The following is a 43,518-nucleotide window of genomic DNA, read 5'->3' on the forward strand; positions in this document are numbered from 1 at the left end:
CGATCGTTTCCTGGATCGAAACGAAGTACAACCGAAGACGCCGGCAACGCGGCCTCGGCAAACTCACTCCCGTAGAGTTTGAGACGATCTACACGGACGCGAAAGCGGCCTGATCACCCCAAACCCCAACTGTCAACCAAACCCGGGGCAGACCCGATCAGTTGCATCAGAGGGTCAAAGGTTTTTTTGAGTCTCAAGGGTTTCGTGTGGAGCAATCCACTGATCCTGGTCCTGAAAATAGGCGGCGGACTGTTGGATTTGGCCCCGACAATTTAACCGTGGGCATTACTACAAGTACTCTTGCGGCGACTCTCGGCGGGACGAGTCGTTGTTCTGTGGACCCGGAGGGGAAGTACCGGTAACCGGGATGATGAGTGGCAGGGGTTTCTTGGCTGGGTCAGCTATGCCTGTGGCTCGGTAGTTCACGGCGAAGTGCTCACCAGGGCAGATTCGCTTATGAGAGTACCGGGCTGGGTGTCGATTGCTGGGCTGTCTGCGGCAGCCGGTGCAGACGCCAGGACAGCACGGCGAAGATCGCCGAAGCGCCGACTTGGATCAGCAAGCACACTGCGAAAGCGGTGAAGAGGCCGAACTCCTGCAAGCGGCTCAAAGTGCCGTACAGACCGCCCAGGACGGCGATACCCAGCGAGAAGCTCAGCTGCTGGACCGTGCCGAAAAGCCCGCCGCTGAGCCCTGCCGCCCAGGTCGGGATCTGGGCCATCACCGCATTGATGAGCGGGCCGAACATCATGGCCTGAGCGGCGCCGCACATCATCATCACCGGTTGGATATGCCAGGCCTGCAGCTGGCCGCCTTCGGTGAATGCCTCTAGTGCTAAGAGACTGAGCGATACCAGCTGCGCGCTCGCACCGACCAGCATGGTGTGCTGGCCCAGATAGCGCCGGATATGGTTCAGATAGGCCGAGGTGATGACGAAGGAGAGGGCGAAGAGCATAATGGCCAGGCCTGAACCGGGCCCGCCGTAGTGCAGTCCGTTCTGGGTGAGTGCGGAGAACTCGTACATGAAAGCGCCGTACCCGCTGAAGAACAGCAGGTTCATGATCAGTCCCATGCGCAGCGCCGGCACCCGGAAAAGCGACGGCGGGGTGAGCGGGATCCGGCCCTTCTGTTCCTGATGCCGTTCCCAGCGGTAGAAGAGATATGCGGCTGTGGCTGTGATGAGCAGTAAAGCGGCAGCCGGCCACGGTGCGACACCGGTGGAGAAGAGAGTCGTCGACACGACGAAACCGGCGAGTGCGATGCTGAGCAGAACCGCCCCGCCCAGGTCCAGGGACAGCGGTACCTCGGATCGGGTGGCTGGGATGAGCCGGCTCAGGCCGAGTAGCACCAGTGCTAGCAAAGCGCTGAGGAACATCACCGGACGCCAGCTCAGGCCGAAGAGGTCAGCGCTGAGCAGCACGCCGCTGGAGATTTGCCCGGCGACGGTGCTGACGCCGGACACCGCGGCGAAGCGTGCCAGTGAGCGGGCCCGGTGCTCTCCGGTGGAGGTGGACTGGATCGTGGCCAGGATCTGCGGGAGCACCAACCCCATGCCGAGTCCCTGGAAAGCTCGGCCGATGATGAGTGCGGGAACGTCGGTGACCAACCCGGTGCCCCAAGAGGCCAGGCCGAAGATGATGAGACCCCAGCTGAGCACCCGTCGTCGGCCCAGACGATCGCCCAATCTGCCGGTGAGGATCAGCGCCGCTGCGAGCACCGTGGTGTAACAACTGCTCAGGATGAAGGTCTGCGCCGCCCCTTCAGCGTGCAGCTCAGCGCCGAATGCGGGTATGAGCAGGGTCGCTGAGCCGAAGACGAACGTTGCCAGGAACGCCGCGGCAAGAGCACTGGGTAACCGCTTCTGCGGCCGAGGTCAGAATGAGCCATAACATCAGCATCATCCAGACCTTATTCTGGTACCAGATTCTGTTTATCCTAGTATTGATACTACTTAGCTGATGCTTTCCGCATCGGTCACCCGAAGCCGCTGGAGCACACAATGTCCCATCAGCCTCACCAGTCCCATGATGACCGCCAGGAACTCGGCAGATTCCTCCGGGACCGCCGTGGTCGCATAGACCCCTTGGAAGCTGGTCTGCCCGCTTCCGGACGGCGCCGTACTCCGGGCCTGCGCCGCGAAGAAGTGGCGCAGCTCGCCGGGGTCGGCGTCACCTGGTACACCTGGCTGGAGCAGGGCCGGAAGATCAACGCCTCGGAGCAGGTGCTCAACGCCATCTCCGTGGCGCTGCGCCTGGACCCGGATGAGCACCGGCATGTCTTGACCCTCGCGGGCATGCACCGTGACGTGACGCCCGCGGGGTGCCAGAAGATCACCGTCCCGCACGAGGACATCCTGGCGAAACTGCTGCCCTACCCCTGCGTGATCCAGAACAGCAAATATGATCTGCTGGCCTGGAACCGCACGTACCGCTTCCTCATCGCCGATGTCGAGCAGTTCCCCGAGGTGCGCAGCAACTGCTTATTGGCCGCTTTCACTGAGCCGGAATGGCAGCGGGCCTACGGGCCGGCTTTCGGGGAAGTCGCACAGAGCATGGTCGCCCGGTTCCGGGCGCACGCCGCAGGCAGGCTGTCCGAGCCGAGCTGGGCGGAGCTGCTCAGCCGGCTGACCTCGAGATCGCCCCTGTTCGAGAGCCTCTGGGAGGACCAGCAGGTGCGTCGTACGGATACCGGGGTGAAGGTCTTCGAAAATCCGCTGGTCGGGGTTCTACGCCTGCACTTCACCACGGCCTGGATCGATCAACAGAGTCACATCCGGATGGTGATAACTACACCGGACGACGACTTGACCGCGGAACGCCTCACCCTGCTCGACATGCAGCTCCGTGCTGAACCCGAGGTTTCCCGACGAGAGCTGAGCCAGGCGGCCTGATTCGCTCCGCTGGCTTTCCGTAGACTGGAGGGCATGACGGGAAGAACGGGGCCGGAGCCTGACGCCGTGGATCCGGAAGTGACGGCTGAATTGCTGGCCATGCGGGACAGTATCGATAACTTCGACGCGGCTTTGGTGCATTTGCTGGCTGAGCGCTTCAAAGCTACTCAGCGGGTAGGGGAGCTCAAAGCCCTGCACCGGCTGCCACCCGCGGACCCGGAGCGGGAGGTCGCGCAGATCGAACGGCTCCGGCAGCTCGCTGCCCAAGCGCAGCTGGACCCCGTTTTTGCGGAGAAATTCCTCAACTTCATCATTTCCGAGGTCATCCAGAACCATCATGCAATTTCGCAGAGCCATCACGGCGCTGCCGATCTCACCGATACCTCCGAGCTCGGCGATGACTGATCCGGCTCACGCCCCTGCGGTCACCGCGACCTCGGCTGGTGATTGGCCCGGAGCCGATGCCATTGAAGCCGCCCGAATCTCCCTCGGCGAGCTCGGCGACCCGCATCTGCCCTGCTTGCCAACGCTACCGGACCGCGGCCCGGGAACTGAGCCGCTGGGCCGCACCGCCGCGCTACTGACGGAGATGCCAGTAGAACAGCAGTCCTACGGTTGGCGGCTCACCTCCAGGCCCGGGGCGGATCTGCGGCGCACCCGCGCCGCGCTCACCTCAGATATCAATGCGTTCGCCGATGCGGTGGGCGAGTTGAGTACGCCCCCGCCTCAGATCAAAATCCGGTTCACCGGCCCGCTCTCGCTCTCCGCGGGTCTTTATCTTCCCGCCGGGGAAAGAGTGCTGGCGGACCCCGGTGCCCGTAAAGAGCTAGCGGAGTCGCTAGCCGATGGCGTCAGCGGATACCTGAGTTCGGTGCAGGCCGCCGCTCCGAAGAGCCGGCTGATCGTCCAGGTCGATGAACCGGAGGCGATGCGGGTACTGCACGGTGAGCTTCCCACGGTCAGCGGATACCAGCGGCTCAGAAGAGTCCCGGTTGCACAGGCCAGGCAGCTCTGGTCCGAGCTGCTCGGCTCGTTGCGGAATTCCGGAGCGGAAGAAGTCATTCTGCAAGGAACGCCAGACCTGCTTCAGCTGGCGGGGGAGTCCGGTTTCGAAACCATGATGTTCCCGGAGGCATTGGCTGACCAGCAGGAATGGGAGAACCTCGCGGCCTGGATCGAAGCCGGTCATGGTCTGGTGCTCGGCCTCCGCCAGCCGCCGGAGCAGGCCGGCCCAGAAGATCTGCAAGGGGTTGCGGCGCAAGCCCGTGATATTTGGCGCTCCTGGCGGAGCGCAGGGCTCGGCGCCGAGCAGCTCAACCTCCGCTTAGCCGATATGCAGATCTCGGCGCAGTCCTCTACAGCCCAAGCTAGGGCGTCCTTGCGGCGGGTCACCAGCACGGCTGAAGCCGTGACCGAGCTCGCACTGAGCTGATTCCTTAGGTGAGTCAGATTGACCCCTCAGATATAGAGCTGAGTTCGACTACGCTGATACTGGCTCTGCCGCATCGCTCACCGGCTCTTTCCAGTAACTGAAAGAGCCGGCGTAAAGGAACAGCACTCCGAACCAGGGGTGCAGAACTTTCACCTGGATTCGGTGCTCGGCCGCTTCTGAATCCCACCACTGCAAGGCATAGGCTTTGCCCTGCCCGGGGAGGGGAAGAAACGCCCTGCGATGATTCGGGAGTCTGAGCGGAAGCGCCAGCCGGAGGCGATCCGAGACTGCTCGCAATCGCCCTTCAGCGTCCACCCAGGGAACCAGTCGGGTCTGCAGCAGCGCCCCGCGGCCCAGGAAGTCGGCCAGGGCGCCATCGGACCATACGGTCGTATCCAGGAACCTCCGGGTGACGGCGCCGTCCTCGCTGTTCTGGCTCGAACCGCCGAAGCGGAGCTTGCGCAGCTGAGTCAGGGCCGAGTGGCCCTCGGCATCGAGATGCGCCCGGTTCTCGACCACGAAGGGGACATCCTGTGCGTATTCGGGAAAGAAGAGATCAGCCTGGAACACATCGGCTAGGCAGCGGAAAACAGGCCGCAGCAAAGGCCTCGGGCAGCCGGCGAGCCGGAAGGTCCCCGTGCCGATCCCCCGGAGCCCGGCATCCGGACTGAGCGAGAAATACTCCTGGAGCTCCGGTTGCAGCCGTGCGAAATCGGCCCCCAGAGCCAGGGCGTATACCGCCCCGGGCGCTTCCGCTATACCCGATTCGGATTGTGCCATGTTCCGAGCTTAGGCCCTGCCCGGCGCATCGGCTCAAGAGCGGGCTCAGGCGATTCAGAGACGGCCGGCCGCCTTGAGCCGGATATAGGCATCGGCGAGCAGAGGCGGCAGCTCCTCCGGGGCCGCATCGACTACTTCCGCACCGAGACGATTCAACTGCGTCAGCACGGCTTCGCGTTCCAGGAGCGCCCGCTCGGCCGCAGCGGCCTGATACACCTGAGTGCGGTCTGCACGGCTGCCGGCCATCGCCAGCAACGCCGGATCTCGGACGGAAGCCACGACTACGGTGTGGTCCCGGGCCAGTCGGGACACCACCGGGATCAGCGTTTCAGCGGCGGCACCAGTATCCAGCGAAGTCAGCAGCACCACCAAAGCCCGGTGCGCGGTGGCGGAGCGGATCTGCGCGGGAATCCGCTCCCAGTCCAATTCGATCAGCTCGGGTTGGATCGAAGCGAGCGCGGTGGCGAGGGAACCCAGGAGATTCCCCTGCTGCGATGAACCGACATGCGCCCGCACCCGCCGGTCGAAGGCGATTACACTGACCCGGTCTCCGCCGCGCTCTGCCAGTACGGAGAGCAGTAAGCTCGCCTCGATCGAGGTGTCGAAGCGCGGCTCGTCTTCGACTCGGGCAGCTGCTGTTCGTGAGCTGTCCAGCAGGATCACCACCCTGCGGTCCCGCTCTGGTCGCCAGGTGCGTACGACGACAGATTGCCGCCAAGCCGTGGCCCGCCAGTCGATCGAGCGCACATCATCGCCGCGTACGTAGTCGCGCAAGGAATCGAATTCAGTGCCGGCACCTCGGATCTGCACCGCGGCCCGGCCATCCAGCTCCCTGAGCTTGCGCAGCGCCGATGGCAGGTGCCGTCTGGCCCGGAAGGCCGGGAGCACCATGACTCGTCCCGGCACGGGGAGCGTGACTTGCCGTCCGGCGAGTCCGAGCGGACCGTAGGAGCGGATGGTGACGACATCGCTGCGCAGCTCGCCCCGCCTGCGCGGCTGCATCGTGAAATTCAGCAGTCGGCGCTCGCCGCCTGGAAGCCGGAGCCGCTGCACTTGTTCAGCGATCCCGGCCGAGGGCTGCCAGCCTTCCTCGAGCTGGCCGCGGAAGGTTCGCTTGCCGGTGTTCCGGAGCAGCAGATCCGCGCTGGTCTGCTCGCCGAGACGCGCACCGCGGGGAAGGCGGCGCGTGATGCTCAGCGTGCACGGGGAGACCGCGAAGACGATATCAGCGAGCAGGGCCAAGGCCAGTACCCCGCACCAGATCAGGGCCGTACTGAGCTGAGGGAACCAGAAAAGCGGAATAACGCCGGCCAAGGCCAGCAGGACGAACCGACCGGTGATCATCACGATGCAGGCCGTAGTCAGCGCGGCACGGGCACGGTACTGAGAATGCTCTGCAGCACATCGTCCACCCGCACGCCGTCCATCTGAGCCTCCGGGCGCAATGCCACCCGGTGCCGGAGGGCCGGGAGCGTGAGTGTCTTGACGTCGGCAGGGGTGACAAAGTCGCGCCCCGAAAGCCAGGCCCAGGCCCGGGAAGAGTTCAGCAGTGCGGTGGCTCCGCGGGGCGATACCCCCAGTTGGAAGGAAGGCGCCGTGCGGGTGGCCCGAACCATATCGACGATGTAACCGAGGACTTCAGCGGAGACCGTCACCCGAGCAACCTCTTCCCGGGCCTGGGCCAGCTCAGCGGGCCCGGCTACGGGGCGCACACCAGTGGCCTGGAGATCCCGGGGGTCGAAGCCGAGGCTGTGCCGTCGGATTACGTCGATCTCCTCGTCCCGCTGCGGCAGCTCCAGGGTCATCTTCAGCAGGAAACGATCCAGCTGGGCCTCCGGCAGAGGGTAGGTGCCTTCGTATTCGACCGGGTTCTGCGTTGCGGCGACCATGAATGGATCGGGCAGGGGCCGGCTGGTGCCATCGACCGTGACCTGCTGCTCCTCCATTGCTTCGAGCAGCGCGGCCTGGGTCTTCGGCGGGGTCCGATTGATCTCATCGGCGAGCAGCAGATTCGTGAAGACCGGGCCTTCCCGGAAGCGGAACGCAGAGCTGCCCGTGTCGTAGATGAGCGATCCGGTGACGTCACCCGGCATGAGATCCGGGGTGAATTGGATGCGTTTGTTCTCGAGGGACAGCGCAGCGGCAAGCGCACGGACGACAAGCGTCTTGGCCACGCCGGGTACTCCTTCGAGGAGCACATGGCCGCGGGCCAGCAGGCCGATCAGCAGGCCGGTGACGGTGGCATCCTGGCCGACAACTGCCTTGGCCACCTCCTGGCGCACCGCGTGGAAGGCCGGCAGCACTGGTTCGGTTCCGGGGAGCCCGGGGATGTGGTCATTCTGGATTTCAGTCATCGTGCTGCTGCTTCTCCTCGGCTGGCGCATGGTCTGCGGTCTGGTCGTTGGGGTTCGTCGCGTCGTAGCTCAGGTTGCTGATGACCTCGTCCTCGGCTCTTTGCAAGCGCTTGGCCCAGGCTGCCAAGTGCCGATCATCCGGTGTCTCCTCGAGCAGGAGACCACGGAACTCGGCTTCGCTCAGCTCGGACTGCTTCTTCTGCGCCGCGATCAGGACGTCTTCTCGGGTGCTGCCCCGGCCGAGCCGCAGCCTGCGGGCCAGGCGCTGCAAAGTCGCGGCGCGCAGATTGGCGGCTGCACTGCTCGCCGCCCGGGCATCCTGGTACAACCGGGCCCGGCCCAGCGCGGTCTCCGAAGCCTTGACCACCACCGGCAACGGCTCTTCCACGAGTGGACCGTCCCTCCGCCCGCGCCAGAGCATGGCCAGTAAGGCCACACCCGCTAACCACAGGCTTACCGGAGTGACCCAGCCCGGCAAGAAGTCGGCCAGCTGCTGAGGTCTCTGTGCTTCGGGCAGATCGTTGATTCCTGGCAAGTACCAGATCAGCTGCTGATCCTTGCCGAGCAGCCGCAGGGCCAGGGCTGCGTTACCGCTCCGGGCCAATTGGTCATTGCTGAACAGTGCTGCCGACCCGAGAACCGTCAGCTGCCCGTCAGCAGTCTGAGCCAGGATCCCGGCGTCGGAGCGCCCTGATTCCGCTGAACTGAAGCATGTCGTAGCGCCGGTATACAGCTGGCTTTCCCCGGTATTGATGCTCTGCGCGGCTTGCGCTTCGGGGAGGCTGCAATCCGCACTCAGAGTCGTGCTGGCCGGTTTTCCGGTGCTCTGGGATACCCCGGCTGATTGGATCCCGTCGCCCGGTGGGTTGCTGGAGACTGCGGAACTGTTGAGCGCTGAAAGGGTGAGCGGGCCGGGTGAGACCCAGATGATGGGCATGCCGCTGGCCCGCAGCTGCGCGATCTTGTCCTGGTCCAGAGCCTGGCGCTGGTCGTAGACCATAACCGATGCGGTATCACCAGCATCACTGGCACGGTCTTGGGCAGCCAGCGCACTGTCTAGGGTATCTGCGGAGGTCACCGTCACTCCCTGCCTGCCTAGGATCTCAGCAAGCGCCATCCCGCCTTCCGGGGCCGGATTATCCGCTGCGAGGGGAGTCCGGGACGCCCCCATGGAGGTTGCCGTCAGGATCAGGGTCAGCCCGCTCAGTACGAAGAAGACGACGATGATGCCGATTCGACCCCGTCTGCTCAGCCACCAGAGAGCTGTTTTGTGCCGTGCAGAAAGCTGAGTACTGTTTCCGCTAGGTGCGTGCTGCGAGTTCGCAGTCGTATCGGAAACCATCACCGCGCCGGCACCCAGTCCGTCCCGGCAGTCTCGGCAGTATCCGTGGGTCTGCTCTGCAGTAGAGCGGAATCGAGCTCCGCCAGGGCAGCATAAGCCTGTTCTTCCGAGAGCCTGAGCGATTCTGCTGCCTCGGCCGACTCCGGGCGGGTCGAAGGCGATGCCGAGCCCGAATAACGCGATCTGTTGAACAGATCCCCGGCCTGGCGAAGTCGATCAGACTCGGCGGGGAAGAAACTGCTGAGCTGAGCTGCCAGCTCGTCCGCGGTGCGGCCGGGCTGCGGGCTCAGCAGGACGCGTTCTTCGGCGCTCCTGGCGATAGCCCTGAAGCGTTCGATGATGGCGGCCCGGTATCTCTGCTCCAGGGCTGCTGCTTCTGCGGCCCGGCGGTGCTCCTGAGCGCTCCAGAGCGGGGCGGCGGCGAAGATCTGCTCGGTATGGCCCCGCTTCTGCGCGGCCAGTCGAGGCCTGGCCACGATAACGATCAGGGCGATCACTCCTAAGAGCAGAAGCAGTCCGCCGATCAGGACCACGGCCGGATCCAGGTTGAGCGCTCCGCTGACCGAGGTCAGCAGATCGTCCAGAAAACGCATCAGCTGTTCAAGAAGCTGTGCCAGCAGTCCCGGCCGGGCATCCTGATAGCTCTGCTTGCTGAGCTCCTCGACCGCCCAGCGGCGGGCTTCATCCGCATCCGGGGTGACCGGCGCGTCCTGCCCGGCCAGGGCCGCGGGCAGCGGCGGGGGAGAGAGCGTGGGAGAGAAGCTGAGCACCGCCGGATCAGCCCTGAGGCTCGCCGTTCCAACCGGCTGCGGCTTGGCCGTTCCCACCCCGCGCCGCAACGGCCTCCGGACTGCCGGGAATCCGATCCGGGTCGGCAGAGGGCTGCTCGGCCTCGCGCAGGAGCTCGAGGTCGAAGCCTTCTTTGCGCATTCGCACATCGAGGTAGAGCAGGCTGGTCACCGCGGTCTGGAAGGCCAGGGCGATCGCGGAGATCAGCGTGGTCAGGATGAAGGTCACGATGTAGACGATCACGACGAGAGCCGAGGCGCTCGCGGTGCCCTCCTGCAAGCCGAAGAGCACTGTCAGCATCATCAGCAGGAAGCTCAACGGCGCGGTGACCAGCTGGGTGACCAGCCCTGCCAGGAATGCGGTGAGCAGGGTGATGCCCAGAATCCGCCAGAAGTGCTTGCTGCTCAACTGCCACGAGCGTCGGATCGCGCTCACGGCGCTCAGGCGCTCAACCGCGACCGCCGCGGCCGAGAACAGTACTTTGATCGAGAGCCAGAGCATCAGCACCGCGCCGCCGACGAAGCCGAGAACTACTGTGCTGATCAGCCAGCCGATATTCTGCCCCGGTGCATTGCTGAGTGCGAAAATCGTGCCGAACATGGCCAGCCCCACCAGGCCGAAGATCACTGTCGCGCCGATGATGTAGATGACGCCGAGCAGGATGAGCTGCCAGAAGACGGCTTTGATGAGCCGCCAGGCCTGCCGGAAACCGGTGAGCAGGTTCAAGGCCGAGCGCACCGTGGTCACGGAGAGCACGCCCTGCAGCAGAACCGAGGTCAGGATCAGGATGACAGTGACCACGGGGATCGAAATCAGCACGGGTGCCATCGCCTGGCTGAAGTTCTGCATGTCACCAGCCGGGGCGCCGAAGGGCGTCATGCCCGGATTCTCCAGAGTCTGGAACGGCAGGATCAGGCTGGTGCCGGTCAGCAGCAGCATGATGATCAGATTGAGCAGCGCTCCGGTTCCCTGGACGAGCAGGGTCGAGCCGAACATAGCACCCGCGTTGCGGCGTATGGTCTGAAAAGCGCCGTCGAAGAGTTCGCCGAGGCGCAGCGGCCGCAGCGGTACAACCCCCGGCTTCGGAGGTGGGGTATAGCTCTGCGCAGTGGCGTAGCCGAAACCGCCGGGGGTTCCCGGATTCACCGGGTAAGCCGGATTCGCTGGATCGGCGGGGGCCTGACCCCAGCCGAAGGAAGGCGCCTGACCCCACGCGTTTCCTGGGGGCTCTGCAGGGCCGGGGAAGCCCGGGCCCGGCGGAGCAGGAGGCGTCGGCGGTGCAGTTTGGCTTGAGGGGCCGGAGGGGAGTGACTGATCGGAGAAGGGCGAGGGAGCGCCGGCTGCATCGCTTCCTGATTGCGCATCGGGTTCTGAGCCGGATGAGTCAGAGGGGCCCGATGAACCAGGGGGCACGTGGGAGTCGGTCACAGTTCTTCTCTTCCCTTTCCTCTTCTTCGCCTCCGGCCCGTTCTAGCGGCAGGCTTGCTGTTTTGCTCTAGATTTTCTGCTCGGTAATCAGGCTGAGCCCTGGTGAAGATCATGGCGAGCAGTATTTCGCTGTTCACTTTATCCAAAAAACGGTCTGGTTATCGACACATTCGCCATGATTTACCCTCGAATGGCCGCTCATTTGGCCCGAGTCCCGGGGATATCGGTGACTTTGGCGATGTGCGGCACGAAAAGCTCAGAAAAATAAGGGAAGATAGAGGGTATGAAGGCTCGTATTCTGGTGATCGATGACGATGAAGCGTTAGCAGAGATGATCGGCATCGTCCTGGGCAACGATGGTTTCGACCCCTTCTTCTGCGCGGATGGCGCAGCAGCGCTGGAGGCTTTCCGTGCGGGAAAACCGGATCTCGTTCTGCTCGATCTGATGCTGCCGGGCATCGACGGCATCGAAGTGTGCCGTCAGATCCGCGAAGAATCGGATGTACCGATCGTCATGTTGACCGCTAAATCCGATACCGCCGATGTGGTCCGCGGCCTGGAATCCGGTGCTGATGACTACGTTCCCAAACCTTTCAAACCCGCGGAGTTAGTAGCTCGTGTTCGGGCTCGGTTGCGGCCGGGTGACCAGAAAGCGCCGGAGACGGAAACTCTGCACATCGGGGAGGTCACCATCAATGTGGCCGGGCATACCGTAACCCGGGCCGGCGAGCTGATACCGCTGACGCCGCTGGAGTTCGATCTGCTCGTGGCCCTGGCCCGCAGGCCCTGGCAGGTCTTCAATCGGGAGCAGCTCCTGGAGCAGGTCTGGGGCTACCGGCATGCCGCGGATACCAGGCTGGTCAATGTCCATGTCCAGCGGCTGCGGTCCAAGATCGAACGTGATCCGGAAGCCCCCGAAGTCGTGCTGACGGTCCGCGGTGTTGGATACAAAGCAGGAACAAAGTAGAAGCAGAAGTAGAAGCAGCTGTCGTGATTGATGAGATAACCGCCCAGCAGGCAGGTCGGGTATGAACCGGGTCAGGGACTTCCTGACCAGAACCGGAGAGAGGTTCTCCGGTTGGGGGCGCTCGGCCGTCACGGTTGCTCAGCGGGAAGCCGAGTGGCTGTGGAGTCGCTGGCGGCGCTCTCTGCAGTTCCGCACCACGACCGTGACCATCCTGGTGACCTTCATCGCGGTCTGGGGCGTGGGCATATTCCTCTCCAACCAGATCGCTAACGGCATGTTCCAGGAACGCCTACAGCAGGCCCAGTCCAATACCTCCCGGGCGGTTAACCAGGTCCAGCGGAATTTCGACGCCGCGCAGGTCACGGATAAATCCTCGCTCCTGGTCATCGCCAATTCGACGCTCAGCGCCCTGACCGATGGCGAGAAAGACAACGCGCTGCCGTATCTGATGGCACCCATCGAAGGGCAGGGCAATCCGCTTTCGGTCAGCTCTCTCGCCTCGCCCGGAATCACACTTTCCACCATTCCGGAGCAGCTGCGCGCCTCGGTGCGCGCAGATGATTCGGGTGCGCAGTTCTGGCAATCGATTTCTCTGCCAGTGGGCAGCCAGCAGAACCATCCGGCGATCGTGATGGGGTCGAAGGCCCGACTATCGAACACAAGCTACGAGCTCTATCTCATCTACGATCTCAACCGTACCCAGGACACCCTCAACGTCATCCAGTCGATTCTGTGGATCTCCGGCGCGGTGCTTCTTCTGCTCATCGGTGGCATCATCTGGTACGTGACCAGACAAGTGGTGCGCCCGGTCTCCCAGGCCTCGCGAGTCGCGCAGTATCTTGCGGCCGGCCAGCTGCAAGAACGCATGAGCGTCAAAGGAGAGGATGAAGTGGCCCGGCTGGGCGAGTCATTCAATAAGATGGCCACCACACTTCAGGAGCAGATCACCCAGCTGGCGGATCTCTCCCAGATGCAGCAGAACTTCGTCTCGGACGTCTCGCACGAGCTCCGGACTCCGTTGACCACCGTTCGGATGGCTGCGCAGGTGCTGCACGAATCCCGTGACGATTTCGATCCCGTGAACCGCCGTTCCGCGGAGCTGCTCTACAACCAGGTCGAGCGCTTCCAGCAGCTTCTCGATGATCTTCTAGAGATCTCGCGCTTCGACGCTGGAGCCGCTGTGCTCGATGTGGAGCCGGCAGACCTGCTCACAGTCGTAGAGAACGTCATCACCGCGACCCGTCCGCTGACCGAGCGGATCGGCTCCCAGATCCAGGTGATTTCCGCCCTGCCGGGGAACAGCTGCGTAGTGGAGATGGATTCCCGGCGCATCGAGCGCATTGTCCGCAACCTCCTGGTCAACGCCCTGGAACACGGTGAAGGCGAGCCGGTGGAGATTTCTCTGGCCGCCGATGATGACGTCGCAGCGCTCGCGGTGCGGGACTACGGAGTCGGCATGGACGAAGCCGCCCTCGCCAGGGTTTTCGATCGCTTCTGGCGGGCTGATCCGGCCAGGGCGCGGACCACCGGCGGTAGCGGCCTGGGCCTGGCGATCGCGATGGAGGACGCCCGCCTGCACCTCGGCAGGCTGGAGGTCTGGAGCCAGCCGGGCGAAGGCGCCTGCTTCCGGCTGACCTTGCCTCGCAGCAGGCAGAGCATTGTGGACCATTCCCCGCTGAGCCTGCCCTCGAAAACGGCGGCGGCCCCTGCGCATTCGTCGGAACAGGTGAGTCTATGAGCAGATGGGGCCGTCTTGCTGCTCTGCTGCTGGCAGCAATCCTGGGTCTGACCGCCTGCGCGGCCATCCCCACCGGGGGCTCGGTGGGGACCAGTCAGGCGACTGGCGGCCCTAATGTGAGCGTTCCCAATGCCAATTTCAACCCGCAAGGTCCCTCCCAGAATGACAGCCCTCAGGCCATCATCCACGGGTTCATCAGCGCTGCGGTCGGGGTGGCGGACAGTTTTCAGACCGCACGAAAATTCCTGACCCCGGATGTTTCGAACACCTGGAAAGGCAGTGATCAAACGGTGGTCTTCCGCGGGGAGCCGAGGCTCTCTCCGCCTGATTCCGACGGTACTTACCGGGTTGAAGTCGACGTCAAAGCTACTGTCGATGCCGATGGGGTTATGACCCGTGCGCCTGCGGGCACTCAAGAGATCTGGCAATACAGCATGAACCAGATCAACGGGCAATGGCGGATCAGCGAGCTGCCGCAGGGGATTCTCCTGGAAGAAGGGTTCTTCCAGTCGCTCTTCCAATCGAGGAACCTGTACTTCTACGACCCTGCTTTCACCGTGCTGGTCCCGGATACCCGATGGTTCCCCAGCCAGAGGAGTCCGACGCAGGGCAACGCCATCGCTACACTGATCGTCAAAGCATTGCTCAATGGCGCTGCGCCCTATCTCAGAGGAGCGGTGACGAGCGCCTTCCCGGAGAGCGTCAAGCTGCTCAAGGACTCTGTTCCGGTCTCCGATGGTCAGGCCGTCGTCGATTTGACCTCTCAGCCTCTTCTAGAAGCTGGGCCCGATGTTCAGCGGAAAATGCAGCAGCAATTGTTCACTTCTTTGCAACTGGCTGTAGGAGTGAACAGCGTTCAGATGCGTGCCGATCAGACTCCGGTAACTTTTCCTTCTGAACCGGAGGCTCCGATGAATCCGCCCACGGCTCATGCGCCGATAGTGGATAACCGCCAGATCGGTGTGTCCAATGATCGCCTGGTCTGGGTGGAGAACGATTCGGTCTCACCGGTCGAGGGGACGCCGCAGTTCAGTGCGCCGCCCCGGTACCCGGCCCAGTCCTATGCCCGGGGCAGCGCGGTAGCTTTCCTGAGTGCCGACCTGAGAACTCTCTACACGGTCTCTGCTGGCGAGAGCGTGTTGGAGCAGCTTTCCGGGGTTCCTTTGTCTCCTCCTTCATTCGGCCCTGACGGCTGGGTGTGGAGCGCGGCCACAGACGGTTCGGGGAGGGTTTTCGCGCTCAAGCCCGGAGTGATCCAGAAGCCTCTCTCTTTCGTCGTGGATTGGCTCAAGGACCGCAAGGTGACCTCTTTGAAGATCGCCCGGGACGGTGCTCGCGCCCTGATCGTTTCCTCGGCTAACGGCAACGGCATGGTGACTGTGAGCGGGATCCTGAAACAGGATGATGCCGTGGGGAGTGCCCCCCAGGGGTTCACGGATCCGCAGCGCTTCTACCCGCCCGAGCCCGTTGAACGTGCTCTCTGGACTGGGGAGAGCCAGATGATCGTCTACCAGGCCGGGGATGGCCCAATACGGCCCATCGAATTATCGCTGGATGCAGACCCGAAACAGCCGACGGCGATCAATGATCTGAGATGGCTCAGCGTCGGTAATACTGTGACTTCGGCTTATGCGCAGACTGCTTCCGGCATGATCTATGCCCGTTTCGGTAACAGCTGGAATGCCGCGGCTTTCACCGGAGTCGCCGATCTAGCGTTTCCCGGGTAGGGCTGTTCAACGCCCACCGAGAGTCTCAGCCAGGCACATACCTGCCCTGCTCACATACTTGCCCTGCTCACATACTCGTTCAACGGCTGGTATTCATGGCAGGTATTCGGTCACCATGCTGGGGTGGACCTCCGGATATCAGCACCAACAGTGAAGCCAGCCCAGTCAATCGATTCTGAGCAGCCAGTCGCGTGCGCTGTGCCGAAGCACCGTGCCGGGCTACATCGTTCTGGTCGGTACCGGCGGCTGCAGCAGGCCGTGAAGATCTTGGTGAGTGGGTTGGTCTCGCTGGCATTCCCCGCTGACTGTGTGGGCTGCGGACAGTTCGATCAGGTGCTCTGCCCGGGTTGTGGAAAGAAACTGAGAGCGCTCACCGGGCAGCCGTTCCGGGCCGATGTTCAGGCCCCTGCTCTGGTTGATTCTCAGCTGGCGGTATACGCTGCGGGCCCTTATCGGGATGAGCTGGCCCGGGTGATCCTGGCGTATAAGGATTGCCCCGCTACGATATTACGCCGGCCATTGGCCTCCGCTCTGGCTCGGGCCATTGCGTTGACCCGGGTGTCCGGTGCGCAGTTGTTCCTGGTTCCGGTTCCCGGCTCCGCTGCCGGATTCCGCCGGCGTGGTTTCGAGCCAGTGCGCATGTTATTAGCCGACGTGCCTGGACTGCACCGGGGCGCAGGGGAGTTCGCCGGCGCAGCGGTACGGGTGCTGCCATTGCTCTGCCGCAGCCGGCGGGGGGCTGGGAACGAGCAGAAAAAAGCCTCGGCACGGCGTGCCCGGCTGAACCGGAAGCCGGGTTCTTTCCGGCTCGTGTGGCGATGGCGGCGGTTGGCCGGGGCCCGATGCCTGCTCGTCGACGATGTGCTAACTACAGGGGCTACCTTGCGCGAAGCCGTCGAGGTGCTGCGCGCCGGAGGCTTCCGTGTCGATGCTGCTGCGGTACTGGCCGCGGTCCGCTCAGCAGGTCCAGTGCCAGCGGCCCGACTGGAGCAGAATCTAGATAAACCTCGATCAGTGTCGGTAAGCCTCAATCAGCAAAGATAATTCTCAGCAAAATCTTCAGGGTTTGCAGGTGAATAAACCGGAGCAATGTACTAACGTAAATTAACGGGTAAGCCTCTAGGCGATATCAGCCCGTCGGCGGTCGGATCGGATGCATCCGGCACACTGTGAGCAGCTGAGCCGGCCGTCGTGTCAACGACGTCATGTGGAGGGCATCATGGAGTTCATGGTCAATGGCCGTAATCTCACTGTTTCGGACCGTTTCCGCGAATATGCTGCGGAGAAGATCTCTAAACTGGAACCTCTGACCGACCGTGCGCAGCGAGTAGATGCGAAGGTCTCCCAGCAGCCCAATGCCAGGGTGGCGGACACCCAGCTCAAGGTGGAGATCACAGTGATCGGACGCGGGCCGGTGATCCGGGCAGAGGCACAGGCAGCGGATAAATTCGCAGCCTTCGACGCTGCTTACAGCAAGCTTCTGGAGCGCTTGCGCAGAGCCAAGGACAAGCGAAAGAGCCACCACGGCAGGCACACTCCCAAAGCGGTGAGCGAGGCCACCGCGGGGCTGGATGCGCCCTTGGCCGGGTCCGCTGCAGGGCCATTGCTAGGTAGTAGTGACGATCCGCAGGAGCTGATCGCAGCCGATGCCCAGAGGCCTTACGACCTCGATCAAGACCTGCCGGCCGGAGATTCTCCCGTGCTCATCCGCCGCAAAGTCTTTCCCGCAGCGGTGATGAACGTAGACGATGCGGTGGATAATATGGAGCTCGTCGGCCATGACTTCTATCTTTTCATCGATACCGAGACCAAGGCACCATCAGTGGTGTACCGTCGCCGGGGCTGGAGCTACGGGGTGATCAGCCTCGATGAAGAATGCCCCGATTCGGATTCCGCACCCGCCGATCAGATCAGGGCTTACCGCTCGGACGACCGCGCTGCGATCGTCTGAGCACCAGCTGCAGGCCGCCGGAACACCAGGCGGTCTCAGACTCTTATCTAGTGAGAGCTAGCTGAGAGAACTAGAGGCACCCCGGCCGCAGAGTGTCGGGAATGCCCTCTAGGCTGTTTCCATGACTGTTGAAGTCCTGAAGAAAAGCCCGAGCAAAAGTACCGGCCCCGAACTGAACATCGCACAGGCTCGACGGGTTGCTCTGGCTGCGCAAGGCTTGCACCGCGGGAAACCCGAACAGCCAGCCAGTGCCAGGGCTCTTGCTAAGACGTTCCGGGCTCTGCAGCTCGTCCAGATCGACTCGGTGAATGTGCTCACGCGCAGCCACTACCTGCCGTTCTTCGCCCGTTTAGGCGCTTACGATCAAGCCACCCTCGATCGACTCAGTCAGAATTCGCCGCGGAAAATGGTGGAGTACTGGGCTCACGAAGCGAGCTTCATCCGGCCCGAGCATTTCGCGGACCTCCGTTTATGGCAGCGGCGCAACTGGTTCGGCGGTGCACTGGAAGAAGAGCTGGAACGGCCGCTGACGGGCCGGATCCTCGATGCGCTCGCCGCGGGGCGCCCCATGACCGCTCGACAGCTGCGTCAGCGGCTCGGCGAGGACGATCCCGTGACCAAAGCGCACTGGGGCTGGAACTGGCATCCGGTGAAACAAATACTGGAGAAGCTCTTCATCGCCGGGGTAGTGGGTATAGCGGGGCGCAATGAGCAATTCGAACGCCGCTATACCCTCAGCGAACGTGTGCTCCCGGGGCTGTCTTCGTCCTCCACTGCGGACCCGGATGGCGCAAGCCGACAGGAGGCGCTCTGCCGGCTGATCGATGCGGCAGCGAGTGCGCATGGTATCGGCACCGTGCGTTGTTTCGCCGACTACTTCCGCCTGCCGCTCAAGGCCAGCGCCGAGGCGGTCCGGAGACTTCAGGCCGAAGGCCGTCTCTTGCCTATAAGCGTTCCGGACTGGCCCAGCGGGGCCCCGGTATACCTGCACGAATCGGCGAGTGTGCCCAGGAAAAGCAAGGCCCGGGCGCTGCTGAGCCCTTTTGACTCCTTGATCTTCGAGCGGCGCAGACTGCAGAGCCTGTTCGGGATGCATTACCGCATCGGCATCTACACCCCGGCGGCGCAGCGCACTCATGGATATTATGTGTTGCCGTTCCTCCTGGGCGATCAGTTGGCGGCCCGAGTGGATCTCAAAGCGGATAGGCAAGCCGGTGTGCTGCGGGTTCAGGCGGCTTTCGCGGAGCCAGGGGCCGCCACTGACACGGCAGCCGAACTGGCCGAAGAGCTGCGGGGGATGGCCCGGTGGCTCAGTCTGGATACTGTCGTAGTAGAACAGAAAGGCGACCTCAGCGCTGCTCTAGGCCGACAGCTGGCAGCTCAGCGGGGCTGAGTACAGACTGTCCGGCGATGATCTGCAGCCTGTGCGGTTTCGCCGAGGGGGAACTGGAAACAGGGCTAGACGCTATCTCACGTAGACTGATCTCACAGCAGCCTGGGAGCTTTGCGGAATGCTGGAATTTTCCTAGGCTGAGAACTGATGTGTTCGATTTGGAACTAACGAGCGCCCGTGAGTGGGCTGATGCCAACAGGAGCATGAACCGTGCCATCAATGCTTGAAAAGATCCTCCGTACAGGCGATCGCAAGACGCTCAAGCGCCTGCATGTCTATGCGGATGCGATCAACGCGCTCGAAGATACTTTTCAGACCTTCACGGACGCTGAGCTCCGCGAGGAGACTGAGAAGCTCAAAGAACGCCATGCCGACGGGGAGCACCTGGACGATCTGCTCCCGGAAGCTTTCGCGGTCGTCCGGGAAGGCGCCTCCAGGACACTGGGTCTGCGGCACTTCGACGTCCAGCTCATGGGCGGCGCGGCTTTGCATCTCGGCAATATCGCCGAGATGAAGACCGGTGAGGGGAAAACCCTGGTGGCCACTTCCCCGGCATACCTCAACGCCTTGACCGGCAAAGGTGTGCACGTCATCACGGTCAATGACTACTTGGCCAGCTACCAGTCGGAGCTGATGGGGCGCGTCTACCGGTTCCTGGGACTGACCAGCGGCTGCATCCTGTCGCAGCAGGATCCGGCCGAACGCAGGCTCCAGTACGCTGCGGATATCACGTACGGCACTAATAACGAATTCGGTTTCGATTACCTGCGCGACAATATGGCTTGGAGCTCTGAGGAACTTGTCCAGCGAGGCCATAACTTCGCCATTGTGGATGAGGTCGACTCGATTCTCATCGATGAGGCGCGTACTCCGCTCATCATCTCCGGGCCGGCCAGCGGCGATGCCAACCGCTGGTACGGCGAATTTGCCAAGGTCGTTCTGCGGCTGGATCCGGAGACCGACTACGAGATCGATGAGAAGAAACGCACCGTGGGCGTTCTGGAGCCGGGTATCGGGAAGGTCGAGGACTACCTCGGCATCAGCAACCTCTACGAATCCGCGAATACTCCGCTCATCGGCTTTCTGAACAACGCGATCAAAGCCAAGGAGCTGTTCAAGCGAGACAAGGATTATGTGATCCTCGATGGCGAAATCCTGATCGTCGACGAGCACACCGGCCGTATCCTTGCGGGGCGACGCTACAACGAGGGCATGCACCAGGCGATCGAAGCTAAAGAAGGCGTCGAGATCAAGGCCGAGAACCAGACTCTCGCGACCGTCACGCTGCAGAATTACTTCCGACTGTATGACAAGCTCGCGGGCATGACCGGTACTGCGGAGACCGAAGCCGCAGAGTTCATGAGCACTTACAAGCTTGGCGTGGTCCCCATTCCCACCAACCGGACGATGGCCAGAATCGATCAGCCGGACAAGGTGTACAAGAACGAGATCATCAAATTTGATGCTGTTGTCGAAGATATCGCAGCGCGCCACGAGAAGGGCCAGCCCGTTCTGGTCGGCACTGTCAGCGTCGAGAAGAGCGAGTACCTCTCCAAGCAACTCGCCAAGCGCGGGATCAAGCACGATGTGCTCAACGCCAAGAATCACGCACGGGAGGCCGCGATCATCGCCCAGGCTGGGCGGAAGGGCGCGGTCACCGTGGCGACCAATATGGCCGGTCGTGGAACCGATATCATGCTGGGCGGCAACGCCGAGTTCAATGCGGTGGCAGAGCTGGCCCGCCAGGGACTCAGCCCCGAGGAAACCCCCGAAGAATACGAGGCGGCCTGGACTGCGGCGTTCGACAAAGCCAAAGAGGACACCCAGAAAGAGCGTGACGATGTGCTCGAAGCCGGTGGCCTCTACGTGCTGGGCACCGAACGCCATGAGTCGCGACGGATCGATAACCAGCTGCGCGGTCGTTCCGGGCGTCAAGGCGACCCTGGTGAGTCGCGGTTCTATCTCTCCCTGGCCGATGACCTCATGCGCTTGTTCAACTCTGCTGCCGCAGAGCGGCTCATGGGCAGCAATGCGATGGACGATGCGCCGCTGGAGTCCAAGCTAGTCAGCCGTGCTATCGCTTCCGCCCAAGGCCAGGTTGAAGGACGCAATGCTGAGCAGCGCAAGAACGTGCTCAAATACGATGACGTGCTCAACCGGCAGCGAGAGGCTATCTACGGAGACCGGCGCCGGATCCTCGAAGGTGACGATATGCAGGAGAAGGTGCAGTACTTCGTCGAAGACACCCTGAGCGAGGTGCTGGATGCCGCCACGAGCGAAGGTCACAGCGAATCCTGGGACTACCCCGCGCTCTGGAGCACGCTGAAAACGCTGTATCCGGTGAGTATCAGCGTCGAGGACATCGCCGAAGAAGTGGGCGGCCTTTCCCAGATCACTCCGGAAATCCTCAAGCAAGAGGTGCTTTCCGATGCCAGGGTCGCTTATGCGGCTCGGGAGGAGAGCCTCGGCAGCGAGGCGATGCGAGAGCTGGAGCGCCGTGTCGTGCTCTCGGTTCTCGGCCGCAAATGGCAGGAACACCTTTACGAGATGGACTACCTCAAAGAAGGCATCGGCCTGCGTGCGATGGCCCAGAGGGATCCGCTGGTGGAGTACCAGCGTGAAGGCTACGCCCTGTTCCAGAGCATGATGGGCGGCATCCGCGAGGAAAGCGTCAGATTCCTATACAACTTGGAAGTCCAGGTCGAGCAGCCTCCGGCGGCAAAGGTCGGTGCCCAGGCTGAGCAGCCAGGGGCTTTGATGAACAGAGTTGGTGGTGGTGCTGGTGGCACTGTGCCGGCTGACACCGCGACGAAACTCAGCGCTCCAGGTCTGGAGAGCCCGGAGCGGCCGGCTCAGCTTCAGTTCACCGCTCCTGATTCTTCAGGGGAAGCGCAGACCCGGGTGGAGCGTCAGTCGAAACCTGGTAACTCAGCGGGTCAGCAGGCTCGGCGCCAGGGAAGTTCGAAGCAGGGCAAAGGCTCGTCGAAACGCAAGAAGCGCCGCTGAGGCGCATCGGGGCGAGCCCAGTCAACCGGGAGAGCCGGTTGTCAGCCGATCAGCAGGGCGGTCACCTTCCAGGTGCCGCCCTGCTCTTCTAGGCGCAGAGCAAGAGCCCGGCAGCGGTTCGCCTCCCGGATCACGACGCTGACCTCATAGACTCCAGGGCAGACGCAGCACGGATGCGCTGAGCCGACCCGGGCGCTGCGATAGCTGGTGTGCAGGAGATCCCCACCTCCTGCGAGCCGGGCCCGTCGGATGAGTTCCGCACGAGCGCTCAGGGCGTCCAGGGGCTGTGCTGCGAGCAGACCGCGGAGTCCTTCAGCGGCTCGGCTTCCGGCCAGAACCTCCATGGCGGCTCGTCCGATAGCCGCTGAGATGCGGCTGACCATGGCGCGTTCTGCTTTCAGCTTTTCCAGGGATTCGGGGAAGGTTATCGGTGTGGGACAGCTGCCAGGGAGCGGAGCGGTCTGGCTGTCCTGGGGTCGATCAATGCTTCGAACACTCATAAGAATTATTTTGATGAAGTAAAAATATATTGTCTAGATTTTTTCTGAGATGTGGATAGCGAACCAAAGAATCTAGGGCGAATAAACAAAGAATTCACCATACGCTGTCGAGTTGAACAGAGTGTTGCCGGTGTGCGCGGGGTAGTGTCGTTTCGTAAGCTGCGAAGAAGCGGCTGGTAACTGTGATGGAGGCTTCATCCCATGTCGGACTCGTCGGGTCGAACTCGTGCTGTGCTATCGGAAGATTCAGGAAAGAGCGGAGATCCGGGTACCAGCAGCAATGCCGGCACCCTGCTCAATGATGAGACAGCCGATCGGTTCATCACCGATTACTACCAGCACATCGCGGAAGAGGATCGTGCCAAATACGATCCGGCGACTCTGCGCAATCGGGCGCTGACCCATTATCAGCTGGCGCAGAGCCGGCAGCCCGGTGAGGCGAAGATCGCCCTGGCCAATGAGTACGACGCTCCGCGGCAACTCAGCGAGACCATCGTCTACGTGGTTACCGACGATATGCCGTTCCTGGTGGACTCGCTGACCGCGGAGATCGTCCGGCAGAAAGCTGCGATCACACTTGTCGTGCACCCGATGTTCGTGGTCAGCAGAGAACGCGATGACCACGAACTGGTCAAAGTGGACCGGGTGCCGGCTTATCTGGGTGTCGCCAGTGGAGACACCGCGGCTATGCCCGACCTTTCTGCCCTGATCGCCCCCGATCATCAGAGCTCGCATATGGAGTCCTGGATCGCCATCGAGCTGGGCCAGATTGATGAAGCGGGCCGGGCCCGCTTGCTCGAAGGTCTTCAGCGCGTTCTCGAGGACGTCCGGGCCGCGGTCGAAGACTGGCAGCCGATGCGGCAGAAAGCCCTGCAGGCCATCACCGAGCTCAGCACAGTACCGGAGGGTCAGAAGATCGGTGATCTCGCCGAAGCCGAGGAATTGTTGCGCTGGGTGGACCAGGACAACTTCACCTTTCTCGGTTACCGCGAATACAGCCTCGTGGACGAAGCCGGAGAGGATGTCCTCGCGGTCCAGGAAGGCAGCGGCCTCGGACTCCTGCGAGACCGGGAAACCGGCGCTGAGGTCCGGCATCTCACGGAGGCGGGCCAGCGCAAAGCCAGGGAGAAACGAGCCCTGGTCATCAACAAAGCGAACTCCCGCTCTACTGTGCATCGGCCCGGTTATCTGGACTACATCGGCATCAAGACCTTTGATGCCGCCGGTAACGTCAGCGGAGAGAAACGCTTCCTAGGCCTTTTCGCCTCCACCGTTTATCACGTCTCTGCCCGTACTATCCCGGTCATCCGGACAAAGATAGAAGAAGTCCTGCGGCATTTCGGCTTCCCTCCGGATTCGCACTCCGGCAAGGATCTGCTGAGCGTTTTGGAAGCCTACCCCCGGGATGAGCTCTTCCAGATCGATGTGCCGGATCTGATCGCCGCCGCCGACGGCATCATGCGTCTTCAGGAACGGCGCCGCACCAGGCTCTTCTTGCGCCCGGACATCTACGGCCGCTTTATGTCGGCTCTGGTTTACATTCCCCGGGACCGGTACACCACCGATGTCAGGCGGCGCATCGAGGCTGAGCTGATCAGGACTTTCGATGCGGTGGGAATCGATTTTGAATCGCGGATGAGTGAATCGGCACTGGCACGGCTTTTCTTCCGGATCCGCCTGGCACCAGAATCCGATACCACCGCTGTGGATGCTCAGGCTCTGGAGCGCCGGCTCATGCGTGTGGCCCGCTCCTGGGCGGAAGGTCTCAACGAGGCCTTGGCACAGTCCGTACTGGCGGATTCCGCGCAGGACTTGGGAACGACGTGGGCCGAGGCGTTCCCCGCCAGCTATCGGGTCGATTTCGAAGTCGAAGACGCTATCGAGGACATCCGCAGATTCGAAGCGCATCACGCAGCGCAGAGTTCAAGGCAGAGCTCAAGCGAGGATGAAGGTTCTGCTGAGGACCAGGAAAGCCTGGAGCAGGAGAGCCAGGGCCAGGAGAGCCAGGGTCGGCAAGTAGCTGCCCGGCAGCCTGGGGTCAAGATCTACTTGCCAGCAGCCAGCTCCGTTGCCGGGGGCGCGGAAGGCGAGGGAAGCAACGGCCATGAACTGCACGAAGACGCCAGGCTCAAGCTCTATCTCACCGAACCGCAGAGCCTGAGTCAGATCCTGCCGTTCTTCCATCATCTAGGGCTCGAAGTCTTGGACGAGCGGCCCTTCGCCGTCACTCCCGCTGACGGCCGCGAATTCTTCCTCTACGACTTAGGGTTGAAATACCCGCAAGGTGTCGATCCGCTGGCGACAAGTGAGCTGCTGAGCGAAGCCTTCGGCGCGGCGATGGTCGGCGCGAGCGAATCCGATTCCTTCGATCGTCTGGTTCTGGGTGAAGGCCTGCGCTGGCGGCAGGTCATGATCTTGCGAGGTTACGCCAAATACCTGCGTCAGATGGGCAATGCGAACTCCTACGAATTCGTCTCCGATACCCTGTTGGCGAATCCGGTGGTGGCGCGATCCCTGGTAGCGCTTTTCGAGGCCAGCTTCGACCCCGACCTCGATGAGACGGAGCGCGGCCAGCGGATAGACGAAGCCAGAGCTAGCCTCGATGAGGGCCTGGAGCAGGTAGCGACTCTGGACGCGGATCGCTTGCTGCGGACCATAGCCCAGCTGATCGAGGCCACCTTGCGCACGAATTATTTCCAGGAGAAGCCTTACTTATCGGTCAAGTTCCGGCCCACCGCCATCGAAGGCCTGCCTTCGCCCAGACCTTTCGCAGAATTTTGGGTCTATTCGCCCAGGGTCGAAGGCGTGCATCTGCGCTTTGGGGAAGTCGCCCGGGGCGGTTTGCGCTGGTCTGATCGGCGCGAGGACTTTCGCACGGAGATCCTGGGCCTGGTCAAAGCCCAGATCGTCAAGAACGCCGTGATCGTACCGACCGGTGCTAAAGGAGGTTTCTTCGCTAAGCGCCTACCGGATCCGAGTGCTGATCGCGCCGCCTGGCTGGCCGAAGGCACGGAAAGCTACCGCACGTTCATCAGGGGTATGCTTGATCTCAGCGATAACGTCACGCTCACCGACAACGGTGAGGAGATCATACCTCCGGATCGAGTGGTCCGATACGACGGCGATGACAGTTATCTGGTGGTGGCCGCTGATAAGGGCACCGCGGCTTTCTCGGATATCGCTAATGGGATCTCCGCTGATTATGGTTTCTGGCTCGGCGACGCCTTCGCCTCCGGTGGCTCAGTCGGCTACGACCATAAAGCCATGGGCATCACCGCCCGGGGCGCGTGGGAATCGGTCAAACAGCATTTCAGCGAATTCGGCCTGGATACCCAGAGCGAGGAATTCACCGTGGCCGGAATCGGCGATATGTCCGGTGATGTCTTCGGCAACGCTATGTTGCTCTCCGAGCACATTCAGCTGGTCGCGGCTTTCGATCACCGTCATATCTTCCTGGACCCCGAGCCGGATGCTGCTGCTTCCTATGCCGAACGGGGCAGGCTTTTCGGACTGCCTCGGTCTTCCTGGGCAGATTATGATGACGATCTGATCAGTGAAGGCGGCGGAGTGTTCGCCCGTAACGTCAAATCCATACCGATTTCCGAACCGGTCCGGCGAGCCCTTGATCTGCCGGAGGGGACCGACGCGATGAGCCCTCCGGAGGTGCTCCGGGCGATTCTGCTTGCACCCGTGGACTTGTTGTACAACGGTGGCATCGGAACCTACGTCAAAGCCAGCGCGGAGCGGAATTCCGAGGTCGGGGACCGGGCTAATGACGCGATTCGGGTGGATGGTCGGGACCTGAGAGCCAAAGTCGTCGGCGAGGGCGGAAATCTGGGCCTGACCCAGCGGGGCCGGGTCGAGGCCGCACTGCACGGGGTCATCCTCAATAGCGATGCCATCGACAATTCCGCCGGCGTGGATTGCTCGGACCATGAAGTGAACATCAAGATCTTCGTGGACCGGATGGTCGCGGCAGGCGCTCTCGCGGAGTCGGACCGGGCCGCCTTCCTCGCTGAAATGACGGATGAAGTGGCACGGCTGGTACTCGCCGATAACATCGAGCAGAACGTGATGCTGCTCAGTGACCGGGCCCGGGTGGTCGAATGGAACCCCAGCTATGAGCGCTTTATGGACTGGCTCGAGGAACACGCTGAGCTGGATCGTCAGCTCGAGGCGCTGCCGAGCAGTCAACAGCTGCGGGAGCGCTTGGAAAGAGGGCAGGGGCTGACCTCTCCAGAGCTGTCGGTCCTTGCCGCATACGCCAAGATCGAATTGACGAAAGCGCTCCGGGACAGCGACCTCTCCGAGGATCCGTGGTTCGCGAAGACCCTGCGGAGCTATTTCCCGAAGCAGCTGGTCGAGCGTTTCGACGCAGAGCTCGATTCGCACCCGCTGCGCCGTGAGATCATCGCCACGGTGATCGCCAATGACATCATCAACATCGGCGGGATCACCTTCGCGTTCCGAGCGATGGAGGAGACCAACGCGGGTGAGGACGCTATCGCCAAGGCCTTCGTCGCGATCAAGGAGATCTTCGATGTCGATGAGATCCTCGGGGATCTCGCAGCGCTGCCTCCGGCGTTCCCGAGCGAGCACCGGACCGCAGTGCACCTCGATCTCCGCCGGTTGCTGGACCGGGCTACCCGCTGGTTCCTGAACCATTCGGAGACAGCCCGCCCGCTCTCGGAAGTGGTGGCCGAATACGGGCCGGTGGTCAAGAAGCTGAGAAAGCGCCTGCTCGACTACCTACACGGTGTGGACCGGGAACGAGTCACGTCTGCATACCAGCGGGCACTGAGCTGGGGCATGCCGGAGTCGCTGAGCCTTCGCTGGTCAGAGCTGTTCGAAATCTTCGCCTTCCTCGAAATCGCCAGGATCAGCGGCCGCGTGCAGGAGCCGGTGGAGAAGATCGCCGAGGCTTATTACCTGATTTTCTCCCACTTCGGCGTGGATGGCCTGCTCGACCGGATTTCAGCGCTACCGCGTCGGGATCGTTGGCAGGCACTGGCCCGGGCCGCTCTGCGGGACGACCTCTACGCGACTGTTTCCGATATCACTGTTGCTATTCTGGGGAGCACCGACCCGGAACTGCCCGCAGCGCAGCGGCTAGAGGCTTGGATCGAACTGAACCAGGAGCCGCTGGAGCGGGCGAAGTCGATGTTCGAGGAAGTCGAACAGCGTGAACAGGACGATATGGCATCCTTGTCGGTGGCGTTGAGACTTCTGCGCTCCATCGTCCGACGCTGATCCCAGGCTGAGGAACTTTTACTGATGGCAATGTTCACCGATCAGATTCAGGAGCACGCGGACTTCGGCCCCGGCGACGCGGAGTGGCTGCATCTACTGGTGGGGGACTGGCAGCTCATCGCGGATCTGGCCTTCGCGGACCTGGCGTTGTGGTTCCCGGAACAGCACGAAGGCGATCAAGGGTTCATCGCTCTTGCCCATGTACGTCCGTCTACGATGCATACGGTGTTCCACAAGGACTTCGTCGGGGAGAAGCTGCGCGGCGATTTGCTTCCGCTCGTACAACGCGCCTGGCAGAGTCAGTCCATTGAGCGGTCTGCCGAAGCCGCCTGGAGCGATGAAACCGCTATTCGAGTCGATGCGGTGCCCATGGTGCGCAACGGCCGTACGCTAGCGGTCGTCACAGCTCACCTGGACGTCTCTTCGTCCCGTTTGCCCTCACGGCTTGAGCTCGTCTATCGGCAGAGCGCCTATGATCTGCTGCGGATGGGCACCCTGGGCTTATGGCCGGACTTCGCGACGCCCACAGGTTCGCGCCGCGGGGCCCCTCGTGTGGGTGATGGATTCATCCGCCTCGACGCCGACGGGGTCGTCCAGTACGCCAGTCCCAACGGTGTTTCAGCTTTCCGCCGGATCGGCGGCGTGGAATCCTTGGAGGGTCGCTCCCTCGCCGAGGTCACCGCGGGGTTGCTGCAGGGACGCCAGGTCGTCGATGAGACGCTGCCGCTCGTGGTGAACGGAAGGATGCCCTGGCGGGCCGAAGTCGAATCGCACGGGGTCAGCCTGAGCCTGCGCGCTATTCCGCTGCGGAATACCACCGCGCGCTTCGGAGCCATCGTGCTCTGCCGCGATGTCACGGAGCTGCGCCGCCGGGAACAAGAACTGGTTACGAAAGATGCAACCATCCGGGAGATCCATCACCGGGTCAAGAACAACCTGCAGACGGTCGCTGCGCTGCTGCGCCTGCAGTCTCGCCGTATGCACTCGAGTGAAGGGCGGCTAGGGCTGGAGCAGGCCATGCGCAGGGTGGCCACTATCGCCATGGTTCACGAAACGTTGTCCCAGGGGCTGAACCAGAACGTCGATTTCGATGAAGTGATCGGCAGGCAGTTTCGGTTAGCGGCGGAGGTCGCTACACCGGAGCAGGAGATCAGAACCGAACGCGAAGGCGAGTTCGGGGATCTGCCCAGCGATCTGGCCACGCCTTTGGCTCTTGTCATCAACGAGCTTGTGACCAACGCTGTTGAACACGGACTTGAGGAACGCGGTGGTACTGTTCGGTTGATAGCCCGTCGAGAGCCTCACCGGCCGCTCAACGGCGATAGCAAGTCTGCATCACCCGAGATCTCGGGTGAGCTGTTGCGGGTCACTGTGGAGGACGACGGCGTGGGGCTTCCCACTGAGCAGCAGTCGGGGGAGCAGCTCCTCGCAGGTTTGGGGCTGCAGATCGTGCGTACTCTGGTGACGAGCGAACTCGGTGGCGTGATCAGATGGTCACCGCGAGAGGGCGGTGGCACCTCCGTGGAAGTCGAGGTGCCGCTATCGTGAAAAGATGTGAAGAGGTTTAGATTCTTTACTTCAACATGACTATGCCCGCTGCATATTATGCAGCGGGCATAGTCAATAGCTCAGCTGTTGAGCTGGCCAGTTATTCAGCCGGCTAACTCATCAGCTGGCCCGGCGAGCACGGGCCGCCCGCCGTTTGAGTGCACGGCGCTCGTCTTCGCTCAACCCGCCCCAGACGCCAGCATCCTGACCGGAATCAAGGGCCCACTGCAAGCAGGTATCGGTGACGTCGCAGCGGCGGCAGACGTTTTTCGCCTCTTCGATCTGCAACAGGGCCGGGCCAGTATTGCCGACCGGGAAAAAGAGTTCCGGATCTTTGTCTAAACAGGCAGCGCGACTACGCCAATCCATGCCTATCACCACTTCCTTCTAAGACTTGGCCGCATCTGAGAACTCATAAGCGACTGCACAAGAAAAGGGTCTGCACCTTGCATCCCTGCGATTCCGTGTCCAGAGTCTCGCAAATCGGCTTGAGGGCAGTCCCTTGTAGGTATTGATTAAAGGGTTTCATGTTAACTATCTGTAAACAAGGGGTGAAAGCGGAGAAATTACTATGAAATGGTGAGCGATTCGTCACAGTGAAAGCTTAAGCGCTCCCGGAATTATTCGGAACCCCCTGAACCGGCGCTTACGATGACAACCAAGCCGCGCACTCGCTTATTCCGGATGGCCTCAGGTAAAGTTCCTTTGTGTCGAACCTCGCCTATGGAACACCCTCTCCTGCTGAACACCCTGCAGATCTCAGGCCGCAGCGCCCCTGGGGGGTATGGTTCATCGTCGTGGTACTCGCCGTCGAATCAGTCGTACTTTTGGTGGCGGCGGTCTTCGCCGTCGTCAGCCTTTTCCCGGGAGAGCGGGAGGTCTTGGTCTCGGGTACTTCCCTGGCTAGCGGGATATTTCTCGTAGTTCTCTGCCTCTTATTCGGTGGCGGGCTCGCCGCGGTCTCGGCTCAACTGGCTCGGGGATTCCGCTGGACGCGTTCGGCGACTTTCGTCTGGCAACTGCTCACGGTCACGCTGATCGTTCCGGCGCTGCTCAGTGGCTATTGGCTGGCGATCCCGGCTCTGGTACCGCCGATACTGGTGTTGATCCTGCTGTTCTCGCCACGTGTCGTGGCTTTTACGATGCGGCAGGCACAGCCTCCGGCGCTTTAATGAACCGGCTCTGCCGCGGAGCAGAAAGGTGCATTCTCGGAGTACACGCTGCGACAGAAGCCGCTGAGCGGAGCCGTGTCAGGTACCCTTGATACTGGCCGGAACACGCTCGTTGAGTTCCGTGGTGCCGCTTGTCCGCTGTTCTGAAGCATTCGGGAGATATTGAGTGAACGCTGATCTAGTTGTTGTAGGTTCAGGCTTCTTCGGCTTGACCATCGCGGAGCGAGCGGCTCGGGAACTGGGCCTGAAGGTCGTCGTCTTGGACCGACGGCACCATATCGGCGGCAATGCCTACAGCGAGAACGAGGCGCAGACCGGGATCGAAGTGCACCGGTATGGTGCGCATCTGTTCCATACTTCCAATGAGAAAGTCTGGGAGTACGTCAACCGTTTCACCAGCTTCACGAACTACCAGCACAAGGTCTACACCACGCATCGAGGCGAGGTGTACCCGATGCCAATCAACCTCGGCACCATCAATCAGTTCTTCCGCTCCTCATATGGCCCGGCGGAAGCCAGGGCCGTGATCCAGGAGCAGGCTGGGGAGCTTGCCGGAACCGACCCGCAGAACCTCAACGACAAAGGCATACAGCTTATCGGCCGCCCGCTCTACGAGGCCTTCATCAAGTACTACACCGGGAAGCAGTGGCAGACCGACCCCAAAGACTTGCCCGCGTCGATCATCTCCCGCTTGCCGGTGCGCTACACCTATGACAACCGCTACTTCAATGACACTTACGAGGGTCTTCCGGTTGATGGTTACACCGCCTGGATCGAACGGATGGCGGATCACCCGAACATCACGGTGCAGCTCAACACCGACTTCTTCGACGACGGGGAATTCGGGCGCTCCGCGGTACGCGGCCAGATTCCGGTGATTTATACCGGACCGGTGGACAAGTACTTCGATTATGTCGAGGGCGATCTTTCCTGGCGGACTATCGACCTTGAGGAAGAAGTGCTGCCCATCGAGGACTTCCAGGGCTGCTCGGTGATGAATTACCCGGATGAGGACGTGCCGTACACCAGGATTCACGAGTTCCGGCATTTCCACCCGGAGCGGGATTACACGAAAGACGCCACCGTGATCATGCGAGAGTTCTCCCGCTTCGCGGAAAAAGGCGATGAGCCCTATTACCCGGTGAATACCGCAGAGGATCGCCGTAAGCTTCTGGCTTACCGGGATCTGGCTAAGGCCGAGCCCGCGATGCTCTTCGGTGGTCGTCTGGGAACCTATAAGTATCTGGATATGCACATGGCGATCGGCTCGGCGCTCACTATGTTCGAGAACACGATCAAACCGCACTTCAGCGGTGGTGCCAAACTGCAGAGTGGTGGAGTGGACGCATGAGCGCAAAAGCTGCGCAGCAGGATCGTAGTTTGCTCGAAGAGGGGTATCTGACTCTGCAGCGGGTCATTATGCCCGAGCAGACACAGATGGACACTGCTCAGCTTTACGTCGACACCAGTACCGCAACTTCGGCTCCACTCAGCACGATGAATGGCCAGAAGCAGGACAGCAAGAGCGATACGGTTCCTGTGAGCTGCAACAACAACGGCCAGGAAGTTCATGTCGAGGCTTTCCTTTCGCGGACTTCCGTAAAAGTCCGGCCCAGTACAAAACTATCTTTTAGTACCTACTTCAACGCCTTTCCAGCGAGTTATTGGCGTCGCTGGACCGTTGTTGAGACGGTCCGGCTGAGCTTGCAGACATCTGGTATTGGCTCGGTGATGGTCTATAAATCAAATGCACGCGGGTCCTTGCAGAGAGTGGCTTCACGCAGAGTCTCCGGAGGGCAGATTTCCGTCTTCGACCTTTCACTTGCGCCTTTCGGTGACGGCGGCTGGTACTGGTTCGACCTTGTGGCCGGTGAAGACGAGTTAGTACTCGAAGAGGCTCAATGGCAGGCTCAGACAGACCGCAAGATCACGGGCACCGTAACGCTGGAAATCACTACGCTCAATAAAACTGACTTCTGCCTCAATAATTTACGGGTGCTCGGCAACTCGCCTGAAGCCCTTGAACACGTTGCCGAAGTGATCCTAGTCGACCAAGGTACTCAGAAAGTCGCTCAGGCAGATGGCTTCGCGGAGGCTGCCAAAGGCTTGGGCGGTAAGCTGCGGATTATTGATCAAGATAACCTGGGCGGTTCAGGTGGGTTCTCTCGGGGGATGTTCGAGGCCGTAGAGACTGGTAGCGACTATGCATTATTGCTTGACGATGACGTCAGTGTTGAGCCGGAGAGCGTCAACCGATTATTGACTTTCGCAGAGCTTTGCAAACGGCCGACTATCGTCGGTGGGCATATGTTCGATCTTTACAACCGCACCGTGCTGCACACTTTCGGTGAAGTTGTGAATCCGTATCGGATTCAGCCGGATTTGCCGAGTGAAGATGCGACTCTCGGCCATGATTTCGCACTGAGCAACTTGAGGCAGACTCCGTGGCTGCATCGGCGGACCGATGTCGATTATAACGGCTGGTGGATGTGCTTGATCCCGACCTCCATCATCCGTGAAATCGGTTTATCTCTGCCTATTTTCATTAAATGGGATGACGCCGAGTACGGTCTTCGCGCCAAAGCACGCGGCTATTCCACGGTTTCGCTTCCGGGAGCTGCCGTTTGGCATGTCTCCTGGGTGGACAAAGACGACTTAGTTGGTTGGCAGGCCTACTTCCATGCTCGGAATCGGCTCATCACGGCACTATTGCACAGTCCTTATGAGCGTGGTGGGAGGGTCGTCCGGGAGTCCTTCCAATTAGATATCAAGCATCTGATCTCAATGCAGTACTACACTGCCAAGGGCCGGATCATGGCGCTCCAGGACCTTATTGCCGGGCCCCAAGCGCTTTTTGGTTTACTTGCTACCAAGTTACCGGAGATCCGGAGCATGGCGAATGAATTCTCTGATTCGCAATTCAAACCGGAGGTGGAGGACTTCCCTGCACCGGGACTGGATAGGCCGCCGAAGAAAGGCCGTGGGTTCACGATGCCCAGCTATGCGCAGCTGCTCCCGTGGACCGCACGTACTGTTGTCCGGCAGCTTGTTGAACCGGTCAAGCCGACGAGTCAAGAAAAGCCACAGACTCTAGTTCCACACCAAGATAATAAGTGGTGGAGGCTATCCCAATACGACAGTGCCCTTGTATCAAATGCAGAAGGAACTGCTATCTCTTGGTATAAACGGGATCCGAAACAACTGCGTAAAGTATTGGGAGAAGCAGTGGAGCTGCATACCCGAATCTTGCGGAATTGGTCGCAGCTTCGGGAGATTTATCGTGAGCAGATACCGGATCTTGTTTCCATCGAATCGTGGCGAAAGATCTTTGAGGAACATACTCAGAGCGACGGACGATGACTACTGAGAATCTCAGCCAACCTGGTATCGGCAGGGGTCTTCGTGATGTGCTGCGTTCACGTTTTCTGCTCAAACTTCTTGTGCGCAAAGAGCTCAAGGTCCGTTATCGAGGCTCAGTTCTCGGACTAGTCTGGTCTTACATCAAGCCCGGTGTGCAGTTCCTGGTCTTTTATATTGCACTGGGTGTCTTCTTAGGGTTGGAGCGGTCGCCACGGAATCCTGAGGGGCTCCATAATTACGCGATTTACTTGTTCTCCGGGATCATCTTGGTGAATTTCTTCACCGAAGCACTAGGCAATGCGGCGCGCTCTATCGTGGGTAACGGCGGTCTGATCAAGAAAATCTATCTGCCACGCGAATTGTTTCCAGTCGCTTCGGTCTGGGTTTCCGCGGTTCATTTCTTGCCGCAGCTGGTCATCTTGTTGGGAGCTTGCTTGATTGTCGGCTGGCCGCCGACGGCAATTCAGCTACTGGCCGCGGTGATGGGCTTTCTGATCGTGGCTATTCTGGCCACCGGTTTGGGCCTGCTATTTGGTGCTGCGAATGTATACTTCCGGGATTCCGAAAATTTCGTTGACATGCTACTTATGGTGGCTACCTGGATATCACCCGTGCTCTACCCAATTCAGACAGTTTTCACCAGGGCCCAGGAAGCCGGGGTTATCGGACAAGTTCTCTTCACTATCTATCAGGCGAATCCGATGACCGTGGCGGTAGAGGTTTTCCACGTTGCTTTTTGGAGTGCTACTAGCGGTGCGGAAAATATCGCCATGCCCAACCTGTTCTCCTTCTGGGTTCCAGTCGGGCTCGTTATTTCCTTAGCTGTGCTGTTCCTCGGTCAGCTCACATTCCGGCGGCTTGAGGGCCGTTTCGCTCAGGAACTCTGAGGGGAGTCATGACTACTGCTATTGAAGTTTCTGCTATTACTAAGCGGTTTGTGCTGCGTCATAGTCGTTCGATCAAAGAAGCTTTCGTGTGGCTGATCAAAGGACGTAAAGGCGATCTGACGGAGAGATTCAATGCGCTCTCCGATGTAACGCTCAGGGTACAAGAGGGGGAGGCGGTAGCACTGCTGGGCCTTAACGGTTCAGGTAAATCCACTCTACTCAAGCATATTTCCGGGGTCATGCTTCCAGACTCAGGAACTGTTGGAGTTGGTGGCAGGGTCGCCGGACTGATCGAGGTTGGTGCCGGATTTCATCATGACTTGACCGGTAGGGATAACGTTTTTCTCAATGGTGCCATTCTGGGTATGAGCGAAGAACAGATCAAAGACCGGTTCGATTCCATCGTGGAGTTCGCCGAAATCGGACAATTCATCGACACTGAGGTCAAGTTCTATTCTTCGGGAATGTACTTGCGGCTGGCCTTCTCTGTAGCCGTTCATACTGATCCGGAAATCTTCCTCGTAGATGAAATCCTGGCGGTTGGTGATGAGCCGTTCCAGAGGAAATGTATCGCTAAGATCCAGGAGCTGATCGCGGCGGGAAGAACGCTAGTAGTGGTCAGCCACGACCTGGATTTAGTATCTCGGATTTGTTTTCGTGGGGTTCTGCTGGAGCACGGGCGCATTACTTTCGACGGAAGCATCAATGACGCGGTTGCTCAGCTGCGTCAAGGTTCTTAGGTGAGTTTGCTGCCAGTAGAAGCTAGACCGAGCTGAGATATGCGGCCCGGCTTAGCTTAGCGGCAAGGCCCTCGGCTACGGTACGGATACCGAGGGGAGAAGCGTCGATAAGCGCCAATGCTTCATTCCGCCAATCAAGAATAGCTTGAGCGCCTTGATCGTAACCGGGTAAGTTCCTTAGGTTTTCAGTATTTATATTGGCTGTTCTGAGACGATCCGGGGATCGTTCGATCAACTCCACTGCGACAAAATCTGCAGGTAATGTCTTGGTGGCTTCCCCCGGAAGCAGAACTGCCTGCGGCGGCCCCATCGGAGGCTTAGTCAGCACCGGGTCGAAGCCTGAGGGCAGTCCCTGACCTCTAAAACCGAACTCTTCGATGATCTTGACCGCATTAGATTCTATGGCGTGGACTTGATACGGCGAGCCGACGGTAGTGTCGGTAGTGATGTAGAGGAAGCTTCTCTCCGGCTCGGAAGGATAATTTTCCCGAGCCTGCTGGAAAGCTTTTTCAGTCTCCGAGAGGATCTCTTGAGCTCTGTCTTCCCTGCGCAAGAGGGTAGCGATTGCGCGTGTGGAGTCTCGCCAGTGCGTGGTGCCGTTTGGGGCCAGCGGTCCGGCTGTGGGGGCTATGGCTGACAGTCTCTCATAATCGTCTTGGGTAACGTTTGAATTGACCGCGATGATGAGGTCAGGGGCTATCTCGCCCAGCCGCTCGAACGGAATTCCTTCAGCAGTGCCGAAGACCTCGGGGAAGAACCCGGAAATAGGCGACTTGATCTTCCCGAATTTCTCATAGAACCAGGGCATAACTCCGGTCGGCGCACCTGGAATAGCTCCGAAGGCTATAGGGGTGACACCAAGGTCAACACAGATAGAAGGCGAGGCAAGGCCAATAGTCACAACTTTTTGCGGAATGTAATCGATGGTCGTCGTTCCATAGAGATGAGAAATCGTTGCGGGACCAGTGGCCTGGTCCTGCTGATACGACTCTTTCGGAGCGATCGCTGAACACCCGCTGAGTGCAAGGCTAGCGCCTATGCCACCAAGCAGTGCCCGCCTGGACAGCTGGCCTCTGCTGCTCATCGGCTGCATGTTCTCCTCCGGTGTCAGATCGCTGATTCTCATAGGGCGGCGGTTCAGTCGCATGCGGTTGTCCTGAAGAGCTTGGCGTTCCCTACCGCGAGAACTTCACGTATACCGAGTTCTGGCTGGTCCTCAAGGTTTGCGGTGCCAGAGAAGTTCTCATTGACCTCACCGACAGGAACGCCAGGGAAATCTATTGCCCAATATGCTTTTTCGTCCTTGATGGCCTTGCAGACCTGGGGATTGATCTTAGCGTCTTGCCAGTGCCTTAGCAGGAGGGTCTCCTCGGCGTCCCGATCACCAAAGGCATGAGGTGCGATAGTCTTCCGATTCTCTAAAGCGTAGACAAGAGAGCCGCCTTGTATAGGTGCGGCGACGATCGTTTCATCGGGGGGCACGATCTCCGGTATCTGCTTGAGCAACTCACTCTCATCGATAGTTAATAAAGGAGAAGTCCTACTCAGTTCGAAACTGGATTGAATGTTCTGTTTGACGCGGTTGAGTGCGCCAAACTGCGATCCGGCCATGAGCAGGATCAGGAAGACCGCGAGCGTGGCATAACGTGCACGATGTTCCCCTTGGGTCCAGCGCCGTAAAGAACGAGTCATAGGAGCTCGAAGGATATGGTTGACCGCTCGGTAGAGATAACTGAAAACTGCGCTGGCGCCGAGCACGATAATCGGCAGGCTGGCAAGCGGCAACAGTGCAGCCAGGCGATATGGATCGTTGTACCAGACTCCGACGAGCAGGCTCCGCAAGCGGCCCGAACCCCATCCTGAGGCCAGCACGTAGAGGATAGCTGTTACCAAGAAGCCGCCCAGGATCCACCATCTGGTACGGAACTGTCGGATCACCACGGTCAATCCGAGCAGGAGGAGTATGGTCAGAAGCCAAGAGACGGTTTCGCCCATAGGCGCGCTGGTGAGAATTTCACCCACTGCTCTGGCATCTGTCTGAATCTGACTCCAAGGCGCTCCGCCCAGGTCCGGACGAAGAGTAAGCCATGCGCCAGTGAGAATTACTAAGTAGATCCCGGTGATGACGACCCACTTCACGCTGAGCGCCTTGGATCGGATAGCCAGAGCCTGGAAAAGCCGGTAGAACAGCATCGGAGTGGTGAGCACCAGGAGTGCCATAAGCGCGCTGGGGTGGGTCAGTGTGAGGCCTGGTACGACGGCGCAAAGACCGAGCAGGCTGCCGCGCCAGCTGCGATAACGCTCCTGAGTAACTCCGATAAATTCTGCGGCGAGACCCAAGGCGACAGGGAGTATCGCCAGCGCAGCGTGAATGGGATAAAGGACCCCCCAGGTCATGGACAAGTAGGGGAAGGCGCTGAATCCACCGGCTAACGCCAGGGTAATCGTCAGATAACGTGTCTGTGGTCCGCAGAAGCGCGAGATCATAAAAGCGCACGACAGGGGCCAGATCACCGCTGCTGTGAAGATGTTGACGAAGTTAAGGGCCGCGTTCACGCTTTGGCCCGAGAGCTGTACGAAGAGCGCCGCGCCATCGTGGAACCCTGCCGGGTAGAATCCGCGTGATGCCTCGGTGAGATTCCCGATTGTCAGTGATGAACCGTTGCCGGTATCGACGATGTATTTGACCGCATTGAGGTGATAAATGTTGTCAAAGGTTTGGGAGATCGCCTGCGGAGACCCGATGCTAGTAGCGTAATTTGCCGCGATAATCAGTGCGACAGCGATGAAGGTGCCAGAAATAGCTATGAACTGGGCCCACTGAATTTTCTTTGTCGGGGGCAGCGAACGCGTAATGAGTAGGTTGCTCGGCTGAGCCAAGGATTTGAAGGCCGTGGAAGCGGATTGTTTTTCGCCGGCTGATAGCACCCGGAAGCTCCAGAGCCAGCGAGTGAGCAGAACCAGCACCGCCGTTATCACGGTAATGATGGCAACGGCCGCGGGCGTGAAGGGGAGATTCACGAATCCGAGCACGATTGCGCTACCGGAGATAAGAGTGATTGAGACGGGTGCCGCTAGGAGGAGATTGAGACCTCTGATGCCTGCGCACCAGAGGATGACGAGGCCGGGGATGAAATAGACCAGAATCAGTGCCGGAAGCGAGAAGAGCAGCTGAAACCATTCCATCTAGACAGAACTCCTGGAGTCGTTGGCAGGCGATGAGAGAACCCAATGCCCTCTTCTAATCGGCTAATCCTCCGCTTATCTGAGGCTTTAGATGCTCAGCTGGCGAAGAAGCTCCGGCCTGCTGCCTTGGACCACCTCGGGTTTTAGCGGAATCGCAGTGACAGGTAGTCGCGCCTTGGCCGTTTCCTTACCTTGAACACTCTACCCGACAGATTCGGAGAAGCCTAAGACCTCACTTTGACCCCGTTTTGTAAAGGCGGATTCTGCGGTGTTGCATTGCACGAAGCTGAGGCTTGGCGTTGATACACTGGGGCATCATGAGCCAGTCGAGCAAGCCGGATACCCTAATCATCGTCCCGGCTTGGAATGAAGCTGAGGCGATTGGAAACACCATTCGGGAGATTCTGGAAATCGCTCCGCAATACGATGTTTTGGTCGTGGATGATGGGTCCCATGACGGCACCCCGCAGATCGCCCGAAACGCCGGAGCCAGAGTGGTCGTATTGCCATTCAATCTCGGAGTCGGCGGCGCTATGCGGACCGGTTTCAACTACGCGCTGAGGCACGGATACTCTTCCGCAATACAAGTTGATGCCGACGGCCAGCATGACCCTAGAGATATTGCACGGGTTCTGGGGGGTCTCCAGGAAGCGGATATTTCTATCGGAGCCCGTTTCGCCGGTCGAGGGAACTATTCTGCACGAGGCCCTCGGCGTTGGGCCATGATCGTCCTATCCAAGGTGATCTCCTGGGTGGCAAGAACCAAGCTCACTGATGTTACTTCTGGCTTCCGAGCTGCTAATCAGCGGGCTATGCGGCAATATATGGAGCATTTCCCCACTGAATATCTTGGCGATACGATCGACTCCCTGGTCGTCGCTATGAAGTCCGGTTGCAAGGTTGTCCAGGTTCCCGTGGAGATGCGTCAGCGGCAAGCAGGGAGTCCCAGTCACAGCCCCTTTAAAGCGATGATCTATCTGGCTCGCTCCGGGTTGGTGCTCTGTTTTGCGTTAGCCCGTAAGCGTTCTGCCACCTACGACGAACCGGCGGGTATCGAGACCCCGTACCGGACGGAAGGCCTGTCGTCATGAGTATCGCGGTATTCCTAGTGATTTCTTTGGTCATGATGATCGTGGTGGGTGCCTTGCTGCGTTGGGGTAAGCTTCGCGAGAAGTACGCAATATTGTGGCTCATTATCGGTGCGCTGATGCTGCTCTTGGCGTTGGTTCCGAGTTTGTTGGATTGGGCGGCTAATCTAGTCGGAGTTCAGGTACCGGTTAATCTGCTGTTTGCCTTGTCGATCGTCCTCTTAATGGGTGTTAGCCTGCATGCGGCTCGGGAACTGACGATTCTGGAAGATGAGACTCGTACCCTGGCTGAGGAAATCGCGATTCTTCGTTCTACAGTGGATCAGCTTTCGAACGAATCACAGAATGGTACCCCTCGGAATACTGCTGAAAGCGCCTTGGAGCGCAGGACCTCGGGAGAAGAAGAATGACAATCGATGTCATGCTGCCGTACTACGGCGATGTTGAAATGATGAAAGCTGCAGTTGACTCGGTCTTGACACAAGAAGACCGCGATCTGAAGCTGACGATTGTCGACGATGGATACCCTGATGATTCGCTTCCGGAGTACTTCCGGCAACTCGTCGAGTCGGACTCCAGAGTGCGGTATTACCGTAATGAAGAGAATCTGGGCGCCAACGGGAACTACAAGAAATGCCTCGGATTAGTGGAGCATGACATTGTTGTGGTGATGGGTGCTGATGACCTCATGCTTCCCAACTACACCAAGGTTATCCGAAACGCCATGGCCAACCCCGATATCAAGATCGTGCAACCCGGAGTTGCTGTGATTGATGAGAACGGTACTACTTATCGTCCTCTGGGCGATAAGGTCAAGGACCGACTCCGCCGGATGCTGGCCGGCTCTTCGAGCGAAGCCATTGTGGCAGGGGAACCGCTGGCAAAGAGCCTGATCACCGGTGACTGGTTGTATTTCCCGTCTGTGGCCTGGCGTGCTGAAGCCATACTCAAGCATGATTTCCGTGAACAATACAATGTGGTTCAGGACCTCGCTTTGGCTATGGACATCATTATGGATGGTGGCAAGATGGCGGTCGTCGAGGAGGAATGCTTCCAGTACCGCAGGCACCGGGAGTCTGATTCATCAGTCAAGGCGCTTGACGGCCGACGGTTTGCCGAAGAGCGAGCATTCTTCGACGAATGCGTCAGGGATTTCAAGCGGCTCGGCTGGGAAGACGCCGCTAAAAGTGCAAAGTTGCATCTCACCTCACGCCTTAATGCGCTCTCTCTCTTACCGAAAGTGATCACTAAGGGAATGTGGGATGGTGCGCGCCGTTTGACTCGTCACGCGGTTAAGCCTTGACGCCCGCTGAACAAGCAGGACTGCCGCTCGTTTCGGTGATCGTGCCCTTATACAATGGTGCGGGCACGGTGGAACAAGCCATCAATAGCGTCTTGAAGCAGGATTTCCCCAGGTGGGAGCTCTTGGTAATAGATGACTGTTCGTCTGATCGTGGCCCCGAACTGGTAGCGGACTTCGCCGAGCAGTCGGGTAATGAGCGGATCAGGCTTTTTCGCCAGGAATACAATCAAGGGCCTAGTGCTGCACGGAACCTGGGAATCAGGGAGATGCGGGGCGACTGTGCAGTTTTTCTGGACTGCGACGATGAGTTGCTGCCACAGGCTTTGAGCACTTTGGCGTCTCTTCTGGAACCCGATATAGATGTCGTAGCCGCCGCTCATATAGCTGTTTCCGGCGGACACCAACAGTCTCGTCCAGATCAGTGGCAAGGAAAGAACTCTGGGATAGATACGCTCAATGCGGCGCTTCAAGGAAAGACTTGGAATTACCTGCACGGCAAGCTCTATCGCCGGGAGATACTGCAGGAAATAGCTTTCCCGGATGCTCTGGTTCGTTACGAAGACTTAGTCTTTAATGTTTCAGCTTATTCTTACAGCTCGACGGTGTTATTCACAGAGGCTGAGGTTTACCTGTATCACATCCAGCAGAACTCCCTGACCTGGAGCCAGTTGCCCTCAACTGACTATATTGAGCAAACACTCGACGGTGTTCGCGATGGCATAGCTGATTCTGCTCTGGCTGAGGTGCAGCAGCGCTCATGGGATTCTCTTACGGCTTTCCTTACCGTCATGACTTACTCGGGCGGGATTTTTTCTGATAATAACGGCCACGGTAATCAACAGGTCCTAAAGTATTTGCGCCGTTCACTATCTTTTAGGCAGCTTCTGACGCTGCTGCCGGTATGGCCGCAGATGGCCATCTCTGCTATCTTGCTCAAAGTGGCCCCCTGGTTATACCGGACGATGTACCGCTGGCATGTCGGACGGACCTTTGGGATGAAGCAGACAGAGACAGCATGAGCCCTGACACGCAGCCTCAAGGAGCCGCAGCGGCCTCTCCGCAGCCATTGCGATCTAGCCAGATGAGCCCGCCGGCCCATCATCGGCTTCTCTACTTGCTGGCTGCAGTGGTCCAGGGCCTTGGGCTGCCCCTCGTCCAGCCATTTGCGATCAGGATCCTTGATGAGCATCAATGGGGCCAGGTCAGCCTCTCGTTGAGCCTGATCTCCGTAGGGTTGATAGCGCTATCCGCAGGGTTGCCACAGGCGATTAGCAGTATTTTCTTCCATGGTGCGAGCGGTCCGGCGAAAGCCAGGTCCATCAATGCCTTCGGAGTTCTAGTCAGCATATTTTTTGCGGCCCTCGCGCTGTTGATTTTCGGCGTTTTCTGGGGGAGCGGTGGTTTATTCGATGACAATCTTCCCTATCTGATCTCCATAGCGATCATCGGAATGCACGGAATCACTCAGATGGGCCTGGCATTTCTGCGTTCGGACCACCGGGCATTTTCTTTTGTCACCATTACGGTAGTGGCAACAGCTTTGGGTCACTTCTTCGGAGTTATCGCGATCACGGTTCTAGCGCCAACAGCTACTGTCTATATGACTGCTTTTGCCTTGGCAGTGGCTGCTGCTTCGGTGCTGACTGTAGTCACTAGCAAACCTCGTCATCCGTTCAGGTATCCGAGGGCGCTCCGTGGTGCCATACGAACTGCGCTACCAGTCCTGCCGCATAGTATTGCTTTGGTTCTGATGCTGCAGGGCGAGCCGTTCCTTGTGAGCGCCTTTCAAGGGGTGGCGGTGGCGGGGCTTTATAACGCCGTGCTCACCCTGGCGCTAGGTGCTCTGGCGGTCGTGATGGCTTTATCCAATGTCTGGCAAACGACGATCTTCGCGCACCGGGGCACAGACCCCCGGGGAGAGGTGCGAGCAGTCCAGCATGAGGCTGTGGGCGTCGGTATGCTGCTCGCGTTCGGTGGCAGTGGGGTGGCTGTGCTAGCAGCAGCAATCATCGCCCCCGGGGTTGATGATGAGCTTTTACGGTTGGCAAGGCTGTTCCCGCTCATCGGTTATGGGTACATCATGTTCTTGATGGCGACCACACAGCTTTTCGCTATCGCTCGGACCAAGATTATGAGCGTCGTTACCCCGGTGGTAGCTGCGCTAGCGCTTTTAGGCGCTGCTATTCCCGCTAGAGCGGGAGACTTATTCCTGACTGGTGCGGTACAAGTCGCATCGTATCTGGTGCTGGGGCTTGTTTACTGCTTCTTGGTATGGCGTATGGATCGGAACCTGCTTGATCTAGGGTTCTTACTTAAAGGCCTAGTCTTCGCTTTGGCCATAAGTCTTGCCGGGCTCTTGCTGCCCACAGATCTTACGACCAGCATTGTCACTAGTGTCCTGGTGGTTGTTGCTTCCCTAGCTGTCGCCGTTCTTTACTTGCGAGGCTTAAGGCGCAGAGAAGCGCAGCGTCAACATTAACAGCATCAACGGGTCCAGGTCTGACCGTTCGGAGCCCACCAGATCTCGCCGCCTTGGAAGCGCTGGTAGACATTATTTCCAGAACGGATTTCTCCTGACCTGGGGTAGCCCATGGGTCCGCTTTCGTAGCCCATGGAGGCCCAGCGGTTGCGGATTCCGCCGTTAGGGCTGGGTTGGGCTCCGGTGTTAGGGGACCAGTTGATGAATC

34 protein-coding genes are annotated in these 43,518 nt (G+C 60.1%); 22 read left to right on the forward strand and 12 right to left on the reverse strand.

Translation table 11 applies throughout. From position 1 onward, the window contains the following. Window positions 1-454 precede the first annotated feature (454 nt). On the reverse strand, window positions 455-1,828 hold the full coding sequence (locus tag C501_RS12330; protein ID WP_083906521.1) for an MFS transporter: 1,374 nt from the start codon (window positions 1,826-1,828) through the stop codon (window positions 455-457). Between the two features lie 171 nt (window positions 1,829-1,999). Between C501_RS12330 and C501_RS0103205 the strand changes: the two genes are divergently transcribed. Genes C501_RS0103205 through C501_RS0103215 form a run of 3 tightly spaced genes read left to right on the forward strand, consistent with a single transcriptional unit; the run spans window position 2,000 to window position 4,322 of the window. Continuing rightward, window positions 2,000-2,890, forward strand: coding sequence for a helix-turn-helix transcriptional regulator (locus C501_RS0103205; protein ID WP_018134186.1), 891 nt, complete (start codon window positions 2,000-2,002; stop codon window positions 2,888-2,890). A 33-nt stretch (window positions 2,891-2,923) separates the two neighbouring features. Next, window positions 2,924-3,295 (forward strand): chorismate mutase, encoded by a 372-nt coding sequence (locus tag C501_RS12335; RefSeq protein ID WP_051064452.1) that lies wholly within the window; start codon window positions 2,924-2,926, stop codon window positions 3,293-3,295. Beyond that, complete coding sequence (locus tag C501_RS0103215; RefSeq protein ID WP_018134188.1) at window positions 3,288-4,322, forward strand: uroporphyrinogen decarboxylase/cobalamine-independent methonine synthase family protein; 1,035 nt, start codon at window positions 3,288-3,290, stop codon at window positions 4,320-4,322. Before C501_RS12335 ends, C501_RS0103215 begins: the two co-directional genes overlap by 8 nt. 48 nt (window positions 4,323-4,370) lie before the next feature. Here C501_RS0103215 and C501_RS12340 read toward each other — a convergent pair whose 3' ends face one another. From C501_RS12340 to C501_RS14395, 6 genes are read right to left on the reverse strand one after another with little or no spacing between them, the layout of a single operon-like run. Then, window positions 4,371-5,102, reverse strand: a complete 732-nt coding sequence (locus C501_RS12340; RefSeq protein ID WP_018134189.1) for a DUF4166 domain-containing protein — start codon at window positions 5,100-5,102, stop codon at window positions 4,371-4,373. 54 nt (window positions 5,103-5,156) lie between these two features. Continuing rightward, window positions 5,157-6,449, reverse strand: a complete 1,293-nt coding sequence (locus C501_RS0103225) for a DUF58 domain-containing protein (RefSeq protein ID WP_026174557.1) — start codon at window positions 6,447-6,449, stop codon at window positions 5,157-5,159. Between the two features lie 14 nt (window positions 6,450-6,463). Beyond that, a complete protein-coding gene (locus C501_RS0103230) occupies window positions 6,464-7,456 on the reverse strand; it encodes an AAA family ATPase (RefSeq protein ID WP_018134191.1) in 993 nt (330 codons plus the stop codon). After that, the gene (locus tag C501_RS12345; protein WP_018134192.1) at window positions 7,449-8,798 is read right to left on the reverse strand and encodes a DUF4350 domain-containing protein; all 1,350 of its coding nucleotides are present in this window, start codon (window positions 8,796-8,798) and stop codon (window positions 7,449-7,451) included. Before C501_RS12345 ends, C501_RS0103230 begins: the two co-directional genes overlap by 8 nt. Continuing rightward, window positions 8,798-9,568 (reverse strand): DUF4129 domain-containing protein, encoded by a 771-nt coding sequence (locus C501_RS13510; protein ID WP_169332110.1) that lies wholly within the window; start codon window positions 9,566-9,568, stop codon window positions 8,798-8,800. The genes C501_RS12345 and C501_RS13510 overlap by 1 nt, the downstream gene beginning before the upstream one ends. Window positions 9,569-9,575: 7 nt before the next feature. Further along, a complete protein-coding gene (locus tag C501_RS14395) occupies window positions 9,576-10,733 on the reverse strand; it encodes a DUF7847 domain-containing protein (RefSeq protein WP_018134194.1) in 1,158 nt (385 codons plus the stop codon). Window positions 10,734-11,298: 565 nt separating this feature from the next. Here C501_RS14395 and mtrA point away from each other — a divergent pair. The 7 genes from mtrA (at window position 11,299) to secA (ending at window position 21,797) form a co-directional block, all read left to right on the forward strand. Next, a complete protein-coding gene (mtrA, locus tag C501_RS0103250; RefSeq protein ID WP_018134195.1) occupies window positions 11,299-11,982 on the forward strand; it encodes an MtrAB system response regulator MtrA in 684 nt (227 codons plus the stop codon). Between the two features lie 61 nt (window positions 11,983-12,043). Continuing rightward, entirely contained in the window at window positions 12,044-13,720 is a 1,677-nt protein-coding gene (gene mtrB / locus C501_RS0103255; RefSeq protein WP_018134196.1) for an MtrAB system histidine kinase MtrB, read from the forward strand. Then, window positions 13,717-15,447, forward strand: a complete 1,731-nt coding sequence (locus tag C501_RS0103260) for an LpqB family beta-propeller domain-containing protein (RefSeq protein WP_018134197.1) — start codon at window positions 13,717-13,719, stop codon at window positions 15,445-15,447. The genes mtrB and C501_RS0103260 overlap by 4 nt, the downstream gene beginning before the upstream one ends. A gap of 198 nt (window positions 15,448-15,645) precedes the next feature. Beyond that, window positions 15,646-16,491 carry a ComF family protein gene (locus C501_RS14700; RefSeq protein WP_018134198.1) on the forward strand — a complete coding sequence of 282 codons (846 nt, stop codon included), beginning with the start codon at window positions 15,646-15,648 and terminating at the stop codon, window positions 16,489-16,491. Between the two features lie 175 nt (window positions 16,492-16,666). Continuing rightward, on the forward strand, window positions 16,667-17,398 hold the full coding sequence (hpf, locus tag C501_RS0103270) for a ribosome hibernation-promoting factor, HPF/YfiA family (protein ID WP_026174558.1): 732 nt from the start codon (window positions 16,667-16,669) through the stop codon (window positions 17,396-17,398). Window positions 17,399-17,519: 121 nt separating this feature from the next. Continuing rightward, window positions 17,520-18,791: a winged helix-turn-helix domain-containing protein gene (locus C501_RS0103275; RefSeq protein WP_018134200.1), complete on the forward strand. Its 1,272-nt coding sequence runs from the start codon at window positions 17,520-17,522 to the stop codon at window positions 18,789-18,791. Window positions 18,792-19,001: 210 nt separating this feature from the next. Further along, complete coding sequence (gene secA / locus C501_RS0103280; protein ID WP_026174560.1) at window positions 19,002-21,797, forward strand: preprotein translocase subunit SecA; 2,796 nt, start codon at window positions 19,002-19,004, stop codon at window positions 21,795-21,797. Between the two features lie 41 nt (window positions 21,798-21,838). On the opposite strand, the gene C501_RS12365 is transcribed toward secA, so the two are convergent. Next, entirely contained in the window at window positions 21,839-22,297 is a 459-nt protein-coding gene (locus C501_RS12365; protein ID WP_156807603.1) for an Rv3235 family protein, read from the reverse strand. A 201-nt stretch (window positions 22,298-22,498) separates the two neighbouring features. On the opposite strand from C501_RS12365, the gene C501_RS0103290 reads away from it, so the two are divergent. Beyond that, window positions 22,499-27,547 carry an NAD-glutamate dehydrogenase gene (locus tag C501_RS0103290; RefSeq protein ID WP_018134204.1) on the forward strand — a complete coding sequence of 1,683 codons (5,049 nt, stop codon included), beginning with the start codon at window positions 22,499-22,501 and terminating at the stop codon, window positions 27,545-27,547. A 24-nt stretch (window positions 27,548-27,571) separates the two neighbouring features. After that, window positions 27,572-29,095 (forward strand): sensor histidine kinase, encoded by a 1,524-nt coding sequence (locus tag C501_RS0103295; protein ID WP_026174562.1) that lies wholly within the window; start codon window positions 27,572-27,574, stop codon window positions 29,093-29,095. Between the two features lie 120 nt (window positions 29,096-29,215). On the opposite strand, the gene C501_RS0103300 is transcribed toward C501_RS0103295, so the two are convergent. After that, a complete protein-coding gene (locus C501_RS0103300) occupies window positions 29,216-29,464 on the reverse strand; it encodes a WhiB family transcriptional regulator (protein WP_018134206.1) in 249 nt (82 codons plus the stop codon). Between the two features lie 338 nt (window positions 29,465-29,802). Between C501_RS0103300 and C501_RS12370 the strand changes: the two genes are divergently transcribed. The 5 genes from C501_RS12370 (at window position 29,803) to C501_RS0103325 (ending at window position 35,254) form a co-directional block, all read left to right on the forward strand. After that, a complete protein-coding gene (locus tag C501_RS12370) occupies window positions 29,803-30,267 on the forward strand; it encodes a hypothetical protein (RefSeq protein WP_156807604.1) in 465 nt (154 codons plus the stop codon). 166 nt (window positions 30,268-30,433) lie between these two features. Then, window positions 30,434-31,618 carry a UDP-galactopyranose mutase gene (gene glf, locus C501_RS0103310; protein ID WP_018134208.1) on the forward strand — a complete coding sequence of 395 codons (1,185 nt, stop codon included), beginning with the start codon at window positions 30,434-30,436 and terminating at the stop codon, window positions 31,616-31,618. Further along, a complete protein-coding gene (locus C501_RS0103315) occupies window positions 31,615-33,627 on the forward strand; it encodes a glycosyltransferase (RefSeq protein ID WP_018134209.1) in 2,013 nt (670 codons plus the stop codon). The genes glf and C501_RS0103315 overlap by 4 nt, the downstream gene beginning before the upstream one ends. After that, a complete protein-coding gene (locus C501_RS0103320) occupies window positions 33,624-34,514 on the forward strand; it encodes an ABC transporter permease (RefSeq protein ID WP_018134210.1) in 891 nt (296 codons plus the stop codon). The genes C501_RS0103315 and C501_RS0103320 overlap by 4 nt, the downstream gene beginning before the upstream one ends. Window positions 34,515-34,522: 8 nt before the next feature. Further along, a complete protein-coding gene (locus C501_RS0103325; protein ID WP_026174563.1) occupies window positions 34,523-35,254 on the forward strand; it encodes an ABC transporter ATP-binding protein in 732 nt (243 codons plus the stop codon). A gap of 22 nt (window positions 35,255-35,276) precedes the next feature. Here C501_RS0103325 and C501_RS0103330 read toward each other — a convergent pair whose 3' ends face one another. After that, complete coding sequence (locus C501_RS0103330; protein WP_083906523.1) at window positions 35,277-36,401, reverse strand: ABC transporter substrate-binding protein; 1,125 nt, start codon at window positions 36,399-36,401, stop codon at window positions 35,277-35,279. Beyond that, window positions 36,392-38,440 carry a DUF6541 family protein gene (locus C501_RS0103335; protein ID WP_018134213.1) on the reverse strand — a complete coding sequence of 683 codons (2,049 nt, stop codon included), beginning with the start codon at window positions 38,438-38,440 and terminating at the stop codon, window positions 36,392-36,394. The genes C501_RS0103330 and C501_RS0103335 overlap by 10 nt, the downstream gene beginning before the upstream one ends. Before the next feature lie 317 nt (window positions 38,441-38,757). Here C501_RS0103335 and C501_RS0103340 point away from each other — a divergent pair, with 317 nt between their 5' ends. From C501_RS0103340 to C501_RS0103360, 5 genes are all read left to right on the forward strand, one after another. Next, window positions 38,758-39,531 carry a glycosyltransferase family 2 protein gene (locus tag C501_RS0103340; protein WP_043568093.1) on the forward strand — a complete coding sequence of 258 codons (774 nt, stop codon included), beginning with the start codon at window positions 38,758-38,760 and terminating at the stop codon, window positions 39,529-39,531. Further along, complete coding sequence (locus C501_RS12375) at window positions 39,528-39,938, forward strand: DUF2304 domain-containing protein (RefSeq protein WP_018134215.1); 411 nt, start codon at window positions 39,528-39,530, stop codon at window positions 39,936-39,938. The genes C501_RS0103340 and C501_RS12375 overlap by 4 nt, the downstream gene beginning before the upstream one ends. After that, window positions 39,935-40,831 carry a glycosyltransferase family 2 protein gene (locus C501_RS0103350; protein ID WP_018134216.1) on the forward strand — a complete coding sequence of 299 codons (897 nt, stop codon included), beginning with the start codon at window positions 39,935-39,937 and terminating at the stop codon, window positions 40,829-40,831. Before C501_RS12375 ends, C501_RS0103350 begins: the two co-directional genes overlap by 4 nt. After that, the gene (locus tag C501_RS0103355) at window positions 40,828-41,850 is read left to right on the forward strand and encodes a glycosyltransferase family 2 protein (RefSeq protein WP_083906524.1); all 1,023 of its coding nucleotides are present in this window, start codon (window positions 40,828-40,830) and stop codon (window positions 41,848-41,850) included. The genes C501_RS0103350 and C501_RS0103355 overlap by 4 nt, the downstream gene beginning before the upstream one ends. A gap of 95 nt (window positions 41,851-41,945) precedes the next feature. Then, a complete protein-coding gene (locus tag C501_RS0103360; RefSeq protein ID WP_156807605.1) occupies window positions 41,946-43,310 on the forward strand; it encodes a lipopolysaccharide biosynthesis protein in 1,365 nt (454 codons plus the stop codon). A gap of 5 nt (window positions 43,311-43,315) precedes the next feature. Here C501_RS0103360 and C501_RS13890 read toward each other — a convergent pair. Continuing rightward, window positions 43,316-43,518: LGFP repeat-containing protein (locus C501_RS13890; protein WP_026174564.1), on the reverse strand; the 203-nt coding region annotated here is incomplete at its 5' end.

The organism is Acaricomes phytoseiuli DSM 14247 (genome assembly GCF_000376245.1).
In the GTDB taxonomy this organism is placed as follows: Bacteria; Actinomycetota; Actinomycetes; order Actinomycetales; family Micrococcaceae; genus Renibacterium; species Renibacterium phytoseiuli.

Coding starts and splice junctions, on each gene's coding strand:
- C501_RS0103330 (WP_083906523.1), bottom strand. CDS start 36,401: ATGCGACTGAACCGCCGCCCTATGAGAATCAGCGATCTGACACCGGAG.
- C501_RS12345 (WP_018134192.1), bottom strand. CDS start 8,798: ATGGTTTCCGATACGACTGCGAACTCGCAGCACGCACCTAGCGGAAAC.
- C501_RS0103260 (WP_018134197.1), top strand. CDS start 13,717: ATGAGCAGATGGGGCCGTCTTGCTGCTCTGCTGCTGGCAGCAATCCTG.
- C501_RS0103295 (WP_026174562.1), top strand. CDS start 27,572: ATGGCAATGTTCACCGATCAGATTCAGGAGCACGCGGACTTCGGCCCC.
- C501_RS12340 (WP_018134189.1), bottom strand. CDS start 5,102: ATGGCACAATCCGAATCGGGTATAGCGGAAGCGCCCGGGGCGGTATAC.
- C501_RS0103340 (WP_043568093.1), top strand. CDS start 38,758: ATGAGCCAGTCGAGCAAGCCGGATACCCTAATCATCGTCCCGGCTTGG.
- hpf (WP_026174558.1), top strand. CDS start 16,667: ATGGAGTTCATGGTCAATGGCCGTAATCTCACTGTTTCGGACCGTTTC.
- C501_RS12365 (WP_156807603.1), bottom strand. CDS start 22,297: ATGAGTGTTCGAAGCATTGATCGACCCCAGGACAGCCAGACCGCTCCG.
- C501_RS0103215 (WP_018134188.1), top strand. CDS start 3,288: ATGACTGATCCGGCTCACGCCCCTGCGGTCACCGCGACCTCGGCTGGT.
- C501_RS0103205 (WP_018134186.1), top strand. CDS start 2,000: ATGTCCCATCAGCCTCACCAGTCCCATGATGACCGCCAGGAACTCGGC.
- C501_RS0103335 (WP_018134213.1), bottom strand. CDS start 38,440: ATGGAATGGTTTCAGCTGCTCTTCTCGCTTCCGGCACTGATTCTGGTC.
- C501_RS0103350 (WP_018134216.1), top strand. CDS start 39,935: ATGACAATCGATGTCATGCTGCCGTACTACGGCGATGTTGAAATGATG.
- C501_RS0103315 (WP_018134209.1), top strand. CDS start 31,615: ATGAGCGCAAAAGCTGCGCAGCAGGATCGTAGTTTGCTCGAAGAGGGG.
- C501_RS0103230 (WP_018134191.1), bottom strand. CDS start 7,456: ATGACTGAAATCCAGAATGACCACATCCCCGGGCTCCCCGGAACCGAA.
- C501_RS0103275 (WP_018134200.1), top strand. CDS start 17,520: ATGACTGTTGAAGTCCTGAAGAAAAGCCCGAGCAAAAGTACCGGCCCC.
- C501_RS0103300 (WP_018134206.1), bottom strand. CDS start 29,464: ATGGATTGGCGTAGTCGCGCTGCCTGTTTAGACAAAGATCCGGAACTC.
- C501_RS12335 (WP_051064452.1), top strand. CDS start 2,924: ATGACGGGAAGAACGGGGCCGGAGCCTGACGCCGTGGATCCGGAAGTG.
- mtrB (WP_018134196.1), top strand. CDS start 12,044: ATGAACCGGGTCAGGGACTTCCTGACCAGAACCGGAGAGAGGTTCTCC.
- mtrA (WP_018134195.1), top strand. CDS start 11,299: ATGAAGGCTCGTATTCTGGTGATCGATGACGATGAAGCGTTAGCAGAG.
- C501_RS12375 (WP_018134215.1), top strand. CDS start 39,528: ATGAGTATCGCGGTATTCCTAGTGATTTCTTTGGTCATGATGATCGTG.
- C501_RS0103325 (WP_026174563.1), top strand. CDS start 34,523: ATGACTACTGCTATTGAAGTTTCTGCTATTACTAAGCGGTTTGTGCTG.
- C501_RS0103320 (WP_018134210.1), top strand. CDS start 33,624: ATGACTACTGAGAATCTCAGCCAACCTGGTATCGGCAGGGGTCTTCGT.
- C501_RS0103290 (WP_018134204.1), top strand. CDS start 22,499: ATGTCGGACTCGTCGGGTCGAACTCGTGCTGTGCTATCGGAAGATTCA.